Source organism: Stenotrophomonas sp. 704A1, from assembly GCF_030549525.1.
GTDB lineage: Bacteria > Pseudomonadota > Gammaproteobacteria > Xanthomonadales > Xanthomonadaceae > Stenotrophomonas > Stenotrophomonas tuberculopleuritidis.
In genome coordinates this window covers 2,976,880-3,032,203 of record NZ_CP130831.1, presented here as the reverse complement: position 1 = coordinate 3,032,203, position 55,324 = coordinate 2,976,880, and the positions used below count along the sequence as shown (strand labels likewise).

Annotated in this window: 54 protein-coding genes (2 of these 54 running past the window's edge); 24 read left to right on the top strand and 30 right to left on the bottom strand. The window is 67.5% G+C overall.

The features are described from left to right. Nucleotides 1-1,007, bottom strand: the 5' portion of a protein-coding gene (locus tag Q5Z10_RS14170) for a M3 family metallopeptidase (RefSeq protein WP_303636053.1). Its footprint begins 1,162 nt before the window's first position; only the first 1,007 of its 2,169 coding nucleotides appear in the window; its start codon is at nt 1,005-1,007; its stop codon lies off the left edge, out of view. Between the two features lie 156 nt (nt 1,008-1,163). Between Q5Z10_RS14170 and Q5Z10_RS14165 the strand changes: the two genes are divergently transcribed. Next, on the top strand, nt 1,164-1,643 hold the full coding sequence (locus tag Q5Z10_RS14165; protein ID WP_303636052.1) for a glutathione peroxidase: 480 nt from the start codon (nt 1,164-1,166) through the stop codon (nt 1,641-1,643). A gap of 40 nt (nt 1,644-1,683) precedes the next feature. Here Q5Z10_RS14165 and Q5Z10_RS14160 read toward each other — a convergent pair whose 3' ends face one another. From Q5Z10_RS14160 to Q5Z10_RS14140, 5 genes are all read right to left on the bottom strand, one after another. Continuing rightward, the gene (locus Q5Z10_RS14160) at nt 1,684-2,463 is read right to left on the bottom strand and encodes a ferredoxin--NADP reductase (RefSeq protein WP_303636051.1); all 780 of its coding nucleotides are present in this window, start codon (nt 2,461-2,463) and stop codon (nt 1,684-1,686) included. An 80-nt stretch (nt 2,464-2,543) separates the two neighbouring features. Then, on the bottom strand, nt 2,544-4,415 hold the full coding sequence (locus tag Q5Z10_RS14155; RefSeq protein WP_303636050.1) for an ABC transporter ATP-binding protein: 1,872 nt from the start codon (nt 4,413-4,415) through the stop codon (nt 2,544-2,546). A gap of 96 nt (nt 4,416-4,511) precedes the next feature. After that, complete coding sequence (locus tag Q5Z10_RS14150; protein ID WP_303636049.1) at nt 4,512-5,333, bottom strand: hypothetical protein; 822 nt, start codon at nt 5,331-5,333, stop codon at nt 4,512-4,514. Nucleotides 5,334-5,399: 66 nt separating this feature from the next. Continuing rightward, entirely contained in the window at nt 5,400-5,849 is a 450-nt protein-coding gene (locus Q5Z10_RS14145) for a carboxymuconolactone decarboxylase family protein (protein ID WP_108765615.1), read from the bottom strand. A 36-nt stretch (nt 5,850-5,885) separates the two neighbouring features. Beyond that, the gene (locus Q5Z10_RS14140) at nt 5,886-6,782 is read right to left on the bottom strand and encodes an RNA polymerase sigma-70 factor (RefSeq protein WP_303636048.1); all 897 of its coding nucleotides are present in this window, start codon (nt 6,780-6,782) and stop codon (nt 5,886-5,888) included. 118 nt (nt 6,783-6,900) lie between these two features. Here Q5Z10_RS14140 and Q5Z10_RS14135 point away from each other — a divergent pair, with 118 nt between their 5' ends. From Q5Z10_RS14135 to Q5Z10_RS14125, 3 genes are all read left to right on the top strand, one after another. Continuing rightward, entirely contained in the window at nt 6,901-8,418 is a 1,518-nt protein-coding gene (locus Q5Z10_RS14135; protein WP_303636047.1) for a fumarate hydratase, read from the top strand. Nucleotides 8,419-8,566: 148 nt separating this feature from the next. Then, nucleotides 8,567-8,899, top strand: coding sequence for a hypothetical protein (locus Q5Z10_RS14130; RefSeq protein WP_303636046.1), 333 nt, complete (start codon nt 8,567-8,569; stop codon nt 8,897-8,899). 56 nt (nt 8,900-8,955) lie between these two features. Continuing rightward, entirely contained in the window at nt 8,956-9,591 is a 636-nt protein-coding gene (locus Q5Z10_RS14125) for a glutathione S-transferase family protein (protein ID WP_303636045.1), read from the top strand. Nucleotides 9,592-9,638: 47 nt separating this feature from the next. Here Q5Z10_RS14125 and arsC read toward each other — a convergent pair whose 3' ends face one another. The 3 genes from arsC to Q5Z10_RS14110 all read right to left on the bottom strand — a co-directional run bounded on the left by arsC (nt 9,639) and on the right by Q5Z10_RS14110 (nt 11,741). After that, nucleotides 9,639-9,980, bottom strand: coding sequence for an arsenate reductase (glutaredoxin) (gene arsC, locus Q5Z10_RS14120; RefSeq protein ID WP_303636044.1), 342 nt, complete (start codon nt 9,978-9,980; stop codon nt 9,639-9,641). Next, complete coding sequence (locus Q5Z10_RS14115) at nt 9,980-11,134, bottom strand: phospholipase A (protein ID WP_303636043.1); 1,155 nt, start codon at nt 11,132-11,134, stop codon at nt 9,980-9,982. Before Q5Z10_RS14115 ends, arsC begins: the two co-directional genes overlap by 1 nt. A gap of 121 nt (nt 11,135-11,255) precedes the next feature. Continuing rightward, complete coding sequence (locus Q5Z10_RS14110) at nt 11,256-11,741, bottom strand: DUF456 domain-containing protein (RefSeq protein ID WP_303636042.1); 486 nt, start codon at nt 11,739-11,741, stop codon at nt 11,256-11,258. A 235-nt stretch (nt 11,742-11,976) separates the two neighbouring features. On the opposite strand from Q5Z10_RS14110, the gene Q5Z10_RS14105 reads away from it, so the two are divergent. Then, on the top strand, nt 11,977-12,186 hold the full coding sequence (locus tag Q5Z10_RS14105) for a cold-shock protein (RefSeq protein ID WP_049455859.1): 210 nt from the start codon (nt 11,977-11,979) through the stop codon (nt 12,184-12,186). A 73-nt stretch (nt 12,187-12,259) separates the two neighbouring features. On the opposite strand, the gene Q5Z10_RS14100 is transcribed toward Q5Z10_RS14105, so the two are convergent. Together Q5Z10_RS14100 and Q5Z10_RS14095 are read right to left on the bottom strand one after the other, a co-directional pair. After that, the gene (locus Q5Z10_RS14100; RefSeq protein WP_053516924.1) at nt 12,260-12,754 is read right to left on the bottom strand and encodes a glycine zipper 2TM domain-containing protein; all 495 of its coding nucleotides are present in this window, start codon (nt 12,752-12,754) and stop codon (nt 12,260-12,262) included. Between the two features lie 130 nt (nt 12,755-12,884). Further along, entirely contained in the window at nt 12,885-13,319 is a 435-nt protein-coding gene (locus tag Q5Z10_RS14095) for a hypothetical protein (protein ID WP_303636041.1), read from the bottom strand. Between the two features lie 78 nt (nt 13,320-13,397). Here Q5Z10_RS14095 and Q5Z10_RS14090 point away from each other — a divergent pair, with 78 nt between their 5' ends. After that, on the top strand, nt 13,398-14,225 hold the full coding sequence (locus Q5Z10_RS14090) for a tRNA threonylcarbamoyladenosine dehydratase (RefSeq protein ID WP_303636040.1): 828 nt from the start codon (nt 13,398-13,400) through the stop codon (nt 14,223-14,225). Between the two features lie 32 nt (nt 14,226-14,257). Here the strand turns inward: Q5Z10_RS14090 and Q5Z10_RS14085 are convergent, their stop codons facing one another. Both Q5Z10_RS14085 and Q5Z10_RS14080 read right to left on the bottom strand, forming a co-directional pair. Further along, on the bottom strand, nt 14,258-15,028 hold the full coding sequence (locus Q5Z10_RS14085) for a TatD family hydrolase (RefSeq protein ID WP_303636039.1): 771 nt from the start codon (nt 15,026-15,028) through the stop codon (nt 14,258-14,260). Continuing rightward, nucleotides 15,025-15,240, bottom strand: a complete 216-nt coding sequence (locus Q5Z10_RS14080) for a DUF6116 family protein (RefSeq protein ID WP_303636038.1) — start codon at nt 15,238-15,240, stop codon at nt 15,025-15,027. Before Q5Z10_RS14080 ends, Q5Z10_RS14085 begins: the two co-directional genes overlap by 4 nt. Nucleotides 15,241-15,413: 173 nt before the next feature. On the opposite strand from Q5Z10_RS14080, the gene Q5Z10_RS14075 reads away from it, so the two are divergent. The 9 genes from Q5Z10_RS14075 to Q5Z10_RS14035 all read left to right on the top strand — a co-directional run bounded on the left by Q5Z10_RS14075 (nt 15,414) and on the right by Q5Z10_RS14035 (nt 24,914). Then, nucleotides 15,414-16,253 carry a glycine zipper 2TM domain-containing protein gene (locus Q5Z10_RS14075; protein WP_303636037.1) on the top strand — a complete coding sequence of 280 codons (840 nt, stop codon included), beginning with the start codon at nt 15,414-15,416 and terminating at the stop codon, nt 16,251-16,253. A 146-nt stretch (nt 16,254-16,399) separates the two neighbouring features. Continuing rightward, nucleotides 16,400-16,942 carry a GNAT family N-acetyltransferase gene (locus tag Q5Z10_RS14070; protein WP_303636036.1) on the top strand — a complete coding sequence of 181 codons (543 nt, stop codon included), beginning with the start codon at nt 16,400-16,402 and terminating at the stop codon, nt 16,940-16,942. 97 nt (nt 16,943-17,039) lie between these two features. Further along, complete coding sequence (locus Q5Z10_RS14065; RefSeq protein WP_303636035.1) at nt 17,040-17,696, top strand: glutathione S-transferase family protein; 657 nt, start codon at nt 17,040-17,042, stop codon at nt 17,694-17,696. A 62-nt stretch (nt 17,697-17,758) separates the two neighbouring features. Beyond that, nucleotides 17,759-20,038 (top strand): thiamine pyrophosphate-dependent enzyme, encoded by a 2,280-nt coding sequence (locus Q5Z10_RS14060; RefSeq protein ID WP_303636034.1) that lies wholly within the window; start codon nt 17,759-17,761, stop codon nt 20,036-20,038. A 3-nt stretch (nt 20,039-20,041) separates the two neighbouring features. Next, on the top strand, nt 20,042-21,985 hold the full coding sequence (gene asnB / locus Q5Z10_RS14055) for an asparagine synthase (glutamine-hydrolyzing) (RefSeq protein WP_303636033.1): 1,944 nt from the start codon (nt 20,042-20,044) through the stop codon (nt 21,983-21,985). Between the two features lie 66 nt (nt 21,986-22,051). Next, nucleotides 22,052-22,612, top strand: a complete 561-nt coding sequence (locus Q5Z10_RS14050; RefSeq protein ID WP_303636032.1) for an NADPH-dependent FMN reductase — start codon at nt 22,052-22,054, stop codon at nt 22,610-22,612. Nucleotides 22,613-22,828: 216 nt separating this feature from the next. Then, nucleotides 22,829-24,265: a replicative DNA helicase gene (locus tag Q5Z10_RS14045; RefSeq protein WP_303636031.1), complete on the top strand. Its 1,437-nt coding sequence runs from the start codon at nt 22,829-22,831 to the stop codon at nt 24,263-24,265. 200 nt (nt 24,266-24,465) lie between these two features. After that, a complete protein-coding gene (locus Q5Z10_RS14040) occupies nt 24,466-24,678 on the top strand; it encodes a hypothetical protein (protein ID WP_303636030.1) in 213 nt (70 codons plus the stop codon). Continuing rightward, complete coding sequence (locus tag Q5Z10_RS14035) at nt 24,675-24,914, top strand: hypothetical protein (RefSeq protein ID WP_303636029.1); 240 nt, start codon at nt 24,675-24,677, stop codon at nt 24,912-24,914. Before Q5Z10_RS14040 ends, Q5Z10_RS14035 begins: the two co-directional genes overlap by 4 nt. A gap of 110 nt (nt 24,915-25,024) precedes the next feature. On the opposite strand, the gene lpdA is transcribed toward Q5Z10_RS14035, so the two are convergent. The 6 genes from lpdA to purB all read right to left on the bottom strand — a co-directional run bounded on the left by lpdA (nt 25,025) and on the right by purB (nt 35,153). After that, the gene (lpdA, locus tag Q5Z10_RS14030; protein ID WP_303636028.1) at nt 25,025-26,461 is read right to left on the bottom strand and encodes a dihydrolipoyl dehydrogenase; all 1,437 of its coding nucleotides are present in this window, start codon (nt 26,459-26,461) and stop codon (nt 25,025-25,027) included. Between the two features lie 61 nt (nt 26,462-26,522). Continuing rightward, entirely contained in the window at nt 26,523-27,728 is a 1,206-nt protein-coding gene (sucB, locus tag Q5Z10_RS14025; protein ID WP_303636027.1) for a dihydrolipoyllysine-residue succinyltransferase, read from the bottom strand. Nucleotides 27,729-27,767: 39 nt separating this feature from the next. Then, a complete protein-coding gene (locus Q5Z10_RS14020) occupies nt 27,768-30,599 on the bottom strand; it encodes a 2-oxoglutarate dehydrogenase E1 component (protein WP_303636026.1) in 2,832 nt (943 codons plus the stop codon). Nucleotides 30,600-30,785: 186 nt separating this feature from the next. Further along, entirely contained in the window at nt 30,786-31,682 is an 897-nt protein-coding gene (locus Q5Z10_RS14015) for a GNAT family N-acetyltransferase (protein ID WP_303636025.1), read from the bottom strand. Between the two features lie 9 nt (nt 31,683-31,691). Further along, a complete protein-coding gene (locus tag Q5Z10_RS14010; protein ID WP_303636024.1) occupies nt 31,692-33,107 on the bottom strand; it encodes a ribosomal protein uL16 3-hydroxylase in 1,416 nt (471 codons plus the stop codon). Nucleotides 33,108-33,785: 678 nt separating this feature from the next. Further along, entirely contained in the window at nt 33,786-35,153 is a 1,368-nt protein-coding gene (gene purB, locus Q5Z10_RS14005; RefSeq protein ID WP_303636023.1) for an adenylosuccinate lyase, read from the bottom strand. Nucleotides 35,154-35,434: 281 nt separating this feature from the next. Between purB and Q5Z10_RS14000 the strand changes: the two genes are divergently transcribed. Next, a complete protein-coding gene (locus Q5Z10_RS14000) occupies nt 35,435-36,874 on the top strand; it encodes a class II fumarate hydratase (RefSeq protein WP_303636022.1) in 1,440 nt (479 codons plus the stop codon). Between the two features lie 58 nt (nt 36,875-36,932). Here Q5Z10_RS14000 and Q5Z10_RS13995 read toward each other — a convergent pair whose 3' ends face one another. From Q5Z10_RS13995 to Q5Z10_RS13965, 7 genes are all read right to left on the bottom strand, one after another. Then, nucleotides 36,933-37,358 carry a hypothetical protein gene (locus Q5Z10_RS13995; RefSeq protein ID WP_303636021.1) on the bottom strand — a complete coding sequence of 142 codons (426 nt, stop codon included), beginning with the start codon at nt 37,356-37,358 and terminating at the stop codon, nt 36,933-36,935. A gap of 101 nt (nt 37,359-37,459) precedes the next feature. Beyond that, nucleotides 37,460-38,071 carry a YggN family protein gene (locus tag Q5Z10_RS13990; protein WP_303636020.1) on the bottom strand — a complete coding sequence of 204 codons (612 nt, stop codon included), beginning with the start codon at nt 38,069-38,071 and terminating at the stop codon, nt 37,460-37,462. 42 nt (nt 38,072-38,113) lie between these two features. Beyond that, entirely contained in the window at nt 38,114-38,995 is an 882-nt protein-coding gene (locus Q5Z10_RS13985; RefSeq protein ID WP_303636019.1) for a DUF4097 family beta strand repeat-containing protein, read from the bottom strand. Between the two features lie 22 nt (nt 38,996-39,017). Continuing rightward, nucleotides 39,018-40,040 carry a hypothetical protein gene (locus Q5Z10_RS13980; RefSeq protein WP_303636018.1) on the bottom strand — a complete coding sequence of 341 codons (1,023 nt, stop codon included), beginning with the start codon at nt 40,038-40,040 and terminating at the stop codon, nt 39,018-39,020. Beyond that, a complete protein-coding gene (locus tag Q5Z10_RS13975; RefSeq protein ID WP_303636017.1) occupies nt 40,037-40,927 on the bottom strand; it encodes an ABC transporter ATP-binding protein in 891 nt (296 codons plus the stop codon). Before Q5Z10_RS13975 ends, Q5Z10_RS13980 begins: the two co-directional genes overlap by 4 nt. Beyond that, nucleotides 40,927-41,286: a GntR family transcriptional regulator gene (locus Q5Z10_RS13970; protein ID WP_303636016.1), complete on the bottom strand. Its 360-nt coding sequence runs from the start codon at nt 41,284-41,286 to the stop codon at nt 40,927-40,929. Before Q5Z10_RS13970 ends, Q5Z10_RS13975 begins: the two co-directional genes overlap by 1 nt. Before the next feature lie 2 nt (nt 41,287-41,288). Next, nucleotides 41,289-41,543, bottom strand: a complete 255-nt coding sequence (locus Q5Z10_RS13965; RefSeq protein ID WP_440138101.1) for a hypothetical protein — start codon at nt 41,541-41,543, stop codon at nt 41,289-41,291. 365 nt (nt 41,544-41,908) lie between these two features. On the opposite strand from Q5Z10_RS13965, the gene Q5Z10_RS13960 reads away from it, so the two are divergent. The 6 genes from Q5Z10_RS13960 (at nt 41,909) to Q5Z10_RS13935 (ending at nt 48,002) form a co-directional block, all read left to right on the top strand. Continuing rightward, on the top strand, nt 41,909-42,496 hold the full coding sequence (locus Q5Z10_RS13960) for a glutathione peroxidase (RefSeq protein WP_442758919.1): 588 nt from the start codon (nt 41,909-41,911) through the stop codon (nt 42,494-42,496). Between the two features lie 96 nt (nt 42,497-42,592). Next, on the top strand, nt 42,593-43,570 hold the full coding sequence (locus tag Q5Z10_RS13955) for an FKBP-type peptidyl-prolyl cis-trans isomerase (protein ID WP_303636014.1): 978 nt from the start codon (nt 42,593-42,595) through the stop codon (nt 43,568-43,570). 23 nt (nt 43,571-43,593) lie between these two features. After that, nucleotides 43,594-44,943 (top strand): UDP-glucose dehydrogenase family protein, encoded by a 1,350-nt coding sequence (locus Q5Z10_RS13950; protein WP_303636013.1) that lies wholly within the window; start codon nt 43,594-43,596, stop codon nt 44,941-44,943. Next, a complete protein-coding gene (locus tag Q5Z10_RS13945; RefSeq protein ID WP_303636012.1) occupies nt 44,936-45,175 on the top strand; it encodes a SlyX family protein in 240 nt (79 codons plus the stop codon). The genes Q5Z10_RS13950 and Q5Z10_RS13945 overlap by 8 nt, the downstream gene beginning before the upstream one ends. 10 nt (nt 45,176-45,185) lie before the next feature. Next, on the top strand, nt 45,186-45,869 hold the full coding sequence (locus Q5Z10_RS13940) for a DUF2058 domain-containing protein (protein ID WP_303636011.1): 684 nt from the start codon (nt 45,186-45,188) through the stop codon (nt 45,867-45,869). A 51-nt stretch (nt 45,870-45,920) separates the two neighbouring features. Continuing rightward, nucleotides 45,921-48,002 carry an acyltransferase family protein gene (locus tag Q5Z10_RS13935; protein WP_303636010.1) on the top strand — a complete coding sequence of 694 codons (2,082 nt, stop codon included), beginning with the start codon at nt 45,921-45,923 and terminating at the stop codon, nt 48,000-48,002. A 106-nt stretch (nt 48,003-48,108) separates the two neighbouring features. Here the strand turns inward: Q5Z10_RS13935 and metH are convergent, their stop codons facing one another. Genes metH through Q5Z10_RS13920 form a run of 3 tightly spaced genes read right to left on the bottom strand, consistent with a single transcriptional unit; the run spans nt 48,109 to nt 52,882 of the window. Next, complete coding sequence (gene metH, locus Q5Z10_RS13930) at nt 48,109-50,793, bottom strand: methionine synthase (protein WP_303636009.1); 2,685 nt, start codon at nt 50,791-50,793, stop codon at nt 48,109-48,111. 60 nt (nt 50,794-50,853) lie between these two features. Beyond that, nucleotides 50,854-51,945, bottom strand: a complete 1,092-nt coding sequence (locus Q5Z10_RS13925; RefSeq protein ID WP_303636008.1) for a homocysteine S-methyltransferase family protein — start codon at nt 51,943-51,945, stop codon at nt 50,854-50,856. 7 nt (nt 51,946-51,952) lie between these two features. Further along, the gene (locus Q5Z10_RS13920) at nt 51,953-52,882 is read right to left on the bottom strand and encodes an ArsR/SmtB family transcription factor (protein ID WP_303636007.1); all 930 of its coding nucleotides are present in this window, start codon (nt 52,880-52,882) and stop codon (nt 51,953-51,955) included. Between the two features lie 164 nt (nt 52,883-53,046). On the opposite strand from Q5Z10_RS13920, the gene Q5Z10_RS13915 reads away from it, so the two are divergent. Both Q5Z10_RS13915 and Q5Z10_RS13910 read left to right on the top strand, forming a co-directional pair. Further along, on the top strand, nt 53,047-54,195 hold the full coding sequence (locus tag Q5Z10_RS13915; RefSeq protein WP_303636006.1) for an acyl-CoA dehydrogenase family protein: 1,149 nt from the start codon (nt 53,047-53,049) through the stop codon (nt 54,193-54,195). Nucleotides 54,196-54,327: 132 nt separating this feature from the next. After that, nucleotides 54,328-54,615, top strand: coding sequence for a hypothetical protein (locus Q5Z10_RS13910; RefSeq protein WP_303636005.1), 288 nt, complete (start codon nt 54,328-54,330; stop codon nt 54,613-54,615). 139 nt (nt 54,616-54,754) lie between these two features. Here the strand turns inward: Q5Z10_RS13910 and Q5Z10_RS13905 are convergent, their stop codons facing one another. Further along, nucleotides 54,755-55,324, bottom strand: partial view of a multidrug efflux RND transporter permease subunit gene (locus Q5Z10_RS13905; RefSeq protein WP_303636004.1) — the end only. Its footprint extends 2,604 nt past the window's final position; the window shows 570 of its 3,174 coding nt (coding positions 2,605-3,174); the start codon falls outside the window, past its right edge; its stop codon occupies nt 54,755-54,757.

Here is a 55,324-nt window from a genome sequence, read left to right as displayed (position 1 = left end):
AGCTTGCCCAGCATCGCGTTGACCGCTTCGGGGGTCTTGGCGGTCTGGTTGGTCAGGTTGTAGGCGGCGAAGTTGGCAAAGCCCATCAGCTTGGCCTTGTCGGCGCGCAGCTGCATGATGCGGGCGACCAGCGCGGTGTTGTCGAACTCACCGCCGCGGCTGCCGCGGGTGGTCGATGCTTCGTAGATTTTCTGGCGCAGCGCGCGGTTGGCCAGGTTGGTCAGCGGCGGCTGGCCGGTGGTGTTGAGCAGGGTGATCACGTACTTGCCGTCCAGGCCGCGTGCCTTGGCCGCTTCGGCGGCGGCGGCGATCTGTTCCTTGGACAGGCCGGCCAGCTCCTTGACGTCGTCGACGGTGATTGCCGAGGCGTTCACTTCCGACTGCACGTTCTGGCTGAACTTCGTGCCCAGGTTGGCCAGCTCGGCATTCATGGCCTTCAGCGTGGCCTTGTCGGCCTCGGACAGCTTGGCGCCAGCGCGCACGTAGTTGTCATAGTACTTCTCGACCAGGCGCACGCCTTCGGCGTCCAGGCCCAGCTGGGTGCGGGTGTCATACAGCGCCTGGATGCGTGCGAACAGCTTGCCGTTCAGCGCGATCGCATCGCTGTGCGCGGCGAACTTCGCCGAATAGTCCGCCTGCAGCTTCTTGCGGGTGTCGTTGGTATCGGCGCCGACCAGGCTGAAGAACACCGTGGTGGCGCGGTCCAGGGTGTCACCGCTCTTTTCCAGGGCGATGATGGTGTTGTCGAAGGTCGGCTTGGCCGTGTTGTTGGCGATGGCCTCCACTTCCTTCAGCTGCTGTGCCATGCCAGCGTCGAAGGCCGGGGCGAAGTCGCTGTCCTTGATCTTGTCGAACTGCGGGAAATGCAGCGGCAGCGGGCTGTCGGCAAAGAACGGGTTGGCCTGCTGGGCGGTGCTGCTGGCGGCCGCGGTGGCGGCGCCGGCAGCGTAGGCGGGCAGGGCAAGGCCGAGGGTCATGGCCACGGCAAGGGCAAGACGGGTGGTCAAGGTCGATACTCCGGTAAGGCAAACAAGGGCCCGAGGGTAACCCGGGCCGCCGCGCCGGCACTTGTGTCAAAAGGCATGCTGGCAGGCGCCTGCCGTGGTTGCGCCGCCACGGGGCTGCACGGGTACCATGCACTCACCGTCCCCGGACCCGCCGCCATGACCACCGCCTACGACTTCAGCTTCCGTGACCTGGAAGGCCAGCCGCAGCCGCTGTCGCAGTACCAGGGCCGCCCGCTGCTGCTGGTCAACGTGGCCAGCCGCTGCGGGTTCACGCCGCAGTACACGGGCCTGGAGCAGGTGTGGCAGGACTACCGCGATCGCGGCCTGGTGGTGGTGGGCTTCCCCTGCAACCAGTTCGGCGCGCAGGAGCCGGGTGATGCCGCGCAGATCCGCCGGTTCTGTTCACTGGATTACCCGGTCAGCTTCCCGCTGTCGGAGAAGATCGAGGTCAACGGCGACGGGGCCGATCCGCTGTGGGCGTGGTTGTCACAGCAGAAGCGCGGCCTGCTGGGCATCGCGCGCATCAAATGGAATTTCAGCAAGTTCCTGGTCGATCGCCAGGGCCAGGTGGTGGCGCGCTATGCGCCGACCACCACGCCGGAGCAGCTGCGCAGCGCGATCGAAGCGCTGCTGTGACCGTCATCCGCCGGGCAGGGCCCGGCGCTACCGCGGTGCCTTACTTCTCGACGAAGGCGCGCTCGAACACGTAGTGGCCCGGCTGGCCGATACGCGGTGACACCTGGAAGCCACGCGCATCGAGCACGGTACGCAGGTCGGCCAGCATCTGCGGGCTGCCGCAGATCATCGCGCGGTCGTTTTCCGGGCTCAGTTCGGGCAGGCCCAGGGTGCGCTGCATCTCGCCGCTTTCCATCAGCGAGGTCAGGCGGCCCTGGTTGGCGAACGGTTCGCGGGTCACGGCGGGGTAGTACAGCAGCTTGTCGCCGACCATCTCGCCCAGGAACTCGTGCTCGCGCAGTTCCTTCTCGAAGTAGTCGCGGTAGGCCAGGTCCCTTTCGTAGCGCACGCCGTGGCACAGGATCACCTTGTCGAAGCGCTCGTAGGTTTCCGGGTCCTTGATCACCGACAGCCACGGCGCCAGGCCGGTGCCGGTGCCCAGCAGGTACAGATTCCTGCCGGGGTGCAGGTCACTGATCAGCAGGGTACCGGTGGGCTTCTTGCCGACCAGCACCTTGTCGCCCGGCTTGATGTGCTGCAGGCGCGAGGTCAGCGGACCGTCCTGCACCTTGATGCTGAAGAACTCCAGCTGTTCTTCCCAGTTGGCACTGGCGATGGAGTACGCGCGCAGCAGCGGGCGCGCCTCGGTTTCCAGGCCGATCATCACGAACTGGCCGTTCTCGAAGCGGAAACCGCTGTCACGGGTGAGGGTGAAGCTGAAGTAGGCGTCGGTCCAGTGGCGGACCTCAAGCACCGTTTCGGCGCCGAAAGCGGAGGACATGGGCGTATCTATCAGAAGTCGTCAGGAGGGATTCTAGCTCAAATGAGACAGGTTCTCATTAGGCGGAACGAGAGGCGTTCTCAGCGGTAACCGGCGGCCTGCAGTTCGAACAGCTCGGCGTAGCGCCCGCCCTGGGCCATCAGCTGCTCATGGGTGCCGCTGGCCTCGATGCGGCCGTCGGCCAGCACCAGGATGCGGTCGGCCATGCGCACCGAGGAAAACCGGTGGGAAATCAGGATGGCTGTCCGATTATCCGCCAGTTCCCTGAACCGCTGGAACACGTCGAACTCGCTGCGCGCGTCCAGCGCAGCAGTGGGCTCATCCAGGATCATCACCTGCGCGTCGCGCATCCACGCACGGGCAATGGCGATCTTCTGCCACTGGCCGCCGGACAGGTCCACGCCCTGCTTGAAGCGGCGGCCGATCTGCTGTTCGTAGCCGCCCGGCAGCGCCTGGATCACTTCCTCGGCCATGCCACGGCGCGCGGCATCGGTGATGCGTGCGCGATCTTCCATCGCCTCGACCTGGCCGACGCCGATGTTCTCGCCGGCGCTGAGGTTGTAGCGGACGAAGTCCTGGAAGATCACCCCGAGGTTGGCGCGCAGGTCGTCCAGGTCGTACTCGCGCAGATCGCGGCCATCGAGCAGGATGCGGCCCTCGTCCGGTTCGTACAGGCGCGCCAGCAGCTTGACCAGGGTGGTCTTGCCGGCACCGTTCTCGCCGACCAGGGCCAGCACTTCGCCTGCATGCAGCTGGAAATTGAGGTGGCGTACGGCCCACTGCTCGGCATCGGGATAGCGGAAGCCCACGTCTTCGAACACGAAACCCTGGCGGATGGGGCGGGGCACGCTGACCGCGCCTTCGCGCGAGTGGATTTCCGGCTCGATCTGGAAGAACGAGTACAGATCGTCCAGGTACAACGCCTGGCTGGCGACCTGCGAGAAGCCGATCAGCAGCCCTTCCAGCAGCTGGCGCAGGCGCAGGAAACTGCCGGCGAGGAAGGTCAGGTCACCGATGGAGAAATCGCCGCGCACCGTGCGCCAGGCGATGTAGGCGTAGGCGGTGTAATAGCCCAGCGTGCCCAGCGCGGCCAGCAGCGTGCCCCAGAACGCGCGCCGTCGTGCCAGCGCACGGTTGGCCAGGAACAAGGCCGCCGACAGCGTGCGGTAACGGTCGACCAGGAAGCGGTGCAGGTTGAAGATCTTGACTTCCTTGGCGGTCTCCACGCTTGCGCCGAGCTGGCGCAGGTAGTCCAGCTGGCGGCGTTCGGGCGTCCACAGGAAGTTGAGGCTGTAGCCGGCGGCATTGAAGTGCGACTCACCGATGAAGGCCGGCACCAGCGCCAGCGCGAGCAGCAGGATCAGCCACGGCGCGTAGACCAGCAGGCCCACCGCCAGGCTGGCCACGGTGATCGCATCCTGCACCTGGCCGAACAGCTGGCTCATCAGGTTCATCCGGCCCATGGTCTGGCGCCGCGCACGGTCCAGCTTGTCCTGCAGGTCCGGGTCCTCGAAGTCCTCCAGGTCCAGGGTGGCCGCGTGTTCCATCAGGCGCACGCTGGTGGCGTTGGCGAACAGTTCCGACAGCAGGGCATCGGCGTAGCTGACCAGCCGGCCGAGCAGGTCCGAGGCGATGGCCAGGCCGAACTCCAGCGCCAGCAGGCCCAGCAGCGGAGTGAGCAGGCCACTGGACAGCGCCTCACCCAGTGGCGGGAACCCTGCCTCGTGCTGGCTCAGGTGCAGGGCCGTATCGATGATCAGCTTGCCCACGTACAGCATCGCCACCGGCAGCAGCGCCCGGATCAGGCGCAGGCCAAGGCTGGCCAGAGTCAGGGCCGGGCTGGTCTGCCACACCTGGCGCAGGAACGGCGGCAGGTTGCGCATCGCCTTGAAGCGCTGGCGCAGGCTGGGTTTCTTTGCGCTGGCTGCGCCAGCGTTGGGGGAAGCAGGCATGCGCGTATTGTGCGCGCCCTGCGCGTGGCGGAGGCATGAACGGGACGCATGCCTGCCATGCGCCGGCAGGGCAGCGCGTCGGAGCCGCCTGCGCGCTCAGTCCAGCGCAGCCAGCAGCGCAGGATGGTGAGCGAACCAGAAGCGCAGGGCTCCGCGGTCGATGCCGTAGGCGCCTTTCCAGAAATCGACGGGATAGCCCCAGTCCGAAGAGCGCGACGTGCGCGGTGCCAGACCGACCCGGGTGAAGCGTTGCGCCAGGCCAGGATGCTCGGGGGTCTGCAGCAGCCCGGCATGGCCCAGGGCATCCAGCAGGTGACGCGCCTGCTCGACGGACAGTTTCAGGCCCGGCAGCGCGCGCACGCGTTTGACGATGGTCGACGGGGTGTCCTTGGCGTCGCTCTCGTGGTGCAGCAGCCGCAGCAGTGCCACCAGCGTGCTCATGTCGCCGGGCGGCCGTCTGGGCGTCAGATTGTGTTGTTCCAACAGGAAGGTGATGGCGTTTACGCTTCCGCCGAGCACGACCCCGATGTTGTGGCGGACGCGCGCCCAGGTGGTCGGGTCGAATCTGCCTTCGCGGACCTGGCCGCAGACCGCACAGGCGAGGCTGGGATGTGGCTGCTCCTGATGCCTGGGGAAGTGCACCATGAACGCATACGCCGACAGCCCGGCGCGCAGGTCGCTGCGGTTCTCCTGCACACCGAGGATGAAGTTGTCTGCCACATGCTGGCGGTCGGCGCGGGCATAGGCGGCGAACATCCGCATCTGCAGGGCCTCATGGCCCGGATGTTCGACGGGCCACAACAGTCCATGCCGTTCAAGCGTCGACAGCAGTTCGGGCGACGCGGTGTCCCGCTCCCGGTACTGGGTCAGCGCCTTCAGCGCCTCCTTGCTGGGCGTGTCGGAGGCTTCGTCGGCCATGACGCTCGGATGCTTCCTGCGGGGCAGGTACAGTGCCCGGCGCTCCAGGCACTGTCAACGAAGCGCTCAGGGCAGCGGCGGCAGCAGCCCGGCGCCCAGCCGGTTCCAGGCATTGATGACCGCGATGCCCATGCTCAGGTCGCTGATGCCCTTCTCGTCGAAATGCGGTGCCAGCGCATCGAACGCCGCCTGCGACGGCGCGCCGTCGGTCAGCCGGGTCAGTGCCTCGGCCCAGCCCAGCGCCGCACGCTCGCGTGCATCGAAGAAGCGGCTTTCATGCCAGGCCGGAAGGGTATCGAGCTTGCGCGGCTCGATGCCGCCCTTGCGCAGCGCGGTGCCGTGCATGTCCATGCAGTAGCCACAGCCGTTGAGCTGGGACACGCGCAGGAACAGCAGTTCCATCAACGTCGGGTCGATCGAGCTGTCATGCACCGCCTTGCTGGTGGCCAGCAGGCCCTTGAAGGCGTCGGCAGCCAGGCGGGTATAGGGAACGCGGGGAGAGGCGTGGTCGGACATGTTCGGCTCCACGGCGGCCACGGTGGCCGCCTTTCACTACCAGGACGCCGTGCCGTCCACGTTCGTGACAGTCCCCGGCAGTTTTTCCGGATTGAGCACGCTGTACACATGGGCGATGCGGCCATCGACCACCTCGATGGTGGTGATCGAGTGCAGACGGTCGCCAGCGAAGCGCAGGATCGCCGGTTCGCCGTTGACCCGCCCCAGCCGGGCGGTATGGCCGAGCTGCCGGCGCGCGATGGCCCAGAACAGGCGGCCGATGCGCTCGGCGCCCAGCAGCGGGCGCACCGCCGCGGTGACCACGCCGCCGCCGTCGGAGACCAGGCGCGCATTGGCGTGCAGCAGCGCCTGGATGGCCTCGCTGTCGCCTCGCTGGGTGGCGTCCATGAAGCGCGCCAGCAGTTGCCGGTGCTGGCCGGCATCGGCGTTGAAGCGTGGCCGTCCGGCCTGCAGGCGCTGTTTCGCCCGGTGCACCAGCTGCCGGCAGTTGGCCTCGCTGTGGCCGAGCAGCTGGGCGATCTCCCGGTACTCGTGGTCGAACGCTTCCTTCAGCAGGAAGGCGGCGCGTTCCTCGGGGCCGAGCTGTTCGAGCAGGGTCAGGAAAGCCACCGACACCTCATCGGCGCGGGCATGGGCCAGGGCGGGGTCATTGGACGGTTCAGGCTCCAGGCTGACCGCCAGCGGTTCGGCCAGCCACGGGCCGACGTAGTGCACGCGCTCGCGCTTGGCCGCGCGCAGCCGGTCCAGGCCCAGCCGGGTGGTGGTGGTGATCAGCCAGGCCTCGGGGTCGGCGACGGCCGCGGCGTCCACGCCGGACCAGCGCAGCCAGGCATCCTGGACCACGTCCTCGGCATCGCTGCGGCTGCCCAGCAGGCGGTAGGCCAGCGCCATCAGGCGCGGGCGGTGGGTATGGAAGGCGGTTTCGGCGTTCATGTCGGCAAGGACGCCACGGCGGGCAGGCGTGTGACACGACTGTACAACGGCACCCCCGGCGACGGAGGGGGTAAAATGGGCGGATTACCCCCGCCAGCCTTCAGCAAGCGAGCATTCCGTGACATCGATCAAGCAGGAAGACCTCATCCAGTCCGTCGCCGACGCGCTGCAGTACATCTCGTACTACCACCCGGTCGACTACATCAAGAACCTTGCCGCCGCCTACGAGCGCGAGGAGTCGCCGGCCGCGAAGGAAGCGATGGCCCAGATCCTGATCAATTCGCGGATGTGCGCCGAAGGTCACCGCCCGATCTGCCAGGACACCGGCATCGTCACCGTGTTCCTGGAAATCGGCATGGACGTGCGCTGGGACGACGCGACCATGGGCGTGGAGGACATGGCCAACGAGGGCATCCGTCGCGCCTACCTGCACCCGGACAACAAGCTGCGCGCCTCGGTGCTGGCCGATCCGGCCGGCAAGCGCACCAATACCAGGGACAACACCCCGGGCGTGGTCAACGTCAAGGTGGTGCCGGGCAACACGGTCGATGTGATCGTCGCCGCCAAGGGCGGTGGTTCCGAAGCGAAGACCAAGTTCGCCATGCTCAACCCGTCCGACTCCATCGTCGACTGGGTGCTGAAGACCGTGCCGACCATGGGCGCCGGCTGGTGCCCGCCGGGCATGCTCGGCATCGGCATCGGCGGCACCGCTGAAAAGGCGATGCTGCTGGCCAAGGAAGCGCTGATGGAGCCGATCGACATCACCGAACTGCAGGCCCGTGGTGCGTCCAACCGCATTGAAGAACTGCGCCTGGAGCTGTACGAGAAGGTCAACGCGCTGGGCATCGGTGCGCAGGGCCTGGGCGGCCTGACCACCGTGCTGGACATCAAGATCAACGACTACCCGACCCATGCGGCCAACCTGCCGGTGGCGATGATCCCCAACTGCGCGGCCACCCGCCATGCGCACTTCACCCTGGATGGCAGCGGCCCGGTGATGCTGGACCCGCCGTCGCTGGAAGACTGGCCGAAGCTCACCTACGACGCGTCCAAGGGCACCCGCGTGGACCTGGACACGATCACCCCGGAGGACGTGGCCAACTGGAAGCCGGGCCAGACCTTGCTGCTCAACGGCAAGCTGCTGACCGGCCGCGACGCGGCGCACAAGCGCATGGTCGACATGCTCAACAAGGGTGAGGAACTGCCGGTCGACCTGAAGGGCCGCTTCATCTACTACGTCGGCCCGGTCGATCCGGTGCGTGACGAAGTGGTGGGCCCGGCGGGCCCGACCACCGCTACCCGCATGGACAAGTTCACCGAGCAGGTTCTGGCGCAGACCGGCCTGCTGGGCATGGTCGGCAAGGCCGAGCGCGGTCCGGCGGCGATCGAGGCGATCAAGAAGCACAAGTCGGCCTACCTGATGGCCGTCGGTGGTTCGGCCTACCTGGTGTCCAAGGCGATCAAGGCGGCCAAGGTCGTCGGCTTCGCCGACCTGGGCATGGAAGCGATCTACGAGTTCACGGTGCAGGACATGCCGGTGACCGTGGCCGTCGATTCCACCGGCGAATCGGTGCACAGGACCGGTCCGCGCGAGTGGCAGGCCCGCATCGGCAAGATTCCGGTGGTGGTGGAGTAATTCCTCCCGTTCCGGTGCAGGCAACGGCGCCCCTGTGGCGCCGTTGTCGTGTGCAGAGCGGTACGGCAACGGCGCCACAGGGGCACCGGTGCCTGCACGGGCAACCGCGCTCTGCTAGGGTCGGCACACCCCACCACTGGATGTGCCCATGTGCCTGCATCGATCCCTCGTGGTTGTGTTCCTGCTGGTCCTGGCCGCCTGCAGCACAACGTCCTCCCATGAAGGTGCCGGTTTCTCCGCTGGCGCGCAGTGCCGCATGCAGTGCCAGGCCGGCTATCGCAGCTGCATGGCGCGGGACACCACGGGCGGCAGCCGCCAGGCCAGCTGTGAACAGCAGGTGGCACCGGACCGGCGCTGCAGGGACATCCAGCATCCCGAGCTGCGCCGTTCCTGCGAGCTGAAGGCACACGACTGCACGATGCGGGCACCGATGATGGGCTGCGGCGAACAGCGCGATACCTGCGTGAGCAGCTGCGGCTGACGCACGCGCGGATACACCGCGCATAATCGGCGGATTCCCTGCACAGGATCCGCTGCATGCGTACCACTCTGTATGGCTCCCCCAGCACGGCGTCACTGGTGGTGCATTGGCTGCTGATCGAGCTGGGTCTTGACCACGACCTGGTCCTGCTCGACTTCGGCACGCGCGAGCACAAATCAGCCGACTACCTGGCACTGAATCCGGCCGGCCGGGTGCCGACCCTGCTGATCGACGGTCAGGTGCTGACCGAGGCGGCGGCGATCGCCCTGTACCTGGCTGATCGCCATCCGCAGGCGGGGCTGCTGCCGGCGGTGGGGACGCCCGCCCGTGGCGAGGCGTACCGCTGGATGTTCTGGTGCGCCAATACCGTGCAGCCGGCCTACCGTGCCTGGTTCTATGCCGATGAAACAGCGGGAGGGCAGTGCATCGACGCCGTGCGCGAGGCGGCGCGGCAGCAGCTGGAAGCGGCCTGGCAGCAGCTGGACACACACCTGCAGGCGGCAGGCCCCTACGTGCTGGGCGATGCGCCGACCGTGGTCGATTTCATGCTGGTGATGCTGATGCGCTGGTCGCGCAACATGCCCACGCCCAGCGACCAGTGGCCGCAGCTGAAGGCCCATGCCCAGCGGCTGAAGGCGCGCCCGGCCTTTGCCGAGGTCTACCGCCGCGAAGGCATCACCGACTGGCTGTGATCACCGGTGCGCCGCCCTTGACTGACACAGCCGGGCCTGGCCCGGCACTACAGGATCTCCAGCACCGTCTCCGGCGGCCGGCACAGGCGGGTGCCCTTGGCGGTGCGCACCAGCGGGCGGTTGATCAACCGCGGGTGCCCGGCCATGGCCGCCAGCAGGGTCGCCTCGTCGGCGTCGTGCAGGCCCAGCTCGCTGAACTCGGCCTCCTTGCTGCGTACCAGCGCCTGCGCAGTGAGTCCGGACTCGGCCAGCACCTGGCGCAGCGTCGCCACATCCGGCGGCGTGCCGAGATAGTCGATGACCTCCGGCTCGATGCCGGCATCACGGATCAACGCGAGCGCCCCGCGCGAATTGCTGCATGCCGGGTTGTGCCAGATCGTCACCGCCATCAGAACCACTCCAGCAGGGACACGCCCACACCCACGTAGGTGGCCTTGTGGTTGTAGTCGATCAGGCTTTCGCCGTACCCGTCGAATACCTGCACGTGGCCGCGCAGCAGGTTGCTGATCGGGAAGCCGTAGTCCAGCTGCAGGGCGCCGTGCGAGCGATCGCCGGTACGCAGCGAGTGACGTGCCATCAGCGATATCTCATGGCCCTTGTGGTTCCAGGTCAGGGTCGCGTCGCCGCGGCCCATGTAGTCCTCGATGTCCGGGTTGTTGTCATCGCTGCGGGACTCGGGAATGCGGTACCAGGGGCGCAGCACCAGCGCCCAGTTCTCGCGGTCCAGGCCGATGTTGAGCATCACCCGGTTCCAGCTGCGCGACAGCGGATCGGCGCGGCCGTTGGACTGGTGGTTCAGGGCGATGCCGGTCATGCGTCCGCGCCAGCCACCGATCGAGTAGCCGTTGCGGAACACCATCATCACTTCCGGCTCGTAATTGGTTTCGCGGAACGGGCGCGAATCCTCGCCGTTGTAGGCCTGCCAGCGCGAGCTCTGGGTGTAGCCGGCCCAGATGTCGCCGTTGTCGCCGAACAGGTTCTCGGCGATCTTGGTCTTGAAGCTGATCTGGAACTTCAGTTCGGCACTGTCCAGCACCTGCGGCGTGGTGACCGTGTTGGCCGGGTTCGGCGAATGCGGGGTGGTGTTGCGGTCACTGGTCCAGAACGCGGGCAACAGGTACACCGGCTTGTAGGCGCGCAGCTGGAACGGACCCAGCTTGGAGTCCTCGGCCAGCTCCCAGCGGCTGTCCAGCAGCGAGCCGCGGCCGGCATTGGCCAACGCGCTGTCCGGCCGTGCCGGGCGGAACAGGTCGCCGACGCGTTCGCGCAGCTTTTCCTCGCCCTGGCTCAGGCGCGTGGTCTGGCGTTGCTCGCGACGGGCCTGCGCGGCGGCTTCGGCTGCAGCATCGGCCTCGGCCGTGGTGGCTGCGGTGCGTCCGAACTGGCGGTCATAGCAGGCCAGGCGCGCGGCATCGGTGCTGATCGCCGCACAGGCGGCCGGCGAGGCCTCCGGACTCGGCGCGAATTCCTGGGCGGCCAGCGGGGCACTGGCCAGGGCCAGCGCCAGCGGCGCCAGTCGGGGAAGCAGGGTGGGCAGGGTCATTGCAGCAGGCCCTTCAAGGTGAATGCGGAGGAGAGGCACAGTGTGGCGGCTGCGCCGGGTGACGGCCAGCCCCGGGGAGTTATGCCCGGCGCCGGTGTGCCCGCAGCGTGAAGGCGGTCGCTCACAGGAACCAGGCGAAGGCGAACAGGCCCAGCATGGCGATCACCACGGCCAGCTTCAGCGCCAGACCGAGCAGGATGCCGAGCCAGGTGGCCAGCCCGACCCGGGTTGATCGGCCGAGTTCGCGGGTGTGCCAGTACTCACCCAGCAGCGCACCGATCAGCGGCCCGGCAAACAGCCCGATCGGCATGAAGAACAGGCCGACGATGCTGCCGATGAAGGTTCCCCACAATGCCTTGCGGCTGGCGCCCACGCGCTTGGCGCCGACCACTGTGGCCAGCACGTCGACCGCCAGCGACAGCGCGGTGAGCGCGCCAAGCAGCAGCAGCGTCGGCCAGCCGACATGGGTGAAGCCGTCGCCCCAGGCCGCCAGCACCAGGCCGACGAACACCAGCGGGATGCCGGGCAGGGCCGGCAGGACGATACCGGCGATGCCGATCAGGACAAAAATGACCGCTAGCAGATACAAGATGAATGAGAGGTCCATGCTGTCCAGTATGGTGGGCTTTTTGGGGTTGACAGTGAAAGATTTTGCCAGTTGCTTTTTCGTTTTGGTCGAGTTAAGTTGCAGTCGCTGAGCTTGGCAAGGTCACCGTGGATCGTGGCCTGATGAAGCAAGATCGTTCCGATCCGCTGCATCGATGCACCTCGCTTCCCCCTTGCTTGTCAGCCGCCGAACAGGCGTATCCAACAACAAGAGAGAGTCAAAGGGAGTTAGTGAGATGGCTGATCGCGAGACCGGTACCGTAAAGTGGTTCAATGATGCAAAGGGCTTCGGCTTCATCAGCCGGCAGAATGGCGAGGACGTGTTCGTGCACTTCCGCGCCATCGAGACCCAGGGCTTCAAGAGCCTCAAGGAAGGCCAGTCGGTGACCTTCGAAGTCGTGCAGGGCCAGAAGGGCCTGCAGGCTGACAAGGTGCAGCCGGCGTAATACCTGCCGCCCGTCGGCATGAAAAAGGCCCGCGCAAGCGGGCCTTTTTTTATCCGGCGTGGCCCGCCCGGGTTCAGCGCAGGATCACCCGGCCGTTGACCACGCGCACGTAGGTGTTCTCGCGGATGCCGCCCAGGTCACGCTGGTTGACCACGATGGTGCGGCCATCGTCCATGCGCACGCTGATGTCGTAGGTATCGCTGGTCACGTTCTTCTGGATCTGGTTGCCGGCCAGTGCACCACCCACGGCGCCCGCGGCGGCGGCGATGTTCTTGTTGCCGCGGCTGCCACCGGTATGGTCGGAGATCTCATGGCCGGCCACGGCACCGACGATGCCGCCGAGAATCGCGCCGGTGGCGCTGGGCGCGGTGCGGCCGGACTGCACCGTGTTGATGCGGGTGACGATGCCGCAGTCGGCGCAGCGGCCCTGGTTGTAGCCGGAATTGTTGCCGTAGCCGCCGTTGTTGTAGCCATTGTTGTAACCACCGCCACCATAGCCGGGCGAGGTGGCACAGCCTGCCAGGGCGAGGGTTGCGATGGCGCTGGCAGCGATGAGCTGGATCTTCATGGGGCGTCTCCTGGCCGTGAAGGCGGGTGCGTTGGGTGGTACTGCGTCATGCAGCAGGGTGGACGAATCGTCCTCTTTCCAACGTGAACAAGGCGCCAACCGCGCCGCCCCTCGCCCACTGAAAGATGAATCAGCGGAAGTCCTGGTGGCAGGCGCGGCAGTCGTCCTGCAGCACCTGCACGCGCCGCGCAAGGGCAGGACAGTCGGCGGGCGCGGCCGTGAGCGCCGCATCGAGATGCGCGCGGTAGCGGCGGGCATGTTCCTGGAAACGGGTGTTGTCCTTCAGCCCGGGGAATGCCAGGTCCAGCTCATTGGAGAGCAGGCGCAGGGCCTGCAGGCGCGGCGTGCTGTCCACCCGGCTGCAGCGGTCCTGCTGCTGTGCCCGCTGCAGCAGCGCGGCCTGGTGCTGCATGACCTGCATCAGGCTGTCCGGGAACGGATCGCGGCGCGCCTGCAGCGCACGCAGCGCCATCACCGTGGCGATCCCCCCGACCAGCAGGCCCAGGGCCAGTACGAACAGGTAGCGGTAGGCGGCAGAGGGCGGGCCGGGCGGGCGGGCATTCATGGCGGGCTCCAGGCGTGCAACGAAGGGTTTGGCGCCGGTGCACTGCGGTCACCGCGGCCTGCACGCTAAAATAGCCGCATGAATGAACAGGTCAAACAACGCTTCGCCGGCATCGAACGGCTGTATGGCGTCGGCGCCCTTGAGCGCCTGCAGAAAAGTCGCGTGGCGGTGGTCGGCATGGGCGGCGTCGGTTCGTGGGTGGTGGAGGCACTGGCCCGTTCAGCGGTCGGCCACCTCGCCCTGATCGATGCCGATGACATCTGCGTGTCCAACACCAACCGCCAGCTGCCCGCGATGGAAGGCAACTATGGGCGCAACAAGGCCGAGGCGATGGCCGAGCGCTGCCGGGCGATCAATCCGCAGATCGAGGTCGATGCCGTGCAGGCGTTCCTGACGCCGGCCAACATGGCCGACCTGCTGGACCGTGGCTTCGATCTGGTGATCGATGCCTGTGACAGCTTCCGGGTCAAGGTCGAGACGATCGCCTGGTGCCGCCGCCGCAAGCTGCCGCTGCTGACCGTGGGCGCAGCCGGCGGCCGCACCGACCCGACCCTGGTGCGCATCCGCGATGTCTCGCGCACCGAGCATGATGCGATGCTGGCGCTGATCCGCAAGAAGCTGCGCAGTGAATTCAACTTCCCCAAGAACGCCAAGCGCTACTTCGGCGTGCCGGCGGTGTATTCGCTGGAGAACGTGAAGTATCCGCAGGCCGATGGCAGTGTCTGTGGCCTGCGCCCGGATCTCGGCGCCGATGCGGCGCTGAAGCTGGATTGCGGTGCGGGCCTGGGCGCGGCCACGCACATCACCGGTGCGTTCGCGTTTGCTGCCGTCGGCAAGGCGCTGGAGATGCTGCTGGCGCCGAAGAAGGTCAAGGCTGAAGAGGCCGAGGTCCCGGCAGGCGCGTGAGGGGCGCGCCGGGCACGGCCCGGCGCTACCGGTCAGGTGGGCAGGTTGAACAGGCGCCGCGCATTCTCCGTGGTCGCCCGCGCCACCGCCTCCACCTCGATGCCACGCAGAGCGGCGACATGGCCGGCAATGACCGCCAGCCGTGCCGGTTCGTTGCGTTGCCCACGGATGCCGGCATCGGGTTGATCCGGTGCGTCGGTCTCCAGCAGCAGCTGCTCCAGCGGCATCTCCCGCACGAGGCGCTGCAGTCGCTGGGCGCGGTCGTAGGTCAGCGGGCCGCCCAGGCCCAGCAGGAATCCCTGGCGGTGCAGCTGGGCCGCCTGTTCGGGGCTGCCGGAGAAGCTGTGCACCACACCGCGCAGGCCACCGATGGCACGGATCGCGGCGATCACCGCATCCACCGCGCGGCGCGCGTGGACGATCACCGGCAGGTCGAATTCGCGCGCCAGTTTCAGCTGCCCCACGAAGTAGTCCTGCTGTGCCTGCGCATCCAGGCCGTCCACGAAGAAGTCCAGCCCGCATTCGCCGATGGCACACGGGCGCTCGCGGTCGATCCAGTCGCGCAGCTGCGGCAGGTGCGCCGGGTGGTGCTCGGCCAGGAACATCGGGTGCAGGCCATAGGCCGGGTGCAGCCCGGACGCCTGGCGGCAGACCTCGCGCAGCCCGGGCCAGCTGGCGGCGGTGACCGCAGGGACCACCTGCGCGTGCACGCCCGCCGCCCGCGCGCGCTCGATCACCGCCGCACGATCGCCATCGAACGCGCCCGCGTCCAGGTGGCAGTGGCTGTCGATCAGTCCGCTCAACGCTGCTCCAGCGGTGGCGGGCTGACCGCGTTGCGGCTCTTCCAGTTAGCCAGCAGCAGCGTTCCCAGGCCCAGCATCAGTTCGTCGACGAACGGAATCGGATCGGGGATGAACAAGGTGAGTGCGAACAGGCCGGCAGTCAGCTTGAACAGGGTGGGGTAGCGCAGCCGGCGTGCCCATTGCAGTACCGGCAGCAGCATCGGGTTGGCCATGGCGGTCTCCTGCGACCATGCGTTGGGGGAACCTGCAAACGCTACCACGGACCGAGTGTTTCCCCTTGCTGAATGGGTTACGCCAGCGAGCAGGAAATGTGGAGATTCCGTTCAGGCAGGCCATGCTGCAATCTGGTCCGAGAACGTTGCGGACGGTCCGCAAGGAGCAGGTCATGAAAAGCACAACAACAACTGTCCTGGTCGCAGCGGGCGCGCTGCTGGTCGGCGGTATCGCCACCGCCGCCTTCATGAAGAGTGGCAACACGGCGCCTGAGCAGCTTGGCGCCGCCAACCCGGGTGAATCGCGCCTGGCCGATGACAATGCCACCGATGACGGTGCCCGGGGCAACGCGCTGGATGCCAGCGCGCCGCGTGGCCTGGAATACGCCGACGTGCTGAAGGTCGATCCGATCACCGAGAAGCAGAAGGCCTATGCCACCGTGATCGGTACCGACCCGGTGCGCGAGACCTCCACCACCCAGACGCCGCACGAAGTGTGCCAGGACGTGGTGGTGCAGGAGCGCCTGCCCGAACGTGACGGCAATGTCGGCGGCACCGTGGTCGGCGCCGTGGTCGGTGGCCTGCTCGGCAACCAGGTGGGCGGTGGCAACGGCAGGAAGGCCGCCACCGCCGCCGGCGCCGTGGCCGGTGGCTTGATCGGCAACCAGGTGGACAAGCGCCACGTCGGTGGCCGCGTGGTCAACCGTACCGAGCGCCAGTGCCACACCGAAACCGCGACCTCCGAATCGAGCCGGGTCACCGGCTACAACGTGACCTACCGCAACGAAGACGGCACCACCGGCACCATGCGGATGGGCAGCAAGCCGGGTAACCGCATCGCCATGGGTACCAGCGACGTGGTCAAGGGTTACAACGTGACCTACCGCTACGACGGCGCCGAGAAGACCGTGCGCATGGACAACAAGCCGGCCAGCGATCGCCTGCCGGTGGTGGACGGTCAGCTGGTCACGCAGACCGCCGCGGCCGATGGTGCCTCGGCCAGCCGCCAGTAAGGCAGTCCCTGCAGCATGCATCGAACAGGCCGGCATCCGCCGGCCTGTTTCGTTTCCGCGATCCGCCGGCAACCGCCGTGCGCAGGCAGGGCACGCGCGCGCGGATCGGCGATGATGGTGGACCACTTTCCTCCGGGGACACCCGCATGAGCATCTTCGACCTGCGCCTCGAAACCGAACGCCTGATCCTGCGCCCGCCGCAGCGGCAGGACTACGAGCCGTACCTGGCGTTCTGCGCTGACGAGCAGGTGATGCGCACGCTGGGGGGCGTACAGGCGCCATCGGTGGCCTGGCGTAGCTTCTGCAGCCTGGCCGGCGCGTGGCAGCTGTTCGGCTTTTCGATGTTCAGCGTGATCGAAAAGTCCAGCGGGCACTGGGTCGGCCGGATGGGACCCTGGCAGCCCCAGGACTGGCCCGGGACCGAGGTCGGCTGGAGCATCCGCCGCGCCAGCTGGGGCCAGGGCTATGCACCTGAAGCCGCCAGGGCCGCCATCGACTGGGCGTTCGACACCCTCGGCTGGGAGGAAGTGATCCACACCATCGCCGAGGACAACGACAACTCCAGGGCGGTCGCGCGCAAGCTGGGCAGCACGCTGCTGCGCATGGCGCCACTGCCGCCGCCCTACGAGGGCAAGCCGCTGCAGGTCTGGGGCCAGACGCGGGCGCAATGGCAGCAGCGCCCGCGCTGACCGCGGCGAGCACACATGCTGCACCCGCGCTTGGCAGCGGCCGCTGCGCTTGCCAGACTGCGCGCAGCCGGTCGCCGGCCGGAATCGGGAGCAGGCAATGACGGAAGAGCGGATCGCGCTGACGGTGCACGGCATGTCGGTCTCGGGCAATTGCCACAAGGTGCGGCTGCTGCTGGAGCAGCTTGGCAGCCGTTATCGCTGGGTGGAGGTGGACAGTGCGCATGGCCAGACCCACACCCCCGAATTCCTGGCGCTCAACCCCAATGCCAAGGTCCCGCTGATCGTGCGCGACGATGGCCGGGTGCTGACCGAATCCAATGCGATCCTGTTCTGGCTGGCCGAAGGCACGCCGTACCTGCCGGCCGATGGCTGGGAGCGCGCGCAGGCGTTGAGCTGGATGTTCTTCGAGCAGTACACGCATGAGCCCTGCGTGGCGGTGGCCCGCTTCATCCGCGGCTGGACCCCTGCCGATTCGCCGCGCCGCGCCGAACTGCCACGCCTGCACGAACGTGCCGCCAGTGCGCTGGCCGTGATGGAGCAGCACCTGCGCCAAGCGCCTTGGTTCACCGGCAGTGGCTACGGCATCGCCGACATCGCGCTGTTTGCCTATACCGATGTGGCAGGCGAGGGCGGCATCCGCCTGGACCCCTTCCCGGAGGTGCGTGGCTGGTTGCAGCGCGTGCGGGAGCAACCCCGCTTTCTGCCGATGCCGGCGGTGACCGCCGAGGTGCGCACGCGCTTCGAGGCCGCGTGAATCGCGCAGGGTAGCGCCGGGGCGTGCCCGGCCGAATGCAACAACGACACGGAGGGTGTTCGATGTTCGCTGTGGTTCCCGATCCCATTCCCGCACGGATGCGTGCGCTCAACCGTGCCGAGGTGTGCGACGCCAACTTCCTTGAGGCGATACGCAGCTGGTGCGGGCTGCCGCGGCCGCGGCCGGCACCGGAAGCGCCGATCCTGCCGGGCAGCACGCTGACCGCGGCGGCCTTTGGCGAGCTGTTCGAATCGCAACTGGCCAGCCGCCAGCTCGACCTGATGGCGCGCGTGCTGCGCGTACAGAACAAGGTCTTCTACACCATCGGCTCGTCAGGCCACGAAGGCAACGCGCTGCTGGCGCGCGCGTGCCGGCATACCGACCCGGCCTTCCTGCATTATCGTTCCGGCGCCTTCATGGCCGAACGGGCGCGGCAGGTGCCCGGCATGGATCCGGTGCGCGATGCTGCCCTGTCCTTCGCCGCCAGTGCCGACGACCCGGCCAGTGGTGGCCGGCACAAGGTGTGGGGCAGCAAGCCGCTGTGGGTGCTGCCGCAGACCTCGACGATCGCTTCGCACCTGCCCAAGGCGGTAGGCACTGCGCTGGCCATCGAGAGTGGTCGGCGCCTGAGCCAGCCCCTGCCCATACCTGCGGACAGCATCGTGCTGTGTTCCTTCGGCGACGCCTCGGCCAACCATGCCACCGCCCAGACCGCGTTCAATACCGCGATGTGGTCGGCCTACCAGAAGCTGCCGGTGCCGATCCTGTTCGTCTGCGAGGACAACGGCCTTGGCATTTCGGTGAAGACCCCCGATGGCTGGATCGCCGAACGCTTCAGCCGCCAGCCGGGCCTGGACTATTTCCATGCCGACGGCCTGGACCTGGCGGCCGGCCACGCGCAGGTGCAGGCCGCGGTGGAACACTGCCGGCGCCTGCGCCGGCCGACCTTCCTGCACCTGCGCACCACGCGGTTGATGGGGCACGCCGGTACCGATTTCGAAGTGGAATGGCGGGCCCTGGCCGAGCTGTGCGCAGCCGAGGCACAGGACCCGTTGCTGCGCTCGGCGCAGATCGCGCTGGAGTCGGGCTGGATGGACGCGGCGATGATCGAAGCGGCCTACGAGGACCTGCGCGCGCGCTGCATGGCCGCCGCCGCCGCCGCCGATGCGCGGCCGAAGCTGCAGACGCTGCAGGAAGTCACCACGCCGCTGGCCCCGTACACGCCGGCAGCGGTGCAGGCCGAAGCCGAGCGCATCGCTGCGGCCGATGCGCGCCAGGCGCTGTATGGCGGTGCCGATGCGCTGCCGGAACGGCAACCGCCGCGGCATCTGGCGGTACAGATCAACCACGCCCTGCAGGAACTGCTGGGCAAGTACCCGCAGGCCCTGCTGTTCGGCGAGGACGTGGCGCAGAAGGGCGGCGTGTACACGGTCACCAGGGATCTGCTGCGCCGGTTCGGGCCGCGCCGGGTGTTCAACACCCTGCTGGACGAGACGATGATCCTGGGCATGGCGCAAGGCCTGGCCAACCTGGGGCTGCTGCCGATTCCGGAAATCCAGTACCTGGCGTACCTGCACAATGCCATCGACCAGCTGCGCGGCGAGGCCTGTTCGCTGCAGTTCTTCTCCAACGACCAGTTCCGCAACCCGATGCTGGTGCGGGTGGCCGGGCTCGGGTACCAGAAGGGCTTCGGCGGCCACTTCCACAACGACAACTCGATCACTGCGCTGCGTGACATCCCCGGACTGGTGGTCGGCTGCCCGTCGCGCGGCGACGATGCGGTGATGATGCTGCGCACCCTGGCGGCGCTGGCCCGGGTGGATGGTCGCGTGGCGGTGTTCCTGGAGCCCATCGCCCTGTACATGACCAAGGATCTGCACGCATCCGGGGATGGCCAGTGGCTGTTCGACTACCCGCCTCCAGGGCAGGCGCTGGTGCTGGGCGAGGGCAGGGTGTATGCGCCCGACGCGGGCGACCTGGTCATCTTCACCTACGGCAACGGGGTGCCGATGGCACTGCGCGCGGCGGTCGGCATCGAGCAGCAGCTGGGCTGGCAGGTACGCGTGGTCGACCTGCGCTGGCTGGTGCCGCTGGATAGCGGTTTCATCGCGGCCCAGGCCGCCACCGCGCAACGGGTGCTGGTGCTGGACGAGGGGCGCCGCAGCGGTGGGGTGGGCGAGGGCGTGGTCACCGCGCTGGTCGAGGCCGGCCACGGCCATCTGCCATTGCGCCGGGTCTGTGGTGCCGATACCTACACACCGTTGGCAGGGGCAGCAATGTTCGGGCTTCCAAGCGACAATGCGGTGATTGGCGCCGCCCTCGACCTGGCGCAGGAACCCTGATGCATGTGTGGATTGGCAGGTATGTTGTTGCCGGCGGCGCAGACGCCGGCCGAGGTCCTGCAGGCGCAGGCGCTGGCCATGGGCCAGGCGCTGCACCACCGCGGGCCGGATGATGGCGGAACCTGGGTCGATGCGGCTGCCGGCATCGCGCTGGCGCACCGGCGCCTGAGCATCCTCGACCTGTCGCCGCTGGGCCACCAGCCGATGGCATCGGCGGATGGCCGTTACGTGATGGCCTACAACGGCGAGGTGTACAACTTCGCGGCGCTGCGTGCCGAACTGGAGCCGCTGGGGCATGCGTTCCGTGGCCATTCCGATACCGAGGTGCTGCTGGCTGCGTTCCTGCAGTGGGGCGTCGAGGAGACCCTGCAGCGTGCCAACGGCATGTTCGCCATCGCGCTGTGGGATCGCCAGCAGCACTGCCTGTGGCTGGCCCGCGACCGGGTCGGCAAGAAGCCGCTGTACTACGGCTGGGCCGGTGACACGCTGGTGTTCGGTTCGGAGCTGAAGGCGCTGTGGCAGCACCCGGCGTTCGACAACGACATCGATCGCGACGCACTGACCCTGCTGCTGCGGCTGGACTATATTCCCGCGCCACACAGCATCCACCAGCGCTGCTACAAGCTGATGCCCGGGCGCGTGCTGCGGCTGGATGCCGCGGCGGTGGCGGCCGGCGCGAGCGCGCATCGCCCGGAACAGGCGCAGCGGCCCTACTGGGATGCGCGCGCGCGCATGCAGGCCGCGCTGGCCACGCCGTTCCAGGGCCGTATCGAGGAGGCCGAGGAGCAGCTTGATGGCCTGCTGCGCGATGCGGTGGCGCTGCGCATGGTGGCCGACGTGCCGGTAGGTGTGTTCCTGTCCGGCGGCACCGACTCGTCACTGGTGGCGGCACTGATGCAGGCGCAGAGCGCGCAGCCGGTGCACAGTTTCAGCATCGGCTTCAGCGGCTCCCACCACGACGAAGCCCCGCTGGCCCGTGAACTGGCCACGCACCTGGGCTGCGACCACACCGAGCTGTATGTCAGCGGCGCCGATGCATTGGCGGTGGTGCCGCAGCTGCCAACGATGTTCGATGAGCCTTTCGCCGACGCCTCGCAGGTGCCGACCGCGCTGGTCGCGCGGCTGGCCCGGCAGGGCGTGACGGTGGCGTTGTCCGGCGATGGCGGTGATGAGCTGTTCTTCGGCTACACGCGCTATGTGCGTGCGCTGCGCAACTGGCAGATGCTGGGGCGGGTGCCGGCACCGTTGCGGCGCTGGATGGGCGCGCGTGCGCATCAGCAGGGCGAGGCGTCGCGCACCGGTGGCCTGGCTGCACTGCTGGCCGAAACCGGCGCGCGCGGCATCGGCGACGTGTATCGCAACCGCATTTCGCGCTGGCGCGATCCGGCCGCCGCGGTACCCGGAGCGCGCGAGGCCGGGAGCTTCTACGACCTGGCCGATCCGCTGCATGGTGCGGGAACCCCGGCCGACGCGATGATGCTGGCCGACTTCGTCAGTTACCTGCCCGATGACCTGCTGTGCAAGGTCGACCGCACCTCGATGGCGGTCAGCCTGGAAGCTCGCGCGCCGCTGCTGGACTGGCGCGTGGCCGAGTTTGCCTGGTCGCTGCCGCTGGGCTTCAAGCGCAGTGAGTCGACCAGCAAGGTACTGCTCAAGCGCGTGCTGGGCCGCTATGTACCGCAGGCGATGGTGCATCGCCCCAAGCGTGGTTTCGGTGCGCCGGTCAGCGAGTGGCTGAAGGGCGAGCTGCGGCCCTGGGCCGATGAGCTGTTGCAGCCTGCACGGCTGGAGCGCGAAGGCGTGCTGTCGGCGGCGGCGGTACAGCCGTTGTGGCAGCAGTTCCTCGGTGGCCAGCGCAAGTGGCACACGCACCTGTGGAACGTGCTGATGTTCCAGGCCTGGCAGGATCACTGGCGGCAGGTCCGGGCGGGCGTGGGGCGCGGCTGACCTTCACCGGTGCACAAGGCCGGGCCGACTAGGCTTGGTTTCCCGCACCGTGAGGAGTATGTCCCGATGTCCGTCCCCACCATTGCCGTGTTCGTCGGCAGCCTGCGCAAGGACTCGTGCAACCGCAAGCTGGCGCGTGCGCTGGAAACGCTGGCCGGCGACAAGGCCCGCTTCCAGTACGTGCAGATCGGCGACCTGCCGCTGTACGACCAGGATTTCGATGGCAGCTATCCGGCCCAGGGCACGCGCCTGAAGGACCAGGTGCGTGCCGCCGACGCGGTGCTGTTCGTCACCCCCGAGTACAACCGTTCGGTCCCCGGGGTGCTGAAGAATGCCATCGACATCGGCTCGCGGCCGTACGGCGACAGCGCGTTCGCCGGCAAGCCGGCGGCGGTGATCGGCGCCTCCATCGGCCAGATCGGCACGGCCGTGGCCCAGCAGCATCTGCGCAACAGCCTGGCCTTCCTGGACATGCACGTGCTGGGCCAGCCGGAGGCGTTCATCCATTTCAAGGAGGGCCTGATCGATGCCGACGGCACGATCCACAACGACGGCACCCGCGACTTCCTGCAGGGCTATGTGGACAGGTTCCTGACCCTGATTGGCGTACACGCCAAGGGCGATTGACGACGCCTGCGGCGCTGTCACCCTTCTGCGATAATGGTCGGCTGCGGGCGTCGCACTGGCGCCCGTCGCAGGTGATGCGACGCCTCCGTGCCAGTCTGGTCATGCCCCGGCGGATATCCCCCGTTCTTCCACGGCTTATCCACAGGGTTGTCCATGGTCGCGAGGGTCGGCGCATGCCTACACTCGTCTGGCCCCTTCAGCAGGAAACACCGCAGCATGTCCGCCCGTCCCGGCTTCCGTTCCAACCGCAGAGAGCGCGGCGATGGCTTCGAACGCGATCGCGATCGCGATGAATCGCGTATCGACCAGCTGCGGGTGCCGCCGCACTCGGTGGAAGCCGAACAGGCGGTGCTGGGGGGCCTGATGCTGGCCCCGGAAGCCTACGACCGGGTCAACGACCAGTTGACCGAGGGCGACTTCTACCGCCGTGACCACCAGATGATCTACCGCGCGATCCGCGAGCTGTCCGAGCGCGAGCGCCCGTTCGATGCGGTGACCCTGGGCGAGTGGTTCGAATCGCAGGGCCGGATGGAGCTGGTCGGCGACGGTGCCTACCTGATCGAACTGGCCAGTACCACGCCGTCGGCCGCGAACATCGTGGCCTACGCCGAGATCGTGCGCGACAAGGCGGTGCTGCGGCAGCTGATCCAGGTCGGCACCGACATCGTCAACGATGGTTTCCAGCCCGAAGGACGTGACAGCAGCGAGCTGCTGTCGGCCGCGGAAAAGAGCGTGTTCGCCATTGCCGAGCAGGGCGCCCGCGGACGTACCGACTTCGTGGCGATGCCGGGCGCGCTGAAGGATGCCTTCGAGGAACTGCGCAACCGCTTCGAGAACGGCGGCAACATCACCGGCCTGCCGACCGGCTACACCGATTTCGATGCGATGACCGCCGGCCTGCAGCCGACCGACCTGATCATCCTGGCCGCACGCCCGGCGATGGGCAAGACCACCTTCGCGCTGAACATCGCCGAGTACGCGGCGATCAAGTCGAAGAAGGGCGTGGCGGTGTTCTCGATGGAAATGTCCGCATCGCAGCTGGCGATGCGCCTGATTTCCTCCAACGGCCGCATCAACGCCCAGCGCCTGCGTACCGGCCAGCTGGAAGACGAGGACTGGAGCCGGGTCACCAGCGCGATCAAGATGCTGAAGGAAACCAAGATCTTCATCGACGATACGCCGGGCGTGTCGCCGGAGATCCTGCGCTCGAAGTGCCGCCGCCTGAAGCGCGAGCACGACCTGGGCCTGATCGTGATCGACTACCTGCAGCTGATGAGCGTGCCGGGCAACAGCGAGAACCGCGCCACCGAGATCTCCGAGATCTCGCGATCGCTGAAGGGCCTGGCCAAGGAACTGAACGTGCCGGTGATCGCGCTGTCGCAGCTCAACCGGTCGCTGGAAACGCGAACCGACAAGCGCCCGGTGATGGCCGACCTGCGCGAATCGGGCGCCATCGAGCAGGACGCGGACATGATCGTGTTCATCTACCGCGACGACTACTACAACAAGGAAAATTCGCCGGACAAGGGCCTGGCCGAGATCATCATCGGCAAGCACCGTGGTGGCCCCACCGGTTCGTGCAAGCTGAAGTTCTTCGGCGAATACACCCGTTTCGACAACCTGGCCCACGATTCGGTCGGTTCGTTCGAATAACGCCGCAGGCGTTGCGGTAGCGCCGGGCCATGCCCGGCGGCTTCTCCACCGCCGCCGCCACGGTAGCGCCGGGCCATGCCCGGCGGCTGTCCCCGGGCTTTCATCGCCCCCACCCCGGTTTCGTCGCAAACCGTTTGCGGCCGGGCGGGCCCGGCGGCAGGGTGGTTCCAGGCGGCAGGGTGCCGCCCAAGGAGACCGTCATGAAGACCCTGTTCGCGCTGGGCGTGTGGTGCCTGCTGTTCGTGCTGTGCTGGCCGTTGGCGCTGCTGGCCCTGATCGCCTGGCCGCTGGTCTGGCTGCTGAGCCTGCCGTTCCGCCTGGTCGGCATCACCTTCTCGGCGCTGTTCGCGTTCCTGCGTGCGCTGTTCATGCTGCCGGCGCGCCTGCTCGGCGGGGGGCCGGTGAGCGCATGAAGCCGCTTGCCAGCATGGCGTTGATGCTGCTGACGGCGGCACCGGCGTTCGCCACGCAGCCGCCCTCGGCCTACCTGGAACGCCAGCACGATGCCGGCCAGGCCGAGGCCAAGGCACCGGAGACGCCTGCGCCGAAGGAGCACTGCCGGGTGGTGAAGGAATGGAGGGTTGGCGAGACGGTGGTGCAGCACCGGATCTGTGACGATCCGCCGAAGAAGCCTGCCGGCGCGGTGTAGCGCCGGCCGACGCCCGGCAGCTTCTGCAGGGCAGGCAGCCAACAAAAAACCCCGCCAGGGCGGGGTTTTTCGTTGCTCCAGTCCGCCAGGCGGGCCCGGCAGCGACCGGATCAGTTCGCCTTGTGGATGGCGCGCTTGCTGACCGCCATCGCCGCGTCGTGGATCACTTCCGACAGCGACGGGTGGGCGTGGCAGATGCGGGCCAGGTCATCGGCCGAACCGCTGAACTCCATGGTCAGCACGCCTTCGTGGACCAGCTCGGAGACGTTGGCGCCGACCAGGTGCATGCCGAGGATGCGATCGGTTTCGGCATGGGCCAGGATCTTCACGAAGCCTGCCGGCTCGATCATCGCCACGGCGCGACCGTTGGCGGCGAACGGGAAGCTGCCGGCCTTGTACGGAATGCCCTCGGCCTTCAGCTGGGCCTCGGTCTTGCCGACCCACGCCAGTTCCGGCTCGGTGTAGATGACCCACGGGATGGTGTCGAAGTTGACGTGGCCCGGCAGGCCGGCGATCAGTTCGGCCACCGCGATGCCTTCCTCGAAGCCCTTGTGCGCCAGCATCGGGCCGCGCACGCAGTCACCGACCGCCCACACGCCATCGACGCCGGTGTGGCAGTGCGCGTCGACTTCGATCTGGCCACGCTCGTTGACCTTCACGCCGGTGCCTTCGGCCAGCAGGCCCTTGGTGGCGGCGCGACGGCCGACGGCCACCAGCAGCTTGTCCACGGTCAGGGTCTTTTCGCCTTCGCTGTCGGTATAGGTGACAACGACTTCCTTCTTCTTGCCCTTGCCGGTGATCTCGGTCTTGGAGACCTTGGCGCCCAGGCGGATGTCCAGGCCCTGCTTCTTGAATTCCTTGGCAGCGGTCTTGGCCACTTCGGCGTCGGCCACGGCCAGGAACTCCGGCAGTGCTTCCAGGATGGTCACTTCAGCGCCCAGGCGCTTCCACACGCTGCCCAGTTCCAGGCCGATCACGCCGGCGCCGATCACCGCCAGGCGGTTCGGCACTTCGGTGAAGTCCAGGCCGCCGACGTTGTCGACGATGGTTTCGCCGTCGAACTTGGCGAACGGCAGCTCGATCGAATCCGAACCGGCGGCGATGATGACGTTGGTGCCCTTCAGCTCGACTTCCGAACCGTCGTGCTGCTTCACCTTGACCACGTTGCCCGGCTGCAGTTCACCGAAACCGTAGTAGGTGGCGACCTTGTTGGCCTTGAACAGCATGGCGATGCCGCCGGTGAACTGCTTGACGATCTTGTCCTTGCGGCCAACCATCGCTTCGACGTCGATCTTGGCATCCTTGAAGCTGATGCCGTGGTCGCCAAAGATGTGGCCCATGTTCCAGAACTGGCGCGAGGAATCCAGCAGCGCCTTGGAGGGGATGCAGCCTACGCGCAGGCAGGTGCCGCCCAGCGCCGGCTTGCCGTCCTTGCCCAGCGCTGCGTCGATGCAGGCGGTCTTCAGGCCCAGCTGGGCGGCGCGGATGGCAGCGTGGTAACCGGCCGGGCCGGCACCGATGACGACGACGTCGAATTGTTCAGCCATTGAATTATTCCTTGATGCATTACCAGAACCCCTCCGCGCGGACGCGGAGGGGTGGGAGGTCTTACAGACCGAACAGCATGCGGCCCGGGTTTTCCAGCTGGTTCTTGATGTCCACCAGGAACTGCACCGAATCCTTGCCGTCGATGATGCGGTGGTCGTAGGACAGCGCCAGGTACATCATCGGCGCGATCACGACCTGGCCGTTCTGGGCGATCGGGCGCTCCTTGATGGCGTGCATGCCGAGGATGGCGCTCTGCGGCGGGTTGATGATCGGGGTCGACAGCAGCGAACCGAAGGTGCCGCCGTTGGTCACGGTGAAGGTGCCGCCCTGCAGCTCTTCCAGGCTCAGCTTGCCGTCACGGGCCTTCTTGGCGTAGTCGGCGATGGTCTTTTCGATGTCGGCGAACGACATGCGCTCGACGTTGCGCAGCACCGGCGTGACCAGGCCCTTCTCGGTCGACACGGCGATCGAGATGTCCGAGTAGCCGTGGTAGATGATGTCGTCGCCGTCGATCGAGGCGTTGACCAGCGGGAAGCGCTGCAGCGCGTTGGCGGCGGCCTTCACGAAGAAGCTCATGAAGCCGAGCTTGATGCCATGGGCCTTGACGAACTCGTCCTGCAGTTCCTTGCGCGCCGCCGACACCTTGGACAGGTCGACTTCGTTGAAGGTGGTCAGCATGGCGGTGGAGTTCTTCGACTCCATCAGGCGCTCGGCGATGCGCTTGCGGATGCGGGTCATCGGCACGCGTTCTTCCGGACGTGCGCCACCGGCCTTGCCGGCGCCGCCGTTGCGGGCGAAGTTGACGATGTCTTCCTTGGTGACCGCGCCGCGACGGCCGGTGCCGTCGACATCGGCCGGGTTCACGCCCTCGGTGATGGCGGTGAAGCGGGCGCCCGGCGGCAGGGTGTCGGCGGCCGACTTGGCAGCCGGGGCCGGCGCGGCAGCGGCAGCCGGAGCAGCAGCGGCCGGCGCGGCAGCGGGGGCCGGAGCAGCGGCTTCAGCGGCCGGAGCCGGGGCGGCGGCCACGGCGCCTTCCTCGATGATCGCCACGACCTGGCTGGAGGTGACGGTGTCGCCTTCCTTGAACTTGATTTCCTTGATCACGCCATCGACCGGCGACGGCACTTCCAGGACGACCTTGTCGGTTTCCAGGTCAAGCAGGTTTTCGTCGCGCTTGACGGCGTCGCCCACCTTCTTGTGCCAGGTGGCGATGGTGCCGTCGGCGACGGATTCGGGCAGTACCGGGGCTTTGACTTCGGTGGCCATGCGGGAGCTTCCTGGTTTGTCTTCTAAATAGGGGGAGAGTTATTCAGCGAACGAGTCGTTGAACGGGTTGACCAGCGCGTCGGCGACCAGCTGCTGCTGTTCGCGGACGTGGTCAGCCATGTGACCGGCAGCCGGCGAAGCCGAACGTGCGCGACCGGCGTAGTGCAGGTTCTGGCCATCGGCCAGGCAGAACTGCAGGTGGTGGCGGATCTGGTACCACGCGCCCTGGTTCTGCGGTTCTTCCTGCGTCCACACCACGTCGGTGGCCTTGCCGTACTTCTTCAGTTCGGCAGCCAGCAGCGCACGCGGGAACGGATACAGCTGCTCCACGCGGATGATCGCCACGTCGTCCTGGCCACGCTTGGTCTGGTCTTCCAGCAGGTCGTAGTAGACCTTGCCCGAGCACAGCACCACGCGCTTGACCTTCTTGGCATCGGCAGTGGCATCGCCGATCAGGTGCTGGAACTCGCCGTTGGCCAGCTCGTCCAGGGTCGACACGGCCAGCTTGTGGCGCAGCAGCGACTTGGGCGACATCACCACCAGCGGCTTGCGGGTGGTCAGGTGCTGCTGGCGGCGCAGCATGTGGAACGCCTGCGCCGGGGTCGACGGCACCACCACCAGCATGTTCTCCAGCGCGCACAGCTGCAGGAAGCGCTCCAGGCGCGCCGAGCTGTGTTCCGGACCCTGGCCTTCATAGCCGTGCGGCAGCAGCAGGGTCAGGCCGGAAATACGGCCCCACTTGGCTTCGCCGGCGGCGATGAACTGGTCGATCACCACCTGGGCGCCGTTGGCGAAGTCGCCGAACTGGCCTTCCCAGATGCACAGGGTGTTCGGATCGGTGGTGGAGAAGCCGTACTCGTAGGCCATCACCGCTTCTTCGCTCAGCAGCGAATCGATGACGGTGGCCTTTTCCGGCGAATCCACCAGCTGCCGCAGCGGCATGTAGTAGTTGTCGGTCTTCTGGTCGTGCAGGATCGCGTGGCGATGGGTGAACGTACCGCGGCCCACGTCCTGGCCGACCAGGCGCAGTGCATTGCCTTCGTCGAGCAGGGTGGCGTAGGCCAGGTTCTCGGCAAAGCCCCAGTCGCCCGGGATCTCGCCGGCGGCCATCTTGCGGCGGTCGTCGTAGACCTTGGCCACGCGCGAGTGCAGCTGCACTTCTTCCGGAATGGTGTTGATCAGCTTGGCCAGCTCGACCAGGCGGCTCTTGTCGACCTGGGTCGACACCGGATCGGACAGCTTGCCTTCCAGCAGCTTCGGCCAGTCGACGAACAGCGGGCTGCTCGGCGGGGTCTTCTCGACCTTGGCCAGCTCGGTGGTCACTTCACCGGCATCCAGCTTCTCGCGGTAGGCATCGACCATCGCCTTGCCGGCGCCGGCGGCGATCACGCCGGCCTTTTCCAGCTGCTCGGCGTACATCTCGCGGGTGGTGGCGTGCTTGCGGATCACCTGGTACATCAGCGGCTGGGTGATCGCCGGTTCGTCGGCCTCGTTGTGGCCCCAGCGGCGGTAGCACATCAGGTCGATGACCACGTCCTTGGCGAACGTCTGGCGGAACTCGAAGGCCAGCTGTGCGGCGAACACCACCGCTTCGGGATCATCGCCGTTCACGTGCAGCACCGGGGCGGCGATCATCTTCGCCACGTCGGTGGCGTAGCGCGTGGAACGCGTATCCAGCGGGTTGGAGGTGGTGAAACCGACCTGGTTGTTGACCACGATGTGCACGGTGCCGCCGACGGCGAAGCCGCGGGCCTGCGACATCTGGAACAGCTCCATGACCACGCCCTGGCCGGAGAAGGCCGCGTCGCCGTGGATCAGGATCGGCATCACCTGCTTGCGCGCGGTGTCCTTGCGGCGCTCCTGGCGCGAACGCACGGAACCGGCCACCACCGGATCGGCGATTTCCAGGTGCGACGGGTTGAACGCCAGCGCCAGATGGACCGGGCCACCGTCGGTGGCGACGTCGGCCGAGAAGCCCATGTGGTACTTCACGTCGCCGGCCGAGGCATGCTCGTCGTGCTCGAACTTGCCTTCGAATTCGTCGAACAGCTTGCGCGGGTTCTTGCCCAGGGTGTTGACCAGCACGTTCAGGCGGCCACGGTGGGCCATGCCGATCACCACGTCCTTGACGCCATCCTTGCCGGCGCTGCGGATGATGGTGTCCATCATCGGGATCAGCGAGTCGCCGCCTTCCAGCGAGAAGCGCTTCTGGCCGACGTACTTGGTGTGCAGGTAGCGCTCCAGGCCTTCGGCGGCGGTGAGGCGCTCGAGGGTGCGGCGCTGGGTGTCAGCGTCCAGCTGGTAGTTGCCACCGGCCAGTTCCAGCTTCTTGTAGATCCACTGGCGCTGCTCGACCTCGGAGATGTGCATGAACTCCGCACCGATCGAGCCGGTGTAGGTCGCCTTCAGGCGCGCCAGCAGGTCGCGCAGCTTCATGCGCGGCTGGCCGCCCACGCCACCGGTGCTGAACTCCGTGTTGAGGTCGGCATCGGACAGGCTGTGGAAGGGCAGGCCCAGGTCCGGGGTGTTCACCGGAGCGGCCAGACCCAGCGGGTCCAGGCGGGCGTCGAGGTGACCGCGCGAACGGTAGGCGGTGATCAGACGACCGACATTGCGCTCACGCTCGTCGCCCGCACCCGTACCGGTGCCGGCTTTCAGCGCATCCTTGGCCGCGTCCGCAATGTGGGAGATGACGGCCGAGTGCGGGATGTCGCCTGCTTCACGGCCCTTGAAGCCGTCGAAGTAGGTTTTCCATTTGGGATCGACACTATCCGGGGAGACCAGGTACTGCTCGTACAGGTCCTCGACATAGGAGGCGTTGCCGCCGGCGAGTTGCGAAGATTGCGCAAACTGCTTCAGTTGATTGTCCACGATGGAGGGTGCTGATTCGCTTTGTGGGGTATGGCTTCAGAAGGACCCGGCAGGAAGATGAATAGCCATGCACGGGCGCGTTCAAACGGCCAAATTGTACCCCCATCCGGACAGGAAGGGGCAGCGCGGCGGGCATGCGGCGGCCCCCGGTGTCGTTCCCAGACAGGTTGGGCGGCGCGGCGGCGGTCAGATGCCGAGCGCGCGCAATTCGCTGCATTCGCGCGAACGGTCCCAGACGCGCTGCAATTGCTGCGCGAACGGCTGCGAACGTGCCGGTTGTGCGATCGCCGCTTCGCCGTCGAGGCGATGCCCGATCAGACGAAAGTAGAAGTCCCCCGCATCGTTGAGCAGGCAGGCCGAGGCCAGGGCGCGGTCGATCGGGTCGGCGACTTCGCGGAACTGGATCACACTGGGCAGGCGCTGGAACAGCGCCAGCAGGGGCGCACCGGCGCTGGCGATCGCCGCCGCGTCATGCACGATCACCCGCAGCTGCTTGTCGTGGCGGGCGGTGACGAAGCGGCGCAGGGCCGCCTGCACCGGCGCTGCGTCGAGCAGGCCCGGGTCGAGCTGGCGGCTGTGCAGCCACACGTGGCGGCGGGCGCGGTGGAGGATGGCGGTGGTGATCGCCACCGCCTCGGCGCGCGTGTCGATGACACTGGGCGACCCCAGCCGTCGCCGCATCTGCTGGTGGCCGATGCCGGCCTCCTCGAACACCTCGCCCTCGGGCAGGAAGCCCAGGCGGGCATAGAAGTCGCGGGCGGGCAACTGGGCATGCAGGTGCAGCTCGGCCAGGCCCAGCTGGCGTCCAGCCTGGACCAGGGCCTCCAGCAGCGCCTCACCGATGCCCTGGCTGCGATGGCTGGCCAGCACTGCCATGCGGCCGATGCGCCCGTCCGGGGCCAGCCGGCCGGTCCCGACCGGCTGCCCGCCGTCATCGACGGCCAGCACATGGGCACTGACCGGGTCCAGCGCATCGCGCTCCAGTTCGGCGGCGATGCCCTGTTCCTGCACGAACACGCGCTGGCGCACCGCGTGGATGGCGCGGTGGGCGTCGGCGTGGCTGACCTGCTGGACCCGGATCATGGTGATGGCTCAGCTGCGGTCGGCGTCGCTGTCGTCTTCCTCATCGTCCTCGAAGTTGACGATGACCTCGATACCGTCGTCATGCACGGTCACGGAGTGGACATCGTCGGACACCGCGTCGGCGTCGATCGCGGTCACGCGGTCGCGGCCTTCGACGACCTCGCCGAGCACCCCGACCGCTTCGCCGTCGTCCCCGTCGTCGGCGTCCTGCATGTCGTTGGGGTCGATCAGCTGGAACACGCCGCCGACCAGCAGCTGCTGGACCACCGCACGGCCCTTGTCGGACAGGCCCTTGTAGGCGGCGGCGTCGAGCTGCTCGGCACCGGCCAGGCGTTGTGCGTCCTTCACCGGCAGCGCGAAGTCCTGGCCGCTGACGTACAGGCTGGCGCCACGCTTGGCCCGGCGCCAGGCCAGACGGGCCCACGGATGGCGCTGCAGCAGCAGGCCCGAGGCCAGTGCCTGCACCACTTCTTCCGGTGCCGGCGCGGCCTGGTGGGCCATCACTTCGCCGGCGGCGCGGTAGGTGGTGATGAAGCGGCCGAACCAGTCGCCCAGCTTGTCCGGGTCGTTCATGCGGATGGCGTTGAGGGCGGTGATCACCCGCGCCATCGCCACGGTGTCGATCTCGTTCGGGTCGGCCGGCACCTTCAGGTCGCCATCCTGGTAGCGGATGTTCTCGTCGGCATCGGCGATCAGGGTGTCCAGGTAGTCGCTGATCAGCTCGGCCGACGCCGGCGCGCGCATGCCGAACGAGAAGGTCAGGCACGGATCCTCGGCGACGCCGTGGTGCGGCACGTTGGGCGGCAGGTAAAGCATGTCGCCCGGCGCCAGCACCCAGTCGTGGGTCGGCTTGAACACCTGCAGCAGCTTCAGTTCCACATCCGGGCGGAAGCCCAGCGGCGGGCGCTTGCCCTTCACCGATTCGCTGGCATCGATCTGCCAGCGGCGATGGCCCTGCGCCTGCAGCAGGAACACGTCGTACTGGTCGACATGGGCGCCGACCGAGCCGCCGGTGGCGGCGAAGCTGATCATCACGTCATCCATGCGCCAGCGCGGCAGGAAGCGGAAGTGCTCGATCAGCGCGCGCACGTCCGGGTCCCACTTGTCCACGTCCTGCACCAGCAGGGTCCAGTCGTGGTCGGGCAGGGCGGGGAACACGGCTTCCTGGAACGGGCCGGTGCGCACGCGCCAGCCATCGCGGGCCTTGTCGTGCTCGATCAGGCGCGCCAGCACGCCTTCTTCGCAGGCCAGGCCGGCCAGATCTTCCGGCTGCACGGGGGTCTGGAAGTCGGGGAAGGCATTGCGGATCAACAGCGGGCGCTTCTGCCAAAAATCGCGCAGGAACACGGCCGGGGACATGCCGAGCGGCTGGCCGGGGCGGGCGGTGACTTCGATCAGGGGGGCGGAGGATTTGCGGGCGGCCATGGGGGAATCCTTGCAGCGGAAAGCGGGAGGGGCGGCGTGGCGGGCCGCCTGAGGTCTCCATTGTCCGTCGTTCGCCGGGAATGCGCACGTGTGGTGGTTTGTCGCGGGGGGCCGGCCAACGGCGGAGCCCCTCGTGGCGGGGGGGGGGGGCGCGGAATGCGCTGGGTTCATGGGCTGGGCCGGGCGGGATGGGTTCGCGGGACACGCCGTGAACCCATCCATGGGGACTCGATGGCGCCATCCATGGCGCCAACGGTCCCGCGAACCCACCCCGCCCGGCCCCTGACGGTTTCCTGCGTGGCCCGCCACGGAATGGAAAGAAGAAAATCAAAGGCAACAGCGGGCCGCGCGCTGCGCTTGCTCGGCTTTACAAAAGACCCCTAAACGAAGAGGGACGCGGCGAAGCCGCGTCCCTCTTCGTTGATTCCCTCCCGATAACCCAATGCTCTTCGATCCGTCACCGGGAATCTGTCAGAGGCGGGGCGGGTTGGGTTCGCGGGGGTATCCGCGCCATGGATGGCGCGGCTAAGCCTCCACGGACGGATTCACGGCGTCCCCCGCGAACCCAACCCGCCCCGCCCAGCTCGCAGCAATCCAGAGCCGCTTTTGACGTTGCTTCTGCAGTTGCCGTTGCCTGCCGCAGGCAGCGCCCGCGGCCGCCGCCGCAAGGAAAACCCCTCAGATCTTCTTCGCCAGCGCCTCGGCCAGCCCCGTGTAGCTGCCCGGAGTCATCTCCAGCAGACGCTGCTTCGCATCCGCCGGCAGCTCCAGCCCCTGCACGAACGCACGCATCGACTCGGCGGTGATGCCCTGGCCACGGGTCAGCGCCTTCAGCTGCTCGTACGGGTTGGGCAGGCCATGGCGGCGCATCACCGTCTGCACGGCCTCGGCCAGCACTTCCCAGGCGGCATCCAGGTCGGCGTCCAGGCGCTGCGGGTTCACCTCCAGCTTGCCCAGGCCCTTGGCCAGCGAATCCAGCGCCACCTGGCTGTGCCCGAACGCGGTGCCCAGCGCACGCAGCACGGTGGAGTCGGTCAGGTCGCGCTGCCAGCGGCTGATCGGCAGCTTGGCGCTGAAGTGCTCGAACAGCGCATTGGCGATGCCGAAGTTGCCTTCGGCGTTCTCGAAATCGATCGGGTTGACCTTGTGCGGCATCGTCGACGAACCGACTTCGCCTTCCTTCAGGCGCTGCTTGAAATAGCCCAGCGACACGTAGCCCCAGATATCGCGGGCCAGGTCGATCAGGATGATGTTGGCGCGGCGGGCGGCATCGCCGATCTCGGCAATGTTGTCGTGCGGCTCGATCTGCGTGGTGTACGGGTTGAACACCAGGCCCAGGCTGGTCACGAAGCGCTCGGCGAATGCCGGCCAGTCCACGTCCGGGTAGCTGGCAGCATGGGCGTTGTAGTTGCCCACGGCACCGTTGATCTTTCCGGTCAGCTCGACCGCCGCGATCTGCGCACGCTGGCGCTCCAGGCGCGCCACCACGTTGGCCAGTTCCTTGCCGAGGGTGGTCGGCGAGGCGGTCTGGCCATGGGTGCGCGACAGCATCGGCTGGGCGGCCTGGGCGTGCGCCATGGCACGCAGCGTGGCAGCGACGCCGTCCAGGCTCGGCAGCACCACCTCGCGGCGGGCCTGTTCCAGCATCAGGCCGTAGCTGAGGTTGTTGATGTCTTCACTGGTGCAGGCGAAATGCACGAACTCCAGGGCCGGGGCCAGTTCGGCGTCGTCCTTCAGCTGTTCCTTGATGAAGTACTCCACCGCCTTGACGTCATGGTTGGTGGTGCGCTCGATCTCCTTCACGCGCGCGGCCTGGGCCGGGCTGAAGCTGCTGGCCAACGCGCGCAGGCGGGCGACCGCCGCTGCGGAGAACGGCGCCAGCTCGACGATGCCCGGCTCGGCGGCCAGCGCCAGCAGCCATTCCACTTCGACCGTGACGCGGGCCTTGATCAGACCGTACTCGGAGAAGATCGGACGCAGGGCATCGACCTTGCCGGCATAGCGGCCATCGAGCGGGGACAGGGCGAGCAGGGCGGAATCGGACATGTCGGCTGGGCTGGGGACGAGCGGCGGGGCCGATATTCTACGACGCGTGGCCTTCGCATGCTCGGTAGCGCCGGGCCATCCCCGGCGGATGGCGGCCGCGCTGCGCGCTCGCTGCCCGGCGCTGCCCGCACCACGGCCTGCCGGTGAAACGCTCTGGCCCGTCCTCGTCATCCCATGCCACGGACAAGGGAGTATCGTTGGCGCAGCCGCCAGCCCGGGAAGCGACACCCTGCCAGCCGCCGCTTCCCTTTCCCCAACTGAAGTAGTGCGGAGTCGATGCAATGAGCAAAGCTGCAAGCAAGGGTGCCACCCCGGGTTTCCGGACCGAACATGACAGCATGGGCGAGCTGCAGGTGCCTGCCGATGCCCTGTGGGGCGCGCAGACCCAGCGTGCCGTGCAGAATTTCCCGGTGTCGGGCCAGCGCATGCCGCGCGGGTTCATCCGCGCGCTGGGCCTGGTCAAGGGCGCGGCCGCTGGCGTCAATGCCGAGCTGGGCCACCTGCCCAGGAACGTGGCCAAGGCCATCCAGACCGCCGCTGCCGAAGTGGCTGCCGGTGACTGGGATGCGCATTTCCCCATCGACGTCTACCAGACCGGTTCGGGCACGTCGTCGAACATGAATGCCAACGAGGTCATTGCCACCCTGGCCAATCGTGCCGGCAAGGCCGGCAAGACCGCGGTGCACCCCAATGACCACGTCAACCAGGGGCAGAGCTCCAACGACGTGATCCCGACCGCCCTGCGCGTGTCGGCGGTACTGGCCGCGCACGAGCAGCTGCTGCCGGCACTGGTGCACCTGCGCAAGACCTTGGACAGGAAGGGCCGCAGCCTGCGCAAGGTGGTCAAGACCGGGCGTACCCACCTGATGGATGCGATGCCGCTGACCTTCGAGCAGGAGTTCGGTGCCTGGTCGGCACAGCTGGCATCGGCCCAGGAACGCATCGAGGACAGCCTCAAGCGCGTGCGCCGGCTGCCCCTCGGCGGCACCGCCATCGGTACCGGCATCAACGCCGATCCGCGTTTCGGCGCGCAGGTGGCCAAGGCGCTCAAGCAGCAGACGTCCTTCAAGTTCGACAGCGCCGAGAACAAGTTCGAAGGCCTGGCCGCACAGGACGATGCCGTGGAACTGTCCGGCCAGCTCAACGCGCTGGCGGTGGCGCTGATCAAGATCGCCAATGACCTGCGCTGGATGAACGCCGGTCCGCTGGCCGGGCTGGGCGAGATCGAACTGCCGGCGCTGCAGCCGGGCAGCTCGATCATGCCGGGCAAGGTCAACCCGGTGATCCCGGAAGCGACTGTGATGGCCTGTGCGCAGGTGATCGGGCACCACACCGCGATCACCGTGGCCGGGCAGACCGGCAACTTCCAGCTCAACGTCACGCTGCCGCTGATCGCGGTGAACCTGCTCGACGGCATCGGTCTGCTGGCCAATGTGTCGACCCTGCTGGCCGACAGTGCCATCGCCGGGCTGAAGGTGCGCGAAGACCGCGTGGCCGAGGCGCTGGCGCGCAACCCGATCCTGGTCACCGCACTGAACCCGATCATCGGCTATGAAAAGGCCGCGGCGATCGCCAAGCGTGCCTACAAGGAACAGCGCCCGGTGCTGGACGTGGCGCTGGAAGACAGTGGGCTGGACGAGGCCGAGCTGCGCCGGTTGCTGGACCCGGCCGCGCTGACTGCCGGTGGCATCCAGGCCGGCGGCGGTGGCGCCGGCGGCTGATCGGCCGGCGTCTGCGGATCACACGAAAACGCCGCCCCTCGGGGCGGCGTTTTTCGTGTCAGCGACGGTCGGCAACGATGTTGTCGAAGGTCTCGGTGTAATCCTTGAACTCGGGGATGGTCTGCACCAGGTCCGGCGGGATCACCACCATGCCCTCCGGCGGCTGGATCTTCACCGGCTGCATGTTGGGGTCGGCCGGCGCGGCGACCAGGGTGTTCTGGCGCAGCACCTGCAGCGTGCCGAACATCGTCTGCAGCATCTGCCGCTGGCCATCGTTGAGCGGGATCTGGATCTCGTCGATCTTCATCGTGCCGTCGGGCAGGATGATGATGTTCGGTGCCGGCTGGCGACGCACGGTCACCATGCTCTCGCTGACCGAGATCTTCGGCTTGCCACGCTCGGCGCGGTGGTTGCGGTATTCCTGGTCACAGCCGGCCAGGCCCAGGCAGAGCAGGACGGCCAACAGCACAAACAGCTTCTTCATGGCGATTCGATCGGGTGCATCCGGGGGCGCCCATTGTAAGCCCGCCCGCTGCGGGACGGCCGGCAACGGGTCAGGCTGCCGGCCGGGTGCGCTGATCGGTCTCAGTGGCCGAAGCTGACCGAGTTGTCCTTGCCGCAGTCATCAACATCGCCCTGGTCCATCGTGGCGTAGGGTTTGAATGCCGGCAGCGCGGCGGCCAGCGCCTGCTGGCTGGCCAGCATCGCCGGCAGGCGCTCGCAGATGCGCTTGGCCTGGGCTTCGATCCTGGCGGCCTCGGCGTTGATGCGTTTCTCGACGCCTTCGCTGTCGCCGCTGAAGATGCCCTTGAGGGCTTCACCGGCGGCGCTGGCGCCCAGCTTGGCACCGGCCAGGCCGACATCCATGCCATCCATCGCGATGGCCACCACGTGGCCCCGGTATTCCAGCAGCTGGCGGCGCTGTGCATCGCTGGTGGGCACGTCCTTGCCGCCGATCAGCAGGTGCCCGTCCGGGGTGATTTCCGCGCGCGGCTGCTGGTCGGCGGAGACCTTGATGTTGCCCTCGGCAATGTCCTTGCGGGCATCGTCCATGGCGTTCTTCACGGTCTGCCCGACACCGCTGGTGGCCTCGGCCACGCTTTTGCCGACGGTCTTGTCAGGCGTGGAGGACGGGCCGCCACAGGCGATCAGCGGCAGGCACAGCAGGGTCGCAGGCAGCAGGCGCAGCAGGTTCATGGCGTTTCCCTCGACAGGGTGGATGGGACGTTGCAGCAGGGGTCACTGGTTGCGGGGCAGGGTGATGCGGCCGGCGACGTTGCGGTGGCTGACATCGCCGCTGCCGCTGTGGTCGACGGTCAGGCTGCCGCGCACGCCGTCGACCTGGATGTCGCCCGACCCGTGGCTGCGCACATGCACGTTGCCCCCGATGTCGGACAGTTCGACGCCGCCGGAGCCGACCACGCCGACGTCGACATTGCCCTGTACCCGCTTGAACGCGATGTCGCCCGAGCCGACGGTGTCCAGGCGGGCGTTGCCACGGACGTCGCTGAGGGTCAGGTCGCCCGAGCCGACCGTGCCGGTGATCGCATCACCGCCGATGTTGCGCGCCTTGACGTCACCCGAACCCAGCGACAGCAGGTTCAGCGAACGGCCGCCGTCGATGTCCAGGTCCCCCGAGCCGACGGCCGCATGGATGCTGCCGCGCGTGTTGCGGGCGAGGGCATCGCCCGACCCGACATCCATGCTCAGCGACTGCGCGTTGTCCACGCTGGCATCGCCGGAGCCCACCTTGAACTGCAGCGGCAGGTTGTCCGGCACGCTGCCGCGGATGTCCAGCCAGGCATAGCTGTCGCCCAGCGACATGGTGCGGCCCTCGCGGCGCAGGCTGACCACCAGCTTGTCGCCGACCCGGCGCTGGTCCAGCACCAGCTGCTGCAGCCGGTCCTGGTCCGATGCGCAGGCGCGGCCCTCCAGCTGGCCGCCGCCGGCGCTGGCGACAACCTTCAGGTCGTGCTGGTTGACCTCGAACACCACGGCCTTGACCCCGGAGACGTCCAGTTTCAACGCGCGTGCAGCAGTGAACCGGCAGTTCGGTGCATCGGCGGCCCACGCCGACAGCGGCAGCAGCAACAGGGCAGTACAGGCAATCAGGGAACGCATGGGTGTGCCTCCGCAGTGAGGGTCAGATTTCGCCGGCGCGCCTGCGCAGGCGGATGGCGAGCAGGATGAAGGCCACGCCGAAGGCCGCGCCGATCCACAGGTCGGGCATGGCCAGCGACTTCAGCTGCGCAGCGGGCGACATCAGCGCCACCAGCGAATCCAGATCGTTGTGGCGTTCGCCGCCGGCGCGGTACAGCAGGTCCATGCCGGGCATCGCACCGAGCAGCAGGCGGCCGACGATGTGCTGCCAGAACCAGCCGGTGGTCAGGTCGAACACGTGCATCAGCTTGGTGGTGCTGACGATGATGCCGGCGAACAGCGGCAGCATCACTGCCCACAGGAACGGCTTGCTGCGCGCCCAGGCCGAGCACAGCAGCAGCCAGCCCGCGGTCGGCAGCGCCCACAGCGCATACACCGGAATGGCCACGAACATGCCCAGGATCAGGCTGACCGGATGCGACGGGCCGAGCACCAGCTGCATCGGGTCGCCACCGTGGGCCAGCGCCACCACGCACAGCACCAGCAGGAATGCCAGCAGGGTCAGGCTGGAGGCGATGATCGCGATGAGCGGGGCGATCAGCAGCGCACTGAGCAGCTTGGACAGCACGGTCTGCGTATCCGACAGCGGCAGCGACTTCCAGAACAGGATGCTGCGGTCGCGGCGGTCGTCGTACAGGGCGCCCAGGCAGTAGAAGAACACCACGAAGGCCAGCACGATCAGCGGCCAGGACGAGGTCAGCACCAGGGTCAGGTCGAGCCCGTTGCCCAGATCGGCCATGTCCTTGGCGCTGATGTCGCGGGTCAGGACCGCCAGGTCCAGGCCATTGATGTTGATGTCTTCGCCATCGACACGCAGGCCGCCACTGCGCGCGGCACGATGCAGGGCGAACAGGCCCAGGCCGATGCCGATGCCGCTCATCAGCAGCGAGACCAGGCCGGCGATCAGCGGCGCGTACAGGAAGCCACCGCGGTTTTCCCAGTATTCACGCTTGAGCAGCCAGCGCAGCGTGCCGGCCGGGCTGACGGGATGGTTGACGGCGTTCATGCGTAGGTCCCCTTCATGACAGCGACGAACAGATCGGCCAGGCCGGCAGTGCGGGTTTCACCCAAGCTGGCCAGCTGGCTGCGGGGCACCCCGTCGAACAGCAGGACGGTCTTGCCGAAGGCCTGGCTGCGCTCGTCGATGGGCTTCAATGCACGGGCGGTCTGCAGCTGGTCGGCACCGACCAGCAGCTCGGTGTAGCGCTCGCCGACCTCGTCCATCTCCGCGTTGAGCACGATGCGGCCATCGCGGATGAACATCACATCGGTGAGGATGTGTTCGATCTCCTCGACCTGGTGGGTGGTGACGATGATCGTCTTCTGTTCGTCGAAGTAGTCTTCCAGCAGGCGCTGGTAGAACTCCTTGCGGTACAGGATGTCCAGGCCGAGCGTGGGTTCATCCAGCACCAGCACCTTGGCATCGATGGCCATCACCAGCGCCAGGTGCAGCTGCACGATCATGCCCTTGGACAGCTCGCGCACGCGCTGCTTCGGCTGCAGCTTGGTGTTGGCCAGGAACCGCTCGCAGCGCGCGCGGTCGAAGCGCGGATGCACGCCGGCGACGAACTCGATCGCCTCGCGCACCTTCAGCCAGCGCGGCAGCACGGCCACGTCGGCGATGAAGCAGATGTCATTCATCAGCTCGTCGCGGTGCGCCCGCGGGTCGCGCCCGAGCACGTTCAGTTCGCCTTCCACCGACGTCAGGCCGAGCACTGCCTTCAATGCCGTGGTCTTGCCGGCGCCGTTGGGTCCGATCAGGCCGACGATGCGCCCGGCGGGAATGGAGAAGCTGGCGTTGTCGAGGGCGAGCGTGGTCTTGTAGGCCTTGCGCAGACCACGCGCGGTGATCACGGCATCGCCGGGTGCAGCAGTAGTGGGACTGGCGTTCATCAGAATTTCCCCTGGGGCAGCAAGTCGTCGAGGCTCAGGCCCAGGCGCTGGATGCGCTCCAGCACGGCCGGCCATTCTTCATTGAGGAAACGGTCGCGCTCGCTGCTGCGCAGCTGCGTGGCCGCCTGCTCGGTCATGAACATACCGAGGCCGCGACGCTTCTCGACCAGGCCTTCGTCGGCCAGTTCCTGGTAGGCGCGCGAAACGGTGATGGGGTTGAGCTGGTAATCGGCGGCCACCTGGCGCACCGAAGGCAGGGCATCGCCCGGCTTGAGGATTCCGTCAAGCATCATGGCGATCACGCGCTCCTTCAGCTGGCGGTAGATGGGAGCGCCGTCGCTCCACTGGATGTCGCTCATGGTCAGCTCCGTGGGGTCAGCGGCTGTGCGAACGAGAAATACGGCATGGACAGGGAGCTGTGCAGCCGACGCGGGGGGGAGGGGGAGGTCTCGGCATTCCCTGCCGGGGCGGTGGCATCCTGCGCGTGGTCGTGGGCAAGGGGGGAGGCAGCGGGTGCCGGCGGTGCCGGCATCGCCAGCCAGACCAGCACGAACAGGGTCGACACGGCGGTGACCGCGGGGGCGGTGGGGCTTCGGCGCATCATCCGGATATTCATGGTTCCCCCTGTCTCAGGTGACTGGTGTTGTATGCAACTATAACACCGGCACGCCCGGGTGCAAGTCCTTGCCGGACCCAACTGATGGCAGGGGTGGTCACGACGCTGCAACATCGCACCAAGTCATTGAAATAAAAGCGAAGTCTGCGCAGCGGGGAGCGGTGTCCGCCTGTCCTTCCATTCAGTCATGTCCATGCTATGTCATCGGAACCGCGCCGCCGCCAACCCGGCGGGTCTGTCGCCAAGCCCTGCAAAGTCGGCCATGCGCCGCAGCCCAAGAGCGCGCGGACCCCGGTGCTATAGTTCGGCCGATTCCCGGCCGAACACGGCCGGACCCCTTGCACTGGCTACTGCGGACCGTTCCCATGTCTTTGTCCACCTCCTCTTCGGCCCGCCTGCGCGGCCTGTCCCTGATGGCCCTGCTGGCTGTAGGGCTGACCAGCACGGCCGCCGCGACGGCCGCCGATCTGCTGGACCTGTCGTATCGGCCGTTGGCCGGCAAGCAGCAGGTCAATCTGCAGCAGCGCTACCACGGCCAGGTGCTGCTGGTGGTCAATACCGCCAGCAAATGCGGGTACACCCCGCAGTACGAAGGCCTCGAGGCGCTGCAGCAGCGCTACGCGTCGCGGGGCTTCGCGGTGCTCGGCTTCCCGTCCAACGATTTCAAGGGGCAGGAGCCCGGTGACGAGAAGCAGATCCAGGAGTTCTGCACGCTGACCTACGGCGTGAAGTTCCCGATGTTCGAGAAGGTGCATGTGACCGGCGCGCAGGCGACCCCGTTGTACCAGCGCCTGACTGCGGCCACCGGCGTGGCGCCGGCGTGGAACTTCCACAAGTACCTGGTCGGCCGCGACGGCAAGGTCATCGCCCAGTTCGCCAGCAAGGTCACCCCGGATGATCCACAGCTGAAAGCCGCCATCGACAAGGCACTTGCAGCGCCTGCAGCACATTGAATGACGGCACGGATGCCTCGACATCGACGGCATGCGTGCGACAATGCTTCTTTTCGCGCCGACGTCGGCGTCCAGTCACTTCCAGGAATGCAGCGAATGAAGATGGGAATGCGCGGCGCCGCGGCGTCGGTTCTGATTCTGGCGATGGGCACCTCCGGTGTCGCCCTGTCGCAACAACCGGCCGCTCCCTCGGCCGCCAAGGAGACCGCTACCTTGAATTCCCCCAAGCAGAAGCTCGGTTACGCCATCGGTCTGGACGTGGCCAAGTCGTTCGCGCCGATCGCCGATGAAATCGACGCGGCCGCGCTGCGTACCGCTGTGGAACGTTCGTTCGAAGGCCTGCAGCCGCAGATCACCCAGGAACAGGCCAAGGCCACCGATGCCGCCCTGCGCCAGGTGGTGATGGCCCGCAGCGGCCAGCAGGTGCCGGGCGTTGCGCCGGGCTCGCAGCCGCCGAAGGTCGACCGCGTCAAGGTCGCACAGATGATCGGTTCCTATTCGGTGGGCCCGTCGCTGGCGCAGCTGAAGGACGACATCGACACCGCGTCGCTGTTTGACGCGATCAACACTGGTCTGAGCAAGGGCCAGCCGAAGATGACCGAAGCTGACGCGACCGCCACCATCCAGGCGTTCATGGGGGCCAAGCAGGCCGAGATGCAGGCCAAGGCCGCACAGGCCGCGCAGACCAACCGCCAGGAAGGCAACGCGTTCCTGGCCAAGAACAAGACCCAGCCGGGCGTGGTGACCACGCCGTCGGGCCTGCAGTACCAGGTGATCCGCCCGGGCAGCGGCGAGCGTCCGCTGCCGTCCAGCAAGGTGCGGGTGAATTACGAGGGCAAGCTGCTCAACGGCACCGTGTTCGACAGCTCCGCGGGTCGTGGCCCGGCCGAGTTCGGCCTGGACCAGGTCATCAAGGGCTGGACCGAAGGCGTTGCGCTGATGCCGGTGGGTTCCAAGTACCGCTTCTGGATCCCCGGTGAACTGGCCTACGGCGAGAACGGCACCCCCGGTGGCCCGATCGGTCCGAACGCCACCCTGACCTTCGACGTCGAGTTGCTGGGCGTCCTGCCGTAAGCCACCACGGAGTCCGCACGGATATGCGCGTCGCGATTTTTGGTACCGGCTATGTGGGTCTGGTGACCGGCACCTGTCTGGCCGACGTTGGCCACCAGGTGGTCTGTGTCGATATCGACCAGGCCAAGGTCGATGGCCTCAACCGGGGCATCATCCCGATCTATGAGCCCGGCCTGGAGCCGATGGTGAAGGCCAACCATGCCGCATCGCGGCTGACCTTCACCACCGATGCGGCCGCCGCCATCGGCCATGGGCAGGTGGTGTTCATCGCCGTGGGCACGCCGCCGGACGAGGATGGCAGCGCTGACCTGCAGTACGTGCTGGCCGTGGCCCGCACCATCGGCCGGCACATTTCGGTGCCGACGGTGGTGGTCAACAAGTCGACGGTGCCGGTGGGCACGGCCGACCGCGTGCGTGCGGCCATTGCCGAGGAGCTGGCGGCACGCGGCGTGGACATCGCCTTCGATGTGGTGTCCAACCCCGAGTTCCTGAAGGAAGGCGATGCGGTCGCCGACTGCATGCGTCCGGACCGGATCATCATCGGTGCCGCCGACCCCGAGTCGGTCGCGTTGATGCGGCGTTTGTATGCGCCGTTCAACCGCAACCACGACCGCGTGGTGGAAATGGACGTGCGTTCGGCCGAGCTGACCAAGTACGCGGCCAACGCCATGCTGGCGACCAAGATTTCGTTCATGAACGAAATCGCCAACATCGCCGAGCGCGTCGGCGCCGACGTTGAACAGGTCCGCCAGGGCATCGGGTCGGACCCGCGCATCGGCTGGCACTTCATCTACCCCGGCGCCGGTTATGGCGGCTCGTGCTTCCCCAAGGATGTACAGGCCCTGGCGCGTACCGCGCAGCAGGCCGGCCTGGAGCCGAAGCTGCTGAACGCGGTGGAAGCGGTCAACGAATCGCAGAAGGGCCATCTGTTCGCGCTGATCCAGCGCCACTACGACAAGGGCGAGGACGAAGGCGTGCGCGGCCGGACGTTTGCCGTGTGGGGCCTGGCCTTCAAGCCCAACACCGACGACATGCGCGAGGCCTCCAGCCGTCGCCTGCTGGCGCAGCTGTGGGAGGGCGGGGCGACGGTGCGTGCCTATGATCCCGAAGCCATGCCGGAGTCGCGGCGGATCTTCGGCGAGCGCGACGACCTGGTGTTCTGCAGCAGTGCCAACGAAGCGCTGGACGGGGCCGATGCCCTGGTCGTGGTGACCGAGTGGAAGCAGTTCCGCAGCCCCGATTTCCAGATGCTGCGTGAGCGGCTGAAGGATGCGGTGGTGTTCGATGGCCGCAACCTGTATGAACCGGCGGACGTCGAGGCTGCCGGCCTTGCGTATTACGGCATTGGCCGGGGGCGTTCGCTGCATGTCTGATGTACCCACTGAACGCGAGCAGGCGCTGGAAGCGCGCCTGGTCGAGCTGGAGATGCGCGTGTCCTTCCAGGAACACGCGCTGGCCGAGCTGAGCGATGCACTGGCCGACGCGCGCATGGAAGGCAGCCGCAATGCCGGCATCCTGCGCGTGCTGCTGGAGGACCTGGGCAAGGTCCGCAACGCACTGAATTCTTCTGATCCGGCGAGCGAACCGCCGCCGCCGCACTACTGATCCGATCCCTATGAGCGATACCCTCCGCGACCAGCTGATGGGCCTGGGCTTCAAGCCCGCGCCCAAGCCCGAGCGCAAGAACGATGGCCCCCGCCGAGATGGCCGCCCGCAGGGCAAGGGCGGTGGTGCCGGCACTGCAACGCCGCAGCATGCAGGCAAGGGCGAGCACAAGCCCGGCGAGCGTCGCGGCCGCGGCCACGGCGGTCCGGGCAAGCCCGGGCAGCAGCGTGGCCAGGGCCAGCAGGGCCCACGCAAGCCGCGTACGGCCGAAGAGATGGATCTGGCCAAGGCCTACGCGATCCGTGCGCAGAAGGAAAAGGAAGAGCGCATCGAGACCGAACGCCTGAAGCAGGAGGAAGCGCGGCAGCGCCGCGAAGCCAAGGCCAAGCTGGAAGTGCTGCTGAAAGACAAGGGCCTGAACGACGAAGCTGCCGACATCGCGCGGCACTTCCCGTATGGCGGCAAGATCAAGCGCATCTATGTGACCGCCGACCAGCTCAAGGCGCTCAACGCCGGCCAGCTGGGCGTGGTCCAGCTCAATGGCCGCTACCTGCTGGTGACGGCCGAGGTGCTGGCCGCGTCCGAGGCGGTGTTCGCCGCATCGGTGGCGTTGAAGGTCGACCCCGATGCGCCGGCAGAGGAAGATCCGTACGCCGACCCGCAGTACCAGGTGCCGGACGACCTGGTCTGGTAAGCGCATGAGGGCCGCGGCGGACCCGGTGTCGTCGCGGCCATGAGGGAAGGGATGACCGCTGATCCAAGCCGCGGCTATGTGCCGCACATCGACGGCCTGCGCGCGATCGCCGTGCTGGCCGTCATCGTGTTCCACCTGGATCCGGCCTGGCTGCCGGGCGGGTTCACCGGCGTCGATGTGTTCTTCGTCATCTCCGGGTTCGTGGTCAGCGCCTCCGTGCACCGGCTACCGCCGCTGTCGCTGTGGCAGTCGATGCTGCGCTTCTACGCGCGCCGCATCCGCCGCATCGCACCGGCACTGCTGACCTGCCTGCTGCTGACGGCGCTGGCGAGCGTACTGTTCATCCCCGAATCCTGGCTCAGCGAGGCCAGCGACAAGACCGGGCTGATGGCCTTCTTCGGCTTCAGCAACTGGGTGCTGGCCGCCATCGGCAACGACTATTTCGCGCCCCGGGCCGAGTTCAATCCGTATACCCATACGTGGTCGCTGGGCGTGGAAGAGCAGTTCTACCTGCTGTTCCCGCTGCTGTTCCTGGCCTGGGCGCGTGGCCGGCGCGGGCGCTGGATCAGCCTGGGACTGTTTGCGCTGGTCAGCGTGGCGTCGCTGCTGCATGCCGCAGTGCTGGGCATGCGCGAGGCACCGCCGTCGTGGGCGTTCTATGCCACCACGACGCGCCTGTGGCAGCTGGGCGTGGGTGTGCTGCTGTTCCAGCTGCTGCATGTGCGCGAACCGCAGGCAGCGTTGAACGGGCAGACCCGCAGCCGCGCCACGCCGCTGTTCTCGTTGCTGGCCCTGCTGTCACTGCTGCTGCTGGGATGGGCGCTGTGGTCCGCACGTGCCGGGCGTTCGCCGTGGCCCGATGGGCTGCTGCCGGCAGCTGCCACGGCCGGGCTGCTGTGGTCGCTGCATCACCATCCGCAGGCCTGGGTCGGCCGGATGCTCGCCAGCGCGCCGCTGCGCCGCATCGGTCTGCTGTCCTATTCGCTGTACCTGTGGCACTGGCCGGTGTTCGTGCTGATGCGCTGGACCGTGGGGTTGCAGACGCCGGCGCAGATGGCCGCGGCGATGGTGCTGGTGGTGCTGTTGTCCTGGCTGTCCTGGCGCTGGGTGGAGCAGCCGTTCCGTGGCCCCCTCGCACAGCGCCTGACAACCGCGCGCTGGGTGGGCACCGGTGTGCTGGTCCTGCTGCTGGCGGGGGGGCTGCAGATGCTGCTGTACACGCAGGCACCGCTGCTGTCGTTGAGCACCGTCAGCCGCCATCCCGCCGATTGGTACCCCAATGGCAAGAGCGTGGCCCGCGACTATCCGCAGTGCGCGCTGGAGGTCGGCAAGCACCGTTTCGAAGGCGGCAGTGCACGCACCTTCGCGCGCGGCCAGTGCGACCGTCCGGCGGTGCCGGGCGTGCCGGGCGTGCCGGCGCGGGTGTTCGTTGCCGGTGATTCGCATGCCATGGCCTACATCGAACTGCTGCAGCGCCTGGCCCTGGACACCGGCACCCAGGTGTCCCTGTATGGCCGCGGCGGTTGCCCGCAGGTCAGCCTGCAGAAGTGGCGTGGCGCCGGCGCCGGCTGTGCCGCGTTCGATGCCGCGGTGATGGCTGACATCACGCAGCGGGCACGGCCGGGGGACGTGGTGGTGCTGGTGTCACTGCGGGTTCCGCGGCTGTCCGACCAGTTCGTGCTGTTCGATGCGCAGGCGCAGCTGGCCGGCGAACGCACTGCGGAAGCCGCCGCCGGGCGCGAGGCTGAAGTGGTCGAGGCGATTGCGCAGTGGAAGCCGTTGGCCGAGCGGGGCGTGCGGATCGTGCTGGAGGCGCCCAAGCCGGTGCTGCCGGCACCGCCCTATCGCTGTTCGGACCGCTTCAATGCGCACAACGAGGTCTGCCGCAACGGCCTGGACAGCACCCGTGCGGCCATGGATGCGCTGCGTGCGCCGATGCTGGGCAGCCTGCAGCAGGTGGTGGATGGCCTGCCCGGTGCGGTGCTGTGGGATCCATTGCCGGTGCTGTGCGACGCCACCCGCTGCCCCGCGCAACGCGACGGGCGGCCGCTGTTCTTCGATGGTGATCATCTCAGCGCGCACGGCAACCGTGTGCTGCTGCCGTCGCTGCGGCAGGTGGTGCTGCAACCCTGACGGTGTCCGGCGCAACCGGGGGGATCGCTGGCCTGGCGACAGCGGGCATGACCGTGCCCCCGGATCGTCCTCCGTCACACGGCGCCGGGCCATGCCCGGCAACGGATCATTCGGGATCGTAGTCGAGGTTGGACGCCAGCCAGCGTTCGGCCTGGGCACGATCCACGCCCTTGCGGCGCGCGTAGTCCGTCACCTGCTCGCGGCTGAGGCGGCCGACCACGAAATACTGGCTCTGCGGGTGGCTGAAGTAATAACCGGACACCGCCGCGGTGGGCAGCATGGCGAAGCTCTCGGTCAGTTCCATGCCCGCGTTGGCTTCGGCATGCAGCAGGTCGAACAGGCGGCGCTTCTCGCTGTGTTCCGGGCAGGCGGGGTAACCCGGCGCCGGGCGGATGCCGCGGTACTTCTCGTCGATCAGCGCATCGTTGTCCAGGCTCTCGGCACCGTCGTAGCCCCAGAAGCCGGTGCGCACGCGCTGGTGCAGGCGCTCGGCCAGCGCTTCTGCGAAGCGGTCCGCCAGCGCTTTGAGCAGGATCGCGTTGTAGTCGTCATGATCCGCCTCGAAGCGCGCGACGTGCGCGTCGATGCCGATGCCGGCGGTGACCGCGAAGGCGCCGATCCAGTCCTGCCGTCCACTGTCGGCCGGGGCGATGAAATCGGCCAGGCAGAAGTCCGGGCGTTCGGCGGGCTTGTCGACCTGCTGGCGCAGGAAGTGCAGCGTGGTCTCGCCGTCGGGATGCTGCACGCGGACGTCGTCGCCGATGCTGTTGGCCGGCCACAGGCCGAACACGGCCCTGGCCTGCAGCCACTTCTCCTCGACGATGCGCGCGAGCATCGCGCGGGCGTCCCGGTAAAGCTCGCTGGCCTGCGTACCGACGATCTCGTCGCTGAGGATGGCCGGGTATTTTCCGGCCAGTTCCCAGGCCTGGAAGAACGGTGTCCAGTCGATATAGGGCACCAGTTCGTCCAACGGATAGTCATCGAAAACGTGCAGGCCCGGCTGGTTCGGTGCTGGCGGGGTGTAGTGCTCCCAGCCGCCCTGGAACTTCTGTCCGCGCGCGTGCTCCAGCGATACCAGGCGCTTGGCGTCGCCACGATTGCGGTGGCGGGTGCGGATCTCTGCGTAGTCGGCTTCATTGGCGGCGACGAAGGCATCGCGCAGCTCACGCGAGATCAGCGACTGGGCGACGCCGACCGCACGCGAGGCGTCCTTCACCCACACCGTGGGTGCCTGGTAATGCGGATCGATCTTCAGCGCGGTATGCGCGCGCGAGGTGGTCGCGCCGCCGATCATCAGCGGCAGGTCGAAGCCCTGCCGCTGCATTTCACGGGCGACGTGGCTCATCTCTTCCAGCGACGGAGTGATCAGGCCGGACAGGCCGATGATGTCGGCCTGGTGTTCGCGCGCGGCGTCGAGGATCTTCTGCGCCGGCACCATCACGCCGAGATCGATGACCTCGAAGTTGTTGCAGGCCAGCACCACGCCGACGATGTTCTTGCCGATGTCGTGCACATCACCCTTGACCGTGGCCATGATGATCTTGCCGTTGCTCCTGGCGGTATCGCCGCTGCGCGCCTTCTCGGCCTCGATGAACGGCAGCAGGTAGGCCACGGCCTTCTTCATCACCCGCGCCGACTTCACCACCTGTGGCAGGAACATCTTGCCGGCGCCGAACAGGTCGCCGACCACGTTCATGCCGTCCATCAGCGGGCCTTCGATCACGTCCAGCGGGCGGCTGGAGCGCTGCCGGGCTTCTTCGGTATCGGCCTCCACCCAGGCGTCCAGGCCATGCACCAGTGCATGCGCCAGCCGCGCGTCCACCGGCTTCTCGCGCCAGGCGAGGTCTTCGGTCTTCGCCGCACTCCTGCTGCCCTTGTAGCGCTCGGCGATCTCCAGCAGGCGCTCGGTGGCATCGCGGCGGCGGTTGAGGATCACGTCCTCCACGCGTTCACGCAGGTCCGGTTCCAGCTCGTCGTAGATCGGCATGGCGCCGGCGTTGACGATGCCCATGTCCATGCCCGCGGCGATCGCGTGGTAGAGGAACACCGAGTGGATGGCCTGGCGCACGGTTTCGTTGCCACGGAACGAGAACGAGACGTTGGAGACACCGCCGGAGACGTGGCAATGCGGCAATGTCTGCTTGATGATGCGGGTCGCTTCGATGAAGTCGACCGCGTAGTTGTCATGTTCCTCGATGCCGGTGGCGACGGCGAAGATGTTCGGGTCGAAGATGATGTCCTGCGGCGGGAAGCCGATCTCGTCCACCAGCAGCCGGTAGGCGCGGGTACAGATCTCGACCTTGCGCGCACAGGTATCGGCCTGGCCGACCTCGTCGAACGCCATGACCACGGCGGCGGCACCATAGCGCAGCACCTTGCGTGCATGCTCGCGGAACAGCGCTTCGCCTTCCTTCAGCGAGATCGAGTTGACCACGCTCTTGCCCTGCAGGCATTTCAGGCCCGCCTCGATCACGCTCCACTTGGAAGAGTCGACCATCACCGGGATGCGGGCGATGTCCGGCTCGGACATGATCAGGTTCAGGTAGCGGGTCATCGCCGCTTCCGAATCGATCAGGCCCTCGTCCATGTTGACGTCGAGAATCTGTGCGCCGCTGGCCACCTGCTGGCGCGCGACGTCCACCGCCTCCTCGTAGCGGCCTTCCTTGATCAGCTTGCGGAACTGCGCGCTGCCGGTGACGTTGGTGCGCTCGCCGACGTTGATGAACAGCAGGTCCGGGGTGATGACCAGCGGTTCCAGGCCGGACAGACGGGTGGGGCGGACAGGCGTCATGGCAGGCAGCGGCTCAACGGCAGTGGGGTGGGGCATGCAGGACCAGTGCGGGGGCGAGGCTCATGCCGCCTGTTCCTGCACGCTGGGCAGCGCGCGCGGCGGCAGGCCCGCCACCGCTGTGGCGATCGCGCGGATGTGGTCGGGGGTGGAGCCGCAGCAGCCCCCCACCAGGTTGAGCAGGCCGTCCACGGCGAAGCCGCGCAGGGTGGCGGCCATTTCCTCGGGTGTTTCGTCGTACTCGCCGAATGCATTGGGCAGGCCGGCATTGGGATGGGCACTGATGTGGCAGTCCGCCACCTGTGACAGGGTCTCCACGTGCGGGCGCATCGCATCGGCACCCAGCGCACAGTTCAGGCCGATCGACAGCGGACGCGCATGCGCGAGCGAGGCGTGGAACGCTTCGGCGGTCTGCCCGGACAGGGTGCGGCCGGAGGCATCGGTGATGGTGCCGGAGATCATGATCGGCAGCCGCGCGCCGCGCGCGTCGAAGGCTTCCTCGATGGCGTACAGCGCGGCCTTGGCATTGAGCGTATCGAAGATGGTCTCGACCATGATCGTATCCGCGCCGCCGTCGATCAGGCCGTCGATGGCCTCGCGGTAGGTACTGCGCAGTTCGTCGAAGCTGGTGTTGCGGAAGCCGGGATCATTGACGTCCGGGCTGATCGACGCGGTGCGGCTGGTCGGCCCGAGCACGCCGATGACAAACCGTGGCTTGTCCGGCGTGGTCGCGGCCACGGCATCGCAGCAGGCCCGCGCCACCGCGGCGCCGGCCCTGTTCAACTCGTACACCAGGTGCTCGAGGTGGTAGTCGGCCTGGCTGACCGAGGTGGCGTTGAAGGTGTTGGTTTCCACCAGGTCCGCGCCGGCCTGCAGGTACGCGGTATGGATGTCGGCGATGATCTGCGGCCGGGTCAGCAGCAGCAGATCGTTGTTGCCCTTCAGGTCATGCCCCTGCGCTGCGCCATGATCGCAGCCCGCGCCGTGCGCATGGTCGTAGCCCCCGGCGAAGCGCTCGCCGCGATAGTCGTCTTCCTGCAACCCATGGCGCTGGATCATCGTGCCCATCGCGCCGTCGATGATCAGGATGCGCCGGTGCAGCGCCTCAAGCAGCGCCGCCACGCGTTCCGGGTGCAGCCAGGGCAGGGCAGTCATGTCGACCTCAGGGCTTGTTGGCGATCAGCGAGATCACCTCGAAATGCGGCGGGCGCTTCTCGCGGGTGACCGTTTCCAGGCTCGACACCTGCAGGCCGGCCTTGTCCACGAACTTCTTCAGTTCCTTGTCGCTGAAACCGAGATTGACGTGGCCATAGGCTTCCACGGCGGCCTTGTGTTCATGCCGGGCCAGGCTGCACAGCAGCAACCGGCCGCCCGGGCGCAGTACCCGTGCGGCCTCGGTCACGGCCTGTGCCGGCTTGCTGGCATAGGTCAGCGCATGCATCAGCACGACCAGGTCGAAGCTGCGGTCCTTGAACGGCAGCGCATGCATGTCGCCCTCGCGCACTTCCACATTGGGCAGGCGGCGCAGACGCTCGCTGGCGGCGGCTACCACGCGGGCGCTGGTATCGATGCAGATGTAGCGCTTGGCATGTGGTGCGACCAGTTCGGCCAGGACGCCATCACCGGAAGCGATATCCAGCACGTCGCCGGTTTCCAGCAGCGGCAGCGCGGTGCGCGCCAGGGCTTCCCAGGTGCGGCCGGGGGAGTAGTGGCGCTCCATGTCGCCGGCCACGCTGTCGGCCCAGTTCTGGTCAGCCGCGCGATGGGCCAGCACGGCAGCGACCCGTTCAGCATCCTGGCGCAGCAGCGGGTCATCGCTTCCGTTGCTCAAGGCATGCCACAATGCGCGCTGCGCCGGGTCCAGCTGGGCGTCGTCGAAGCGGTAATAGGCCGACACGCCGGCTCGGCGGTCGCGGACCAGGCCGGCTTCCTTCAGGCGCGCCAGATGGGTGGACACCCGCGGCTGGGCCAGCCGGGTGATGGCCGACAGTTCGGCCACGGTCAGCTCTTCCTGCTCCAGCAGCGCCAGCAGGCGCACGCGGGTGGCATCGGCGAACACCTTCAGGCGGGTCGACCAGTCTTCCAGATCCATAAACATCTACCTATCGCGATATAGAGATATATTCGCTGACGGTGCCTGTTCCGGTCAAGTCACACCTGCCGTCGAGTCAGCCGCCGATGCCCGGCCCCCGGTACAATCGCTGCACCTGGGCGCGCTCTGCGCGGCCCATATCACCATGTTCCCGGGAGGGTGTTGTGGATTTCAGCTTTACTGAAGAGCAGTTGATGCTGCAGGACGTGGCGCGGCGCATCGCGCAGGAAAAGATCGCTCCCAGCGCGGAGCACCATGATCGCACCGGTGAGTTCCCGCTGGACAACATCCGCCTGCTGGGCGAGAACGGGCTGATGGGCATCGAGGTGCCCACCGAGTACGGTGGTGCGGGCATGGACCCGGTTGCGTACGTGCTGGCGATGGTGGAGGTCGCCGCCGGTGATGCGGCGCATTCGACCATCATGTCGGTCAACAACTCGCTGTTCTGCAACGGCATCCTGATCCACGGCACGGAAGCGCAGAAGCAGAAGTACGTGCGCGCCATCGCTGAAGGCGAGGCCATCGGCGCGTTCGCGCTGACCGAGCCGCAGTCCGGTTCGGACGCCACCGCCATGCGCTGCCGTGCGGTGAAGCAGGCCGATGGCACCTTCGTCATCAACGGCAAGAAGAGCTGGATCACCTCCGGCCCGGTGGCCAAGTACATCGTGCTGTTCGCGATGAGCGAGCCGGAAAAGGGCGCGCGCGGCATCACCGCGTTCCTGATCGACACCGACAAGGCTGGCTTCGGCCGCGGCAAGACCGAGCCGAAGCTCGGCATCCGGGCGTCGGCCACCTGCGAGATCGAGTTCAACGATTACGTGGCGCAGGCCGAGGACGTGCTGGGCCAGGAAGGCGAGGGCTTCAAGATCGCCATGGGCGTGCTCGACGCCGGGCGCATCGGTATTGCCTCGCAGGCCATCGGCATCGCCCGTGCCGCCTACGAAGCGACGATCGAATACGTGAAGGAGCGCAAGGCCTTCGGGGCTGCCATCGGCACCTTCCAGATGACCCAGGCCAAGATCGCCGACATGAAGTGCAAGCTGGATGCAGCGCTGCTGCTGACCCTGCGCGCGGCATGGGTGAAGGGTGAGGGCAAGCGCTTCAGCAACGAGGCGGCCATCGCCAAGCTGACCGCTTCGGAAGCGGCGATGTGGATCACCCACCAGGCCGTGCAGATCCACGGTGGCATGGGCTATTCCAAGGAAATGCCGCTGGAGCGTTACTTCCGTGATGCCAAGATCACCGAGATCTACGAAGGCACCTCGGAGATCCAGCGCCTGGTGATCGCCCGCAACGAGACCGGGCTGCGCTGAGTGTGCTGCGCCGCGCCGCTGCAATGGCGGCGCGGCCAACGGATTCCTGGCAGGCGTGGATGAGTTCGGCTTGGCCGGACGACACCGGATCTGTTTCAATGCAGGCCACTTTTTTCCACGGTGCCTGCAAAGATGATCTATCGCGGTTGGGGAATCATGACGCTGGTGACGCCGATTGCAGCGATCCTGCTGCTGGCGTACTTCTTCCCGCATGAAGGTCCCAGGGGCAACATTCCGCTGGCGCAGGTTCTGTTGGGTGCAGGTATCGGCGCAGCGGTGAACGTACTGCTCGGCCTGTGGCTCAACCGCAGGCCCCGGCAGAAGGGTGAAGCCGCACCCCATCATTTCTTCTTTGTGCCGATGCAGTGGGTGGCATTGGTGATCCTAGCGATATGCGCGGTGGTTGCGCTGCTGCGCTGAGCGATCGGAGTCGTCTGTAGAGTCGAGCCCACGCTGGCCTCCGGCACAAGCAGCCGAGCATGGCCCGGCTCTACAAGAAGTCCATAGCAGAAGGCCCCGGATCGCTCCGGGGCCTTCTGCGTTTCAGCTCACCGCCGGATCAGCGATCCGGGCGGTGGGCGGTCTCGGCATCACGCTGGCGGCCGAGGAACTCCTTCGACGGCTCATCCAGCTTGTCACCGAGCATGCGCCGCACGACCACGAAGAACACCGGGATCATCAGCAGGCCGAGCAGGGTGGCGAACAGCATGCCGCCGATCACGCCGGTACCGATGGCGTGGCGGGAGTTGGCGCCGGCACCGGTGGAGATCGCCATCGGGATCACGCCCATGATGAACGCGAAGGACGTCATCAGGATCGGGCGGAAACGCAGGCGGGCCGCTTCGATGGTGGCATCGCGCAGGGTCTTGCCCGCCGCACGCTGCTCCACCGCGAACTCCACGATCAGGATCGCGTTCTTCGCCGCCAGGCCGATCACCGTGATCAGGCCGATCTTGAAGAACAGATCGTTCGGCAGGCCGCGCAGCATCGACAGGCCGAGTGCACCCAGGACGCCCAGCGGTACCACCAGCAGCACCGCGACCGGGATCGACCAGCTTTCATACAGGGCGGCCAGGCACAGGAACACCACCACGATCGACAGCACCAGCAGCAGGGTCGCGGCATTGCC

Bases quoted from the DNA above. Each gene is read 5' to 3' on its own strand.
- Q5Z10_RS14060 (WP_303636034.1), top strand. From the start codon at position 17,759: ATGTTCGCTGTGGTTCCCGATCCCATTCCCGCACGGATGCGTGCGCTC.
- Q5Z10_RS13935 (WP_303636010.1), top strand. From the start codon at position 45,921: ATGACCGCTGATCCAAGCCGCGGCTATGTGCCGCACATCGACGGCCTG.
- Q5Z10_RS14165 (WP_303636052.1), top strand. From the start codon at position 1,164: ATGACCACCGCCTACGACTTCAGCTTCCGTGACCTGGAAGGCCAGCCG.
- arsC (WP_303636044.1), bottom strand. From the start codon at position 9,980: ATGGCGGTGACGATCTGGCACAACCCGGCATGCAGCAATTCGCGCGGG.
- lpdA (WP_303636028.1), bottom strand. From the start codon at position 26,461: ATGGCTGAACAATTCGACGTCGTCGTCATCGGTGCCGGCCCGGCCGGT.
- Q5Z10_RS13940 (WP_303636011.1), top strand. From the start codon at position 45,186: ATGAGCGATACCCTCCGCGACCAGCTGATGGGCCTGGGCTTCAAGCCC.
- Q5Z10_RS13975 (WP_303636017.1), bottom strand. From the start codon at position 40,927: ATGAACGCCAGTCCCACTACTGCTGCACCCGGCGATGCCGTGATCACC.
- Q5Z10_RS14015 (WP_303636025.1), bottom strand. From the start codon at position 31,682: ATGATCCGGGTCCAGCAGGTCAGCCACGCCGACGCCCACCGCGCCATC.
- Q5Z10_RS14065 (WP_303636035.1), top strand. From the start codon at position 17,040: ATGACGGAAGAGCGGATCGCGCTGACGGTGCACGGCATGTCGGTCTCG.
- Q5Z10_RS14150 (WP_303636049.1), bottom strand. From the start codon at position 5,333: ATGGCCGACGAAGCCTCCGACACGCCCAGCAAGGAGGCGCTGAAGGCG.
- Q5Z10_RS14155 (WP_303636050.1), bottom strand. From the start codon at position 4,415: ATGCCTGCTTCCCCCAACGCTGGCGCAGCCAGCGCAAAGAAACCCAGC.
- Q5Z10_RS14115 (WP_303636043.1), bottom strand. From the start codon at position 11,134: ATGACCCTGCCCACCCTGCTTCCCCGACTGGCGCCGCTGGCGCTGGCC.
- Q5Z10_RS14090 (WP_303636040.1), top strand. From the start codon at position 13,398: ATGAATGAACAGGTCAAACAACGCTTCGCCGGCATCGAACGGCTGTAT.
- Q5Z10_RS14100 (WP_053516924.1), bottom strand. From the start codon at position 12,754: ATGAAGATCCAGCTCATCGCTGCCAGCGCCATCGCAACCCTCGCCCTG.
- Q5Z10_RS13980 (WP_303636018.1), bottom strand. From the start codon at position 40,040: ATGAACGCCGTCAACCATCCCGTCAGCCCGGCCGGCACGCTGCGCTGG.
- Q5Z10_RS14160 (WP_303636051.1), bottom strand. From the start codon at position 2,463: ATGTCCTCCGCTTTCGGCGCCGAAACGGTGCTTGAGGTCCGCCACTGG.
- purB (WP_303636023.1), bottom strand. From the start codon at position 35,153: ATGTCCGATTCCGCCCTGCTCGCCCTGTCCCCGCTCGATGGCCGCTAT.
- Q5Z10_RS14000 (WP_303636022.1), top strand. From the start codon at position 35,435: ATGAGCAAAGCTGCAAGCAAGGGTGCCACCCCGGGTTTCCGGACCGAA.
- Q5Z10_RS14140 (WP_303636048.1), bottom strand. From the start codon at position 6,782: ATGAACGCCGAAACCGCCTTCCATACCCACCGCCCGCGCCTGATGGCG.
- Q5Z10_RS13960 (WP_442758919.1), top strand. From the start codon at position 41,909: ATGTCTTTGTCCACCTCCTCTTCGGCCCGCCTGCGCGGCCTGTCCCTG.
- Q5Z10_RS13995 (WP_303636021.1), bottom strand. From the start codon at position 37,358: ATGAAGAAGCTGTTTGTGCTGTTGGCCGTCCTGCTCTGCCTGGGCCTG.
- Q5Z10_RS14080 (WP_303636038.1), bottom strand. From the start codon at position 15,240: ATGGCCAACCCGATGCTGCTGCCGGTACTGCAATGGGCACGCCGGCTG.
- Q5Z10_RS14010 (WP_303636024.1), bottom strand. From the start codon at position 33,107: ATGGCCGCCCGCAAATCCTCCGCCCCCCTGATCGAAGTCACCGCCCGC.
- Q5Z10_RS14075 (WP_303636037.1), top strand. From the start codon at position 15,414: ATGAAAAGCACAACAACAACTGTCCTGGTCGCAGCGGGCGCGCTGCTG.
- Q5Z10_RS13955 (WP_303636014.1), top strand. From the start codon at position 42,593: ATGAAGATGGGAATGCGCGGCGCCGCGGCGTCGGTTCTGATTCTGGCG.
- asnB (WP_303636033.1), top strand. From the start codon at position 20,042: ATGTGTGGATTGGCAGGTATGTTGTTGCCGGCGGCGCAGACGCCGGCC.
- Q5Z10_RS13970 (WP_303636016.1), bottom strand. From the start codon at position 41,286: ATGAGCGACATCCAGTGGAGCGACGGCGCTCCCATCTACCGCCAGCTG.
- Q5Z10_RS13945 (WP_303636012.1), top strand. From the start codon at position 44,936: ATGTCTGATGTACCCACTGAACGCGAGCAGGCGCTGGAAGCGCGCCTG.
- Q5Z10_RS13925 (WP_303636008.1), bottom strand. From the start codon at position 51,945: ATGACTGCCCTGCCCTGGCTGCACCCGGAACGCGTGGCGGCGCTGCTT.
- metH (WP_303636009.1), bottom strand. From the start codon at position 50,793: ATGACGCCTGTCCGCCCCACCCGTCTGTCCGGCCTGGAACCGCTGGTC.
- Q5Z10_RS14070 (WP_303636036.1), top strand. From the start codon at position 16,400: ATGAGCATCTTCGACCTGCGCCTCGAAACCGAACGCCTGATCCTGCGC.
- Q5Z10_RS14105 (WP_049455859.1), top strand. From the start codon at position 11,977: ATGGCTGATCGCGAGACCGGTACCGTAAAGTGGTTCAATGATGCAAAG.
- Q5Z10_RS13950 (WP_303636013.1), top strand. From the start codon at position 43,594: ATGCGCGTCGCGATTTTTGGTACCGGCTATGTGGGTCTGGTGACCGGC.
- Q5Z10_RS13910 (WP_303636005.1), top strand. From the start codon at position 54,328: ATGATCTATCGCGGTTGGGGAATCATGACGCTGGTGACGCCGATTGCA.
- Q5Z10_RS13990 (WP_303636020.1), bottom strand. From the start codon at position 38,071: ATGAACCTGCTGCGCCTGCTGCCTGCGACCCTGCTGTGCCTGCCGCTG.
- Q5Z10_RS14095 (WP_303636041.1), bottom strand. From the start codon at position 13,319: ATGAATGCCCGCCCGCCCGGCCCGCCCTCTGCCGCCTACCGCTACCTG.
- Q5Z10_RS14050 (WP_303636032.1), top strand. From the start codon at position 22,052: ATGTCCGTCCCCACCATTGCCGTGTTCGTCGGCAGCCTGCGCAAGGAC.
- sucB (WP_303636027.1), bottom strand. From the start codon at position 27,728: ATGGCCACCGAAGTCAAAGCCCCGGTACTGCCCGAATCCGTCGCCGAC.
- Q5Z10_RS14130 (WP_303636046.1), top strand. From the start codon at position 8,567: ATGTGCCTGCATCGATCCCTCGTGGTTGTGTTCCTGCTGGTCCTGGCC.
- Q5Z10_RS14035 (WP_303636029.1), top strand. From the start codon at position 24,675: ATGAAGCCGCTTGCCAGCATGGCGTTGATGCTGCTGACGGCGGCACCG.
- Q5Z10_RS14125 (WP_303636045.1), top strand. From the start codon at position 8,956: ATGCGTACCACTCTGTATGGCTCCCCCAGCACGGCGTCACTGGTGGTG.
- Q5Z10_RS13985 (WP_303636019.1), bottom strand. From the start codon at position 38,995: ATGCGTTCCCTGATTGCCTGTACTGCCCTGTTGCTGCTGCCGCTGTCG.
- Q5Z10_RS13965 (WP_440138101.1), bottom strand. From the start codon at position 41,543: ATGAATATCCGGATGATGCGCCGAAGCCCCACCGCCCCCGCGGTCACC.
- Q5Z10_RS13920 (WP_303636007.1), bottom strand. From the start codon at position 52,882: ATGGATCTGGAAGACTGGTCGACCCGCCTGAAGGTGTTCGCCGATGCC.
- Q5Z10_RS14045 (WP_303636031.1), top strand. From the start codon at position 22,829: ATGTCCGCCCGTCCCGGCTTCCGTTCCAACCGCAGAGAGCGCGGCGAT.
- Q5Z10_RS14145 (WP_108765615.1), bottom strand. From the start codon at position 5,849: ATGTCCGACCACGCCTCTCCCCGCGTTCCCTATACCCGCCTGGCTGCC.
- Q5Z10_RS14040 (WP_303636030.1), top strand. From the start codon at position 24,466: ATGAAGACCCTGTTCGCGCTGGGCGTGTGGTGCCTGCTGTTCGTGCTG.
- Q5Z10_RS14110 (WP_303636042.1), bottom strand. From the start codon at position 11,741: ATGGACCTCTCATTCATCTTGTATCTGCTAGCGGTCATTTTTGTCCTG.